Genomic DNA, 57671 nt, shown 5'->3' on the forward strand with positions numbered 1-57671 from the left:
GCCTCTTTGAGGCCGCCGATTCTTATTTTATAAGTAAAAATATCTTCTTAATTATTCAACATCATACTTGCTGATTACTTTCTGGGTAACCCCTGAGCTGCTGAAACCACCATCATGGAAAAGATTCTGCATAGTTACTTTTTGAGTAAGATCAGAGAATAAAGTTACACAATAGTTAGCACAGTCAAGAGCTGTAGCATTTCCTAGCGGAGACATATCTTCAGCATATCCAAGGAAACCTCCGAAACCTTTTACACCACTACCTGCCGTAGTAGGCGTAGGTGACTGAGAAACTGTGTTAACACGTACTTTTCTCGCCCCCCAGTAATTTCCGAAAGTTCTTGCAATACTTTCAAGATAAGCCTTGTTATCAGACATATCATTGTAATCAGGGAAAGTTCTCTGAGCTGCAATATAAGTTAGGGCCAAAATACTTCCCCACTCATTCATACAGTCTTTCTCCCAAGCTACACGCATTACTTTATGGAAAGAAACAGCTGAAATATCCCAACCTTTTTCTAACCAGTCATAATTCATTTCAGTATAATGTTTTCCTTTTCTTACATTTACGGACATGCCTATAGAGTGAAGGATAAAATCTATTTTTCCGAATTTTGCGGTTGCAGCATCAAAAAGTTTTTCAAGATCTTCTATAGAAGTAGCATCAGCAGCTATCACTTCAGAACCTGTTTTTTCTGCTAAACCATTAAGCTCTCCCATTCTCAAAGCGATAGGAGCGTTAGATAAGATGAATTCCGCACCTTCCTCATGACATCTTTCAGCAACTTTCCATGCGATAGATTGTTCATTAAGGGCTCCAAAAATAATCCCCTTTTTGCCTTTAAGTAAACCGTATGACATAATTTTTTAATGTTTATTGAAATACAAATGTAGCAATAATTGTGGTTATGACATAATAAAAAATGGAGCCTTATCAATTTAAGACTCCATTTTATTGAAAATATTTATATGACTGAAATTATTAATTGGTTTTCTTATTCCATTCTGCTTTTACATCCTCTGCTGCATCTTTGGTTTTTTCCCAGGCCTCATCCGCTTTATCTTTGATATCCTCCCAGGCATCTGAAACATTAGCTTTTACCCTGTCTAACCAGTCTTCCTGATTAGCTTCCTGATCGTTATTCCTCTTCTCATTAATATAATCTTTGGCTCTGTCTGCCAATTCATTGATTTTCCACTTGGCCTGATCTGAAGCATTCTGTAAAGAGTTCTCTACATTGTTCACTGCATTTTCCGCTTTGTTATACTCTGAATTGTTCATAATATTATATTTTGTAATTTGAATTGTATATTAGTAAATAAACAATAACCATTCCTAAAAAGATGTGATATTGTTAAATTTTTCATAATCTTTTTTTATTTTTTCTAAAATGGATATTAACTTTAAATCTGTAAATTTTTAATCTATGGAAAAAATTCGTTGTGGATGGTGTGAAAAAGATGATCTGTACAGAGCATACCATGATAAGGAATGGGGAAGACCTGTATATGATGACAAAACTATTTTTGAATTTCTGATTCTTGAAAGCTTTCAGGCGGGCTTAAGCTGGTATACGATTCTCAGCAAAAGAGAAAACTTCAGAAAAGCTTTTGACCATTTTGATTATCAGAAAATGGCTGTGTATTCTGAGCATAAAATAGAAGAATTAATGAATGATTCCGGGATTATCAGAAACAGAATGAAAATACTGGCTGCCGTCACCAACGCGCAGAAATTTATGGAGGTACAAAAAGAATTCGGAAGCTTTTCTCAATATATATGGAATTTTGTAGGCGGAAAACCTATAGATCATCAACCTGAGACTTTGGCAGATGTTCCTGCAACCACAGAAATTTCAGATAATATATCTAAAGATCTGAAGAAAAGAGGATTCAAATTTATGGGGTCTACCGTTGTATATGCTCATATGCAGGCGACCGGAATGGTAAATGATCATATCAAAAGTTGTTTTGTTAGGTGAACACACGTTTAAATCTACAGCAATAGGATACAATGCCCAAACCAGTAAAAATGAATCTACAGCTATTGGAAACAACTCCTCTGCAGGAGGTTTCCAGTCATTGGCAGTAGGGTATAATGCAAAAACAAATACCAATACCAATAGTGAAACGGCATTAGGATATAATGCTGTTGCCAATAGTGAAAATTCAACGGCTGTAGGCTCCGGAGCGAATGCTCTGGGACAATATTCAACAGCTGTAGGATATGGAGCGACCACTTCACAGGCCAATGCCATTGTTTTGGGAAATAATAATGCGAATGTAGGAATTGGCACTGTTGCTCCGAATACTTCTGCTAAGCTGGATGTAAACGGATAATTTAAGCTGGGAGAAAAGGGAAGTGTATTTGAATAATAATGTATTTATTATAGTTGATATGGTGTTAAAGGCTTCCAATTTGGAAGCCTTTTTTATGATTTAGTTTTTAAATTAAGGTAATACTGTAGCGATAAAAGCGGATAAATACCCAATAAGCATTACGAAGAGCATAAAAGTAAAGGGAATCATAAGACTCTTGAAAAGTACAGTTTAACCATCTATTCTGCATTTTGTAAAAAGTTTTTAATTGGACTTTCGGGATTTGATCTCTTTACGTATTTCCCGCTGGCTATTCCATATGGTGAGATACATAGGAATGAAAAATATAGGGAGGGAACTGATGATGCTGAAACCGTTCCTGAGCGTTGCATAAATTGAAGCGACAATCATGATTCCTACAATAATGCAGTACGAAATAAATATAGCAGACCGCTTTTTATCTTCTTTGGTGAGCTCGTCAATAGACAAGCCGGATAGCTTAGTGTTTTTCATGCTTAATGTTAGTTTTAAAGGTTTTAGTTATTGCGAATTTAATAATAAAGTGAAGTCATAAATAAGAAAAAGGTGAAAAAATGAACGGTCATAGTAATTTTACACTAAAGTGTAGTCGTACTTCTGTAACAGCTATTCTTTTCTCATAGAAAAAAAATATTGTAAACAAAAATATTGTGCACAAAATAAATAAGTTATTTTTGTTACTTAATAAAAAATTTATGATGGCTCTTTCCGAACATTTATGCTTTAAAATATATGCGCTTTCAAGGTATATTACAGGTTTATATAAACCTTACCTGGACGAAATTTCGCTGACATATCCTCAATATCTGGTCATGGTTGTTTTATGGGAGAATGGAGAAATGAATATTGGTAAAATAGGAGAACATCTTCATCTGGATAACGGAACTTTAACTCCTTTACTGAAGCGGATGGAAACCCATCACCTTCTAACGAGAACCAGAAGTACAGAGGACGAAAGGGTAGTGCTTATAAACCTCACAGAAAACGGAAAGATACTTCAGGAAAAGGCAAAACATATTCCGGAAGCTGTTCAGAAATGTATACACCTCAATGAAAAAACGAAAACTGGTTTAATGGCTGCATTGGATGAAATGCTTTCCTCTCAGAAAATATCAGATATATGAAAAAAATAGGAATTATAGGCTACGGATGGCTGGGAGAAAGAATGGCAACAGCTATGTCTGATCGGTATAGAATATATGCTACCACGACTACACAGGATAAAGCTGATGAACTGAATTCTAAAGGATTTCATGCAGTAGTGGCTCATTTTATGGATTATCAGCTGGCAGAGCCTTATCCGCAATGGGAAGAAGTTCAGGATCTGGATGTTTTAATTATTACGATTCCGGTTACAGGAAGAAGCTGCTGTGTAAGTTCGCTGTACAACAGAATTCAGAATTTATCATTATTTATAGGTGATTTCAAAGGGCAGATGTTTCTCATGAGCTCTACGGGTGTTTATCCGGATGTTCCGGAAGAGGTAACCGAAGAAAAGGTACCTGTAGAAAAGGTTTCGGGAGAAAGATTGGTAAGAAATACATATCCGCAGGTGAATATTCTAAGACTGGGAGGTCTGATGGGAGATGATAGGCTTCTTAAAAACTATACTGTGTTCAATCCGGATTTTGCAGTTAACCATATTCACTACGCTGATAGCTGTAGAGTGATCTCAGAAATGATAGAAAAAGGGACAAAAGGAAAACTTTATAATGTGACCGCTCCGATGCATCCGTCAAAAAATCAGGTAATTCAGGCCCAAAAGAATTTGCCGGATACTGAAGCCGGCGAAATACAGGGAAAGAAAGTTATGTCTTCAAAGTTAATTTCAGAACTTGATTTTGTTTTCCAGTATCCGGATCCAAGGTATTTTCATCTATAGGCTCCAAGGTTGTTATCCAACCTCTAAACTCCACTCTCTTTCCAAATAATTTCCAAGTCTGAAACTTTATAAGTATTTTTACTGAACTTTTAATTACAACAATAATGATTCAATATTTAGATAATATTCAACACAAAGATTCAAAAAACTTTTTTCTTATTGCCGGACCTTGTATTATTGAGGGGGAAGATATGGCCCTAAGAATTGCAGAAAAAGTAATTGAGATCACAGACAAGTACAATATTCCCTATATTTTCAAAGGAAGTTTTAAAAAGGCCAACAGAAGTCGAGTAGATTCTTTTACCTCTATTGGTGAAGAAAAATCTCTTGAAATCCTTAAAAAAGTAGGGGAGACATTCAATATTCCTACAACAACAGATATTCACGAAAATGAGCATGCAGCGTTGGCAGCGCAGTACGTGGATGTTTTACAGATCCCTGCATTTTTGGTACGTCAGACAGACCTTTTGGTAGCCGCAGCAAAAACCGGGAAATGTGTTACCCTGAAAAAAGGACAGTTTCTGTCTCCGGAAGCGATGAAGTTTGCCGTTCAGAAAATTACAGATTCTGATAATCAGAAAGTAGCGATCATTGAAAGAGGAAATTCTTTTGGATATACAGATCTGATCGTAGATTACAGAGGTATTCCCACGATGAGAGAATATGCTCCGGTCATTTTAGACGTTACCCACTCATTACAACAGCCTAATCAAAGCTCAGGGGTGACAGGAGGAAGACCAGACCTTATTGAAACAGTGGCTAAAGCTGGAATAGCAGTAGGTGCAGATGGTCTTTTCATAGAAACACATCCTACGCCTGAAACAGCATTGTCTGATGGGGCCAATATGCTAAGACTGGATTTATTAGAAGATTTACTGCAAAAATTAACAAGAATTAGAGAATCAATTTTGTAATTGTTAAAAAAACATTAATTTTAGAAATTCTTAAAACATTTCTTTTGAAAAAACTAGTTTTACCGTTAAGCCTTATAGTTCCCGTACTTATTTTCTCCCAACAAAGAAAAAAGGATACGGTGACTAAAGTAACCGATATTGAGGAAGTTGTATTCCAGAAAAAAACAACAGGAAGAACAAACGATCTTACCAACGTAAAAATTTCAGCCAAAGAGGCTAAAGCAGTAGCTTCTATAAGTGGAGGAATTGAAGGGCTACTTAAAACCCTTCCTTCCGTAAACTCAAATACTGAGCTCTCTTCCCAATATATGGTGCGTGGTGGAAACTATGATGAAAACCTTATCTATATCAATGATATTGAGATTTACAGACCTTTCCTTGTAAGAAACTCTCAGCAGGAAGGGATGAGCATCATTAATCCGGATATGGTTTCAACAGTCAACTTCTCAGCAGGAGGATTTGAACCTAAATATGGAGATAAAATGTCTTCCGCATTAAATATCTATTATCGCGAACCTGAAAAGTTTGAGCTTTCAGGGGAGGCAAGTTTAATTGGAGGAAGGCTTACAACAGGGCTTGCTTCAAAAAATAAAAAACTTACGGCCTTATTTTCAGGAAGATACAGAAATACCAATCTTGTTTTAAATACACTGAATGAAGATACAGACTTTAACCCAACGTATTGGGATTTTCAGTCTTATATCAATTATCATGTGAATGATAAATTCTCCATGTCATTCATCGGGTATTATTCCAAGAACGATTATGAAATGGTTCCCAAAGCAAAAGATGTTACTTTTGGAACACTTCAGCAGCCTATCAATGTATACATCAATTATTACGGGCAGGAAAAGGACCAGTATAAAAATATGATGGGAACTTTTTCCATGAATTATAAACCATCTGATAAATGGAGACTTACATTGGATAGTTTTGCTTACCAAAACAGGGAAAAAGAGTATTATTCCATACAGTCAGGCTATAAGCTGCAGACTTTTGATCCTATTACAAAAGATCCGCTTCCCAGCTTTGATGCAGGGGCACAGATAGATCATGCCAGAAATGATCTTTTTGTAAGAACATACGGAACACAGTTCAGGGCCCGTTTTTCTCCTAATAGCAATACGGATATAGAAGTTGGATTCAAATATGAAAAAGAAAATTTAAAAGATCTTACCAACGAATGGAAACTTGTAGATTCGGCAGGATATAGCCTTCCAAGGCCTATTGTAGATCCAAGGGGAACAACCGGAGATCTTAAGCTGGCGTATTATATTGCAGGTGCCAATAATATTGAACCTACAAGATTATCCGCTTACGCACAGTATTCACAAAAATTTTATTGGGGAGCCAGTAAAGTATTCATCAATGCCGGAGCCAGGGTAGCCAATTGGAGTTTTAATAAAGAAACAATATTCTCACCAAGATTTCAGTTTGCCATAAAACCGGACTGGGAATCTGATATGTTATTTAAAGTTTCAGGAGGGATTTATTATCAGGCTCCTTTCTATAAGGAAATCAAAGACCTTGATGGGAATTTCAACAGCAATATAAAGTCTCAGCGTTCGATACAGTTAATTCTTGCTAACGACTACGAGTTCCAGATGTATGACCGGCCGTTTAAACTTACTACAGAACTCTATTATAAGAAAATGGATAACCTGATTCCTTATTATATGGATAATGTAAGAATCCGCTATTCAGGGCAGAATAATGCTACCGGATATGCCTATGGTATTGATACCAGATTATTCGGAGAGTTTGTTCCCGGAGTAGACTCATGGTTGTCTGCAAGTTATGCAAGGGTATTTGAGAATATAGACGGGCAGGGAAATATCCCAAGACCTACGGACCAACGTTTCAGGTTTGCTATGTTCTATCAGGATTATATGCCGAGATTCCCTTCAATGCGTGTTAATCTTACATTGGTATATGCTATGGGGCTTCCAAACGGAGCACCTGTTTTCACAAACCCTTATCAGTATCAGAGTACATTGCCTGCTTATAAAAGAGTGGATCTTGGATTATCGAAAGTTTTTATTGATCCAAAGGATAAAAAGAAAAGATATGGATTCTGGGGTAACTTCGAGGAGCTAACACTGGGAGTTCAGGTTTTCAATGCATTTAATATAAACAATACGGTAGCTAATCAGTGGATAACAGATTATAACTCTAATGTTATGTATCCGGTTCCCGTACGTCTTACAGGGCGTTTCTTTAATGTTAAGTTAGAGTTTAAACTGTAGAACTTAGACGTTAAATGGATTTTGTAGATGTACTCAATCCCATGAAATACTAAAAAATAGTAAAAGCTCCGGGATATTTTCCGGAGCTTTTTTAATAAACCAGAATTTTATAACAACAATACCGAATTTTATAACAACGGTTTCGCGGATATTTTTACCTTTGTCCTGTCAATGAAAAAGATTCTTGCCATATTATTCTCTATTTTCTACTTCGGATTTTCTTCCGGAGCAGCATTTAGTGTTCATTTTTGTATGCAGGAATTTGTTTCTGTAAGCCAGAAAACAAGTGACATCTGTGGAAAATGTGGTGTTAAAGAGAAAAAGGGATGTTGTAAAACAGAAATTAAAGTTGTAAAAGTTGATGATTCTCAAAAATCAGATTTGATTAGTATTAACTTTTTAGGACAAATTTCTGAAATCCCTGTTACACACCAGTTTTTCTTTGCTGACAAATCTTTTTCAGCTTCAAAATTTACTCAAATTCAGATCAATGGGCCTCCGGAATACCAACCGGTTCCTATTTACATCCATCACTGTAATTTTAGAATTTAGAATAAGTCCGTCGTTTCCGGTATGATGATCATATCGTTACAGACGACATGCTCTGACGCATTTTCTGATGTGTCTTTAATATTCCTTTATTAAAAATTAATTCTAAAATTTAAAACAATGAAAAAATATATCATTACAGCAGCCCTATCTTTATTTTCAATCCTTTCAGTTTCTGCACAGTCTAAAAAAGACGCTCAGGTTTCAAAACTATATCAGAACTATATTGCCATCAAATCGGGCCTGGCTTCCGATGATGCAGATAAAACCTCAAAAGCGGCTACAGAATTCATTAAAACAGCTTCAACTGTGGATTATAAGGCAGTATCTGAAGGAAATCTTAATATTCTTAGAAAAGATGCTTCAGCGATCTCCGAGGCTAGAAGCGTTACCGCTCAAAGAGAAACTTTCCTGAACCTTTCAGACAATATGATTGCGCTGACAAAAGAGTTCAAACTTTCAGAAAAACCGGTGTACGTACAATACTGCCCAATGGCTAACGGAAGCTGGTTGAGCGATGAAAAACAGATTGCCAATCCTTACTATGGTAAAGCTATGCTTTCTTGCGGAAGTGTAAAGTCGGAAATTAAATAATACTTTGTATTTATCTTTAAAATAATAAGTTGTATAGCTTAAGTTATAATTTGATTTAAGTTATGCAACTTCTAAAAGTTCGGAAAATTATGAAAAAACTAATCATATTTCTGTTGCTTTTGTTTTCTGTCTTTACTTTTGCACAAACAACCAAAACCTATTATACCTGTCCGATGCATCCGGAAGTAGTCTCTCCAAAACCTGGAGACTGTCCGAAATGCAAAATGACTCTGGTAAAGAAAACGGTTGTCGTAAAACCTAAAGCCGTAGCAAAACCACAGGAAAAATCAATACCTAAAATAGTGACAAAATCTCAACCGGTAGAAGCTAAAATAAAAAAGAAGGTTGATGTCAAAAAAGTAAGTAAGGCGAATGAAGCTCAAAAAATGAAGGTGAGAAAGCCTGATATAAAGGCTAAAACGCAAAATAAAATTGTATCTAAACAACAATCTGTTTTCACTTGTCCTATGCATCCTGAAATCATTTCAGATAAGCCGGGGAAATGTCCTAAATGCGGAATGAAGCTGGTGGAAAAAGAAGAACATCAGCACATTGCTTTAGAAACCCCAAAAGATGAAAGTCCTGTTGTAAAAAGAAATTCTGAAAATGGCAGACTTAGTTTTGGAGGGAAAACAGTTCGTTATGATTTATATGTAAAAGATACCATCGTCAATTTTACCGGGAAAAACCGGAGAGCTATTGCGATCAACGGAAAGCTTCAGTCTCCGACACTGTATTTTACTGAAGGGGATACTGCCGAAATCTATCTCCACAATATGCTTAAGGAAAATACAGGGCTCCACTGGCATGGTGTTATTTTACCCAATGAACATGACGGAGTTCCATACCTTACCACAAAACCTGTGAAACCTGGAGAAACCCATCTGTACAAGTTCAGGGTTTCTCAGAATGGAACCTATTGGTATCATTCCCATGAGGCACTTCAGGAGCAGATAGGAATGAATGGGATCCTGGTATTTAACAAGAGAGAAGGAGAACCTAAGACAGAATACAATGCTGAAATACCGGTATTGTTGGGAGACTGGAGTGATGAGGATCCTATGCAGATTGCAAGAAGACTGCATATGGCCAATACAGACTGGTATGCCATAAAGAAAAACGCTGTTCAGAGTTATTGGGAAGCTATCAAGTCCGGAAATTTTGGAACCAAAGCCCTGAATGAATGGAAAAGGATGGAGGCTATGGATGTGAGTGATGTATACTATGATAAATTTCTGATTAACGGTACTCCCAGCTCAGAGTATTCCAATTTAAAAGCCGGGGATAAAGTAAGATTAAGAGTAGCCAATGGAGGTTCATCCACGTATTTCTGGCTTAATTATGGAGGCGGCAAGATAAAAGTAGTAGCAAATGACGGTAATGATGTAGTTCCTGTAGAAGTAGACCGTCTGATTGTTGGCGTTTCCGAAACCTATGATATTGAAGTCACCATTCCTGAAAATAAAAGCTTTGAGTTCAGGGCCACTTCAGAAGACAGGATAGGGCATGCCTCCCTTTGGCTGGGTTCCGGTGAAAGAACAGAAGCTCCCAATTTACCAAGATTAATGCTTTTTGAAGGAATGAAGATGATGAACGGAATGATGGAAATGAGCGGAAATATGAAGCCGATGAATATGACGATGGGAAATCAAATGATGGATATGAATGAAGTGATGTACCCGGAATTATCTGAAAACCAAAGGAAAATGACCATGAAGCATATGAATGAGATGATGGGGGTAAAAACGAAAGAAGAGGATAAAAAAGAAGATCATTCTCAACATGCAGGAATGGATATGAAGGAAGAAAAGACCATCAAAAGGCTGTCTTACAATATCCTGAAGTCTCCGGAAAAAACAATTCTTCCGGCAGACAGTGTTCGTGAAATGAAATTTACCCTGGAAGGGAATATGAGCCATTATCTGTGGACTTTAGATAATAAAACAGTTACAGAAACAGATAAGATTATGATTAAAAAAGGAGAAATCCTTAGAATCAAACTGTATAACAACTCCATGATGCGACATCCTATGCACCTGCATGGTCATGACTTCAGGCTGATCAACTCAAAAGGGGAATACTCTCCACTGAAAAATGTGGTGGATATTATGCCAATGGAAACCACCACCATTGAATTTGCTGCCAATCAGGATGGAGACTGGTTTTTCCACTGTCATATCCTGTATCATATGATGGCTGGGATGGGAAGAATATTCAGTTATGAAAATTCAAAACCCAATCCACAGCTGCCTAATAGAAAGCTGGCCTGGAAAAACTTCCTGCAGGACAATAAAATGATCAGTTCTATGGCTATGCTGGATGTTGCCAGCAATAAGATGCATGCAGAAACAATGACGATGTTCGGGCCAAGATGGGCCAATCTTAATGAGTTTCATTCCAACTGGAATTTTGATCACTTTGAAGGCAATGTAAAAGTGGGAAGATTCTTAGGAAAGTTCCAGTGGGCACTTCCTTATGCCGGAGTGAGAATCCAGAAGAATCATGAGATTATGGAAAGACAGATGGCCGAGGATATGGGAATGGATTTTCATGGTAAGAAATCCTGGTTTGGCCAACAGAAGGCTTCAAAAAGTAAATATGCCTTCATTGTCGGGATGCAATACGTGTTACCAATGTTGATTACAGCAGATGCAAGTGTAGACCATAATGGAAAAGTATTATTGGAGCTGAGCAGGGAAGATATTCCACTTTCCAGAAGATTCAGAGGTAATTTCAGTGTTAATTCTGATGGAGAATTTTCAACGGGAATAAGATATATCGTACAAAAATGGTTATCCCTTTCCGGAAATTATGATAATGAAATGGGTTGGGGAGCCGGCCTTACTTTAACCTATTAATGAAAGAAAGACTGGCTCACTAAGCTGGTATTTTTACTATAATAAAGAGAATATCTGAAAATGATGTTCTCTTGTTGTTTGAACTGCCTATTCTTAATCTGCACGAAAATAAAGTTTTTACATTTCCAGTTCTATAATTTTTTTTGCCATTTTTTGGTTGGTGCTTTCGGGGATTAACCTCATTAAAAAATTGCGCAATGAATTTCCATGTTCCCATTGAGAGACTTTTCCGATAGTTCGGCTTGTATTGACAATATAATCTACTTTCTTTCTTCTGATCTTTTGAAATTCTTCAAAAACAGCATTGAAATCACTGTTTTTTTCCAGTAACCTTCCGATAATATAAGCGTCTTCAATGGCCTGACAGGCACCTTGTCCCATATTCGGAGTGGTAGCATGGGCGGCATCACCAATCATGCATAAGTTGTCTGTATACCATTGAGGAATAGGAGCGAGGTCGGTAATGGTATTACAGATAATGTCTTCTTTTGCAGTAGCTTCGATAAGCTTTACAATTAAAGAATCAAAGTCACTGAAAATATCGGCGGGTATAATGTGTTGGTTAAAACTTTTCTCATTGATGCAGGCATACCAGTAGACTTTTTTCTCTGAAATTTTCACAAATCCAAACCGTTTCCCTTTTCCCCATACTTCAAATGCCTCCTGGTGATATTTTTCAGGAAGCTCAAAGTCCACCAGACCGCGCCAGCATTTCTGCCCGGAATTCCGGATAGTACCGGCTGTAAAGATCTGACTCCTGACTTGAGATTTTATACCGTCTGCTCCAAAGATGATCTTACTTTCTTTCTGAATTCCGTTTTCAAATGTCAGCGCATAGTTTTCTTTCTTTTCAATTTTCAGCAGGGAATATCCGAGCTGAATATGTTCTGATCCTATATTTTCCACAAGAATCTTTTGAAGGGCTGCCCGGTGGATAGCTACATTACAGGAGTTATACTTTTTTTCCAGTCCCAGGATCTCCGTTTTTGAAATAGGCTGTAGGGATTCATTAGCGATGGTGATCCTGTGGATTTTGTTTCCTGCTTTTTCAATTTTTTCCTTTAAACCTAACCGGTCAAATACCTGCATGGCATTCACAGCCATCATAATGCCGGCTCCTACAGGTTTTATTTCCCGGGCAGATTCATAGATTGTAAAATCATAGGGATGCTGTTTCAGTACATTTCCAAGGGTAAGACCGCCAATGCCGGCTCCTATGATTGAAATAGTATTCATAAACATTGATTTTCCTGTTATACCATTTTTAAGGTGCTAGGATCTTATGGAAGATAAAATCTGACTCTACATATTTTAATTTATAATGTTAAAATATAACTCTCTGATACTTTTTTGAAACCATATTTACTGAAAAAATTATGAGCTCCGTGATTATTGATACCGCTTTCCAATAGGATAAAGCTAATGTTCCAGTTTTTAGATTCATGGATGGCTTTCTCCAAGAGTCTGCTTCCAAGAGACTGACCTCTCACAGACTGGTCCAGAAGCATATCCTCTAAAATCGCATATTTTTTAAAAGGGCTGTTGATCACATTGAAAACCATCATCCCGACAATTTCCCCGTTCTCATTTTCTGCAATCAGAATATTCAGCCTGGAACTGCCATCGGAATTAAAATCAGTGATCAATTGTTCCGTCAGAATCACTTCAAGATCGGGATTCCAATGGTGAGCATCTACAGCTCTGCCGGACATCATTTCACCATGGGAAATGTAAGAATCTGTTTTATGGGTAATAAAAAAATCTACCAGCTCCTTGACGCGGGCTTTATCAGTAAGCCATTGTGTAGTATATTCCATGAGAGATTGTATTATTTTAATTTTTTTAATTCTTCCAGCAATTGATTCTGCTTAGTAATGATGCGATCCAAACTATCTGTTTTTAAAGGATGGGCTTTTTGGTATTTTTCAATCTCAGGAAGTGTTTTTCTGATTTTGAATGCAGTATATGTACTGGTCAGTGTTTCATTGTTTTTAGTGATTTGGCTGATACGGTCTGTTATATTTTTTACTTTAAGCTTATACCGGTCAGAGCTGGCGGTAATTTCTTTTTCTATCTGCTGTTTTACCAGTGAATCTGTGATGGCCTTAGTCTGATAATGGGCATCCTGATAAAAAGATTCAGAGGTGTTGAGTATGTTATTATATACAGCTAAAGCTTTTTCTGTTTCCTCAAAAGTTTTCACTACTCTGGAATTGAGAGCTGTAAGATTTTTATCATTCTTAATTAATTCGAAATAGATTTTGTCTACACTTGTGCCAATTTCACGATAACTTTTAAAAGAGCCTGAAACGGATGACTCGGCATTGTCAACAGCATTTTCTACAAGAGGTGGATTCTGTTGCTTATTTTCTGTACAGGAAAGTATGGACAGAGCCAGGGTAGAAGCGAAAAGTATTTTTTTCATAGTAGGTTTTATTAAGTGATAGGTATCATAATTGTTACACCGTATCTCAACAATTAAAAGTAAACATTTAATTCTTTTCTGTGAAGATGACTGCGTATGATTTTAATTAGTTGATAGCAAATTGAAATTTGTTACGCAGTTGATATAATTGAATACAAATCAAAGTTTTTATTTTTTAGACACTTTAGCAAGTTTAAAATAATAGTGCATAAATAAGTGTACTTAAGATGAAAATCAAAGATTTTCTTAAAACTTTAGTGTGCTTATATGCGCAAAGCTGGAAATTTTAATAACTTAAGTGTTTAAAAACTTTTGTGGTTACAAGAAAGTTTTTAAACACTAGGGTTGGATTCCTACGGATGACAAACAGAACACGATCAAGCATCACTCTATATAAATCTCAACATTGGCAAATATTTAAAACACTTTAGCAAGTTTAAACAAACTTAATATAAAAAACGGAGCCTGAAAACAGACTCCGCTATACAATGTTGTAATACTAAAATTATTTACCTAAATAAGATTTCAAAATCTTGCTTCTGGTATTGTGTTTTAGTCTTTTGATCGCTTTTTCTTTGATCTGACGAACTCTCTCTCTGGTAAGATCGAAAGTTTCTCCAATTTCTTCTAAAGTCATTGGATGTTTTCCGTTCAGTCCGAAGTATAATCTTACCAAGTCAGCCTCTCTTGGAGTCAATGTATTCAATGCTCTTTCAATTTCAATTTGAAGAGATTCAAGCATCAGATCTTTATCAGGGCTTGGAGATTCTCCGGAACGTAATACATCATAAAGGTTAGAATCTTCACCTTCTACTAAAGGCGCATCCATAGACAGGTGTCTTCCGGAGTTTTTCATAGATTCTTTAATATCCTCTTCGCTCATGTCAAGAACTTCAGCCAATTCTTCCGGAGAAGGGGGTCTTTCATTTTCCTGCTCAAGGTGAGCGTAAGCTTTATTAATTTTATTGATGGAACCAATTTTATTCAACGGTAGTCTTACAATTCTTGACTGCTCAGCCAACGCCTGTAAAATTGATTGACGGATCCACCATACTGCATAAGAAATAAATTTAAAACCTCTGGTTTCATCATATCTTTTTGCCGCTTTCATCAATCCTAAGTTACCTTCATTAATCAAATCGGGTAAAGAAAGACCTTGATTTTGGTATTGTTTAGATACAGAAACTACGAAACGAAGGTTGGCTTTGATTAATTTCTCAAGTGCTGCTCTGTCGCCCGCACGTATTCTTTGTGCCAATTCTACTTCTTCGTCCGCAGTAATTAGTTCTACCTTACCAATTTCCTGCAAGTACTTGTCTAATGAAGCAGTTTCCCTGTTGGTAACCTGCTTGGTGATTTTTAATTGTCTCATCTATTTTTTCCTCAAAAAAGAGTTACTATATATAATACGCTTCAACATATAAAAAGGTTACACCCGTTTCAATTATTTTTTATTTATTTAATTTAAGATTCAAAAATTAGTTGTAAATTGTACCTCTCACGGCTTAGAACGCTGATTTTGTATTTCTTTTATTTGTGTTTCAGGCTATGAAATCTGAATAATTCAAAAAAATACGGTTAAAAATAAGCGACATGACGGTCTAAAACAAAAAAGCGAAACCGTAGTTCCGCTTTTATTATATAGGATGAATCATCAGTATTATTTATGGTTCACTGCTTACCTTAAAAAAGTTCATTCAATACCTTCGCCAGCCTCAATCCTCCGTACAGAAGCTGTCTCTCCAGAGTATCATTGAATTTGTACTGGTATTCGTAAGATAATTTAGAATCGTTAGGCGTCTGTGCGTAGATCTTGTTGGCAATTTTATGAGAATCATACAGCCAGTCTTCCAGTGTTCCGGACTGAATCTGTGCCACTTCTTCCTTAGATTTAATATCCAGAAGTTTTGAATACTCTGTATAGCTGTACTTTTGTGAATCTACCAGCTTACCATCCCAAACTGAGTGTAAATTGGTTTTGTCTCCGAAATAGGTAACATTGATTCTGTTTCCACCTAGATCTTCAGCTCTTCCTACATGCAGCGGCTGAGCAAGGTCACCCATAATGTGGATTAAAAAGATCAATGCAATCTTCCTGTCTTTTTCAGACGTGTTTTTATCCTTGATCTGGCTGGATAAAGTATTGACCTGGGTATAAAGACTTGGGCCGGCCTGCAGTTTTAAATTTTGATCAAAAGCCTTGAAATCAGTCTGTGGATCAATATTTACATAATGCCATGATGAAGCTTGCTTCCAGGTGCCTGTAGTATCAGATTTAATGAAGTCTGGCCAGTTTGCCCAATAAGCAAGACGCTCTTTTCCCATTATTTTTTTGATTTCCCTTCTGGCTTTTCTCGAAAGATGGTTTTCTGCGATGTCTGCAATAACTCTATGACCCGTCAATCCCCACGCATAAGAATAAAGTGAAGAAGAGATGAATGCTAAAATCAGAATTTTAGAATAAATACTTTTCATTTTAAATAACAATTTTCAGGCTGCAAAGATACGGCCGCTTTCCGAATGAACATGGAATAATAGTAAAATTATTCTATAATATTTGTTAATAAAATAGGATTGCAATAAAAGAGATGGGTATATCAAATATAAGGTGCTTTATTTTTTTTTGCGTGGTATATCCTGTAATAACGATCGTTTAAGCTTTAAGTCTTTGATTATAAGCTGCCAATTTGAAAATAAAAGAGGTGAAGGGATTTAGTGTTTACCGTATTTTTACGGAATTTACTTAAATTTATTCCTTTTAATGTCAATAAATTAGTATTTTTAGGATAAAATTATTAGCAAAATATTTTTTCAAACTTATGAGATATATTATCTTTACAAGTCATAATCACAGGAAACACTATGCATGAGAATAATATTGTAGATATGAATTACAATAAACTGCAGACAGACTTTAAGGCTGAAGCAGTGGCAGTTAATCTTTTGAGATATCACAGGGCTGTAAGCAATATATTTATTGAGCGGATCGGGATAAATGACCGTGCCTATCTGAAAGATATTAAAAGTATTTCGAGCAGCTATTTAGGATTTGATGAAGAGGTATTTACGATAGAAAGCTACAGGGAAGGTATCTATGATTACCTTCCGGAAGGACTTTTCCATCCACCGTCTCTGGGCGCGTCAAGAAAGAACGTTGATACGGTAGTACGGGAAATCCGTAAACAGAAAAGGGTAGAGGAAGATGCACGGAAGTTTTTCCGTCCTTTTGAGCTGGAGGTATTTTTTACGGAAATAAGTGCATTGCTTAAAGAGTCTGAATTTGAGATCACGAGCAATACGGATGCTTTACTGGAAACAGTAAGTGAGCTTTGGCCATTGATCAATATGCTGGATAAACAGAATGCTTATATATTCATGCATATTTTACCCTTTTTTCATCAGATCAGAGGAGATAAGAAGTGGTTTGAAAGATGTATGACTGCTTTTCTGCAGGTACCGGTAGAAGTTACTTTTTCTCCCAATATCATTGATGGTTTAGAGAAAAATGATGACTCCATGTTATTGGGGAATTCAAGATTGGGAGTAACTTATATTCCTAGTGGAAGACATATGGATGGGCAGCGGAACTGGGTAATCAATATAGGGCCTATTCCTTATCTGGAGATGAAAAAATATATCCCAGGAAATCCGTTCAGGCAGTTGCTGCAGATTCTGTATGATTATTTTCTGCCTGTAACTGTAGATGTAGAAGAGAACTTTATTACAGAAAAGATAGAATATTCATTCAGTCTGGAAGATGATGATAGAAATGCCAATCGCCTTGGATACTCTACATTTCTCTAAATTATTTTATTATATTTACAACTACCAACAAAGTATAAATTCGAAAAGAAACAAATGGAAATTTCTTCAGTAAAGGGTATTTTTTTTAGGTATATTTTAATGCCTTTAATCGCAGTTATTATGATGGTTATACTCGGTATAATCAGGAGAAACAAACCTGCAATAAAAATTAAAGTAATTATTGTATACGTACTTCTGTGCAGTTTATGTCTAGCTATTCCGGGCATTTTTGGATTTGCCGGAAATTTATTTAATCCGTATTGGTATCTTATTGCACAGGTTATTTACCTTATTTTGGGGATTATTCACGTTAATCTGCTGCATAAGTATTTCAAAAAGCATATAGATTCTCTGGCCATGAGCATTTTATTTGAATCTATACTTTCATTAACGTGTATAGTTTTTGGGGGATTCCTGTTTACCCTGATCTTTAACTGGATGAGTAAAGGTACGGGATATGCGGTAATGGCTGCTACCAGTATACTGATCTTCGTTGTTCCAATGGTATTCTATTACTGTTATATGCAGCTTATCAGCATTCCTTTTGATATTTATAAGACATGGAGATATTCTCCGGATCAGAAGCTGCCGGATTTTGAAGGAGCAGATTTTGACAGATTAATGGTCCTTAATGTTGAATTAAGTAAGAATTTAGAAGATACAAACAGATTTAGAATTAAAGCCAAAACACTTCCTACAGGAGTTACTTTTGGAGACTGGTTTTACAGAGTGGTAGATGACTACAACCACAAAAATCCAGGTTCTGTTATTCATCTTTCAGATCAGGAAGCGGAGCCTTATTATTGGATCTTCTATACTAAGAAATCATTTTTCAGCTTTAGAAAATATATAGATTTTGACCAGGATATTTCTACAAACAGCATTTCTGAGAATGAAGTGGTGATCTGTAAAAGAGTCATTCAGCATGAAGAGGAAGGAGTTTTAAGAAAATCATAATCACAAAAACTAAAAAGTATTTAACATGATACAGCCAATAAAACATTTTGCAATCAATTGGGTAGATGGGATGAAAGTTTCCCAAAGACACCTTAATGATCAGGATAATTTCTTAATCGATACCATCAGAGATTCCAATTCACTTGGAATTACTACATATAATTACGGACTTTTACCTATCTCTACTGAGATCACGGACCGCACTATTTTTGATGTTCATAACACGGCAACCAATGATGTACAGCTTGTCATCAAACGATGCAGTGCTGTTACCATGGCTGGATACCGTATTGAATTGACGGACAGGAGAATAAGTGTAAAGTCGTTAGCAAAAACGATGAATGAAGAGCAGGCAGACGGAGATTATTATATTCTGATATCTGTTAACCCTTTTGATAAAGTTCCTTTCGGAGATATTGATCCTGAGGAAATTCCACCACGCCATCCTAATGCCCAGCCGAATCACCACCTGGAATTACTTCCTGTAACATCGCTCAACAGCAGCTATTCCGGAGGAAATTATCTGATCATTGGTAAAGTGGATTTGAAAGGAAATATTGCTCAGGTAGATTCCAATTTTATCCCTCCATGTACTTCTGTTCAGAGTCATCCGGCTTTAGTAGATTATTATGGCAGCTTTGCGAAGTCTATTGGAAATCTTCAGCAGTATGCATTTAAGATTATTCAAAAGACCTCTCATAAAAACCAGAATACAGCGTTGGCACAGAATGTTAAATTTTTATGCAGTACCATGGTTAATACTTTTGGAGATATGTATTTTCAGTTCAGAAATATTACCCCTTGGCAGCCGCCTGTATTTTTGATTGAGTCTTTTGCCAAGCTGGCTCTTCATTTATACAATGCCACTCAGCTCCTGATTCCTGCAGAGCTGGAAGAAATGCTGAATTATAGTTTGGAGTGGAGTGAAATTGCACCACATACTTTATTGAACCAGCTTTCTATTGTAGCTGAAACCAATTATGACCACCACAATTGTGGTGAACCGTTGCTTTATATCCAGCAGATGCTGAGAAGTTTGGAAACTATTTTCTCTAAATTAAGCGAACTGGATTATATCGGTCAGAGAAAAGAGAATATTATCGTTAACGAACAGGAAGTTTCTACCAACACCAATCCGAAGAGAGGATGGAGTGTTTTAGATTAACTTCATGTAATATAATATCAATCCCGGATGAAAATTCGGGATTTTTTATTAATGTTGATTATTGAAATTAAAGCTATTTGCCTACTCATTACTTTTCAAATTTATAACGGTTTATACAATGAATCTAGATGCAATAAGACAGGACACTCCCGGGTGCTTGAATAAGATATTCTTAAACAGTGCCGGCTCATCCCTGATGCCTAAGCCTGTTGTTGAAAGAATGATGGATTATTTATATGAAGAACAGGAGTTGGGAGGGCATACCACAGCAGAGAAAAACATTGAGCCAATCAATGTGTTTTATGAACAGGCTGCGAAGCTGATTAATGCTAAACCTTCCAATATTGCTTTTACAAACAGTGCCACCGATGGGTATGCAAAAGCATTGTCAAGTATATCTTTTAAAGATGGCGACTGTATCATTACCACCAATGATGATTATATATCAAACCATATTGCTTTTATTTCTTTACAGAAGAGGTATTATATTAAAGTTATCAGAGCCGTCAATATGCCGGATAATGAGCTGGACCTTGCGTATTTTGAAGAGTTAATCCAAAAGCACCGCCCCAAATTAATTGCGGTGACGCATATTCCTACCAGCTCAGGGTTAATTCAAAATGTGGAAGGAGTAGGGAAGCTCTGTAAGCAGTATAATATCCTATATCTTGTAGATGCCTGCCAGTCGGTAGGACAGCTGGTTGTAGATGTTACAAAGATTAATTGTGACTTTTTAACGGCAACTGGCCGGAAATTTATAAGGGGACCGAGAGGAACAGGATTTTTATATGTTTCGGATCATGTATTAGCTCAGAAAATGGCCCCTTTATTTCTGGATAGTAATGGTGCCGAATGGACTGCATTTGATGATTACCAGCTCAGTGAAACTGCAAAAAGATTTGAATTTTTTGAAAGGTGCAATGCTTCATTGCTCGGGCTTACGGAAGCTTTAAAGTATGCCAATGCGATAGGAATGGTCAATATTGAAAACTACAACAGGAAACTGTCGGAAACGTTGAGAGCCAGCCTTCTGAATAATGGGTTCAAAATTTTGGATAAAGGAAATAGATTGGGCAGTATCATTACTTTCTGCGAACAGAATGGAAAGATTGATTCCATTCAAAAAATACTAAGTGAGAATAAAATTATTTTTAAAGTAAATAATAAGAATGGAGCACTAATTGACTTTACTTTAAAAAATGTAGATCAGGCTATTCGTCTGTCACCGCATTATTTTAATACCATGGAAGAAATTGAAAAAGTAGCTGCAATTCTGAAGCAATAACTGATATTAAAGAGGCCTGGCAAACTGCCAGGCCTCTTTAATATTAATCTGAACTTTATTTTTTATTCAGAAGTTCCAGGGTGTGTTCTACATGTCCACCTCCTTTCCATTCATCATGACCCGGAATAACCATAACAGCTTTCGAATATTTAGTTTTCAGTTTTTCCATTGTTTGTGGCCATTGTTTCACATTAGCCTCTCCTGTATACCCTAAATCTACAGCATTTCTGCTTTTTACAAGGCATCCGCCATCTAAAATATTATATTTCGGAAACCATACCACTACATTGTCGGCAGTATGCCCTTCACCAAGAAAATCTACCACAAACTCTTCTCCGCCTATACGGTAAGGTTTTCCTGTTTTTATGATTTCAGTTGATATTGCTTTCCCGTCTTTTTTCAGAAGTTCATTTGTTTTTACTGTAGCATAGGTTTTAATTCCTTTGTTGTTATAAAAACTCAGGTCTCCGGCTCTGTCTTCATGTGAATGGGTTGCAAATACGGCAATAACCGGTAAGTTGTGACGTTTCTGTATAGTATCCATCAGGCTTTGGTACTGGGTCTTCTGCCATGGAACATCAAATAAAACAACTCCTTTTTTAGTAATAAGATACACTGCATTGGTAGAATATTCTTTTCCCCCGAATACACCGAATGTTTTATAAATATACAAATTGGGCTTAATGGGTGGCTCTATAACAAAATCTCTTACCTGAGCATTGGCAAACGGGCTTAACAGCATGGAAATAATAAAAAACTGAATGCTTTTTTTCATAATTTTTTAGGGTAATAATTAATGTTTTATTGCTTGACGAAAGAAAAGGCAAGCACAAAGTTTTGCAAACCTAATAAAATTAAAGCATCAAAGTTTTTGTGGAAAAGTATTTAACCGTTTTTTAACAATTTCCAACAAGGCTGCATAGAACGCGAAGTTTTTGTTAACCGTTTAGTTTTATAACAATAATTATTTTTTCACCAGTATTTTCTCAGTAGCCTTTTTACTGAGTACTTCGATTTTCCCTTCAATCTCTATGGTAACTGATTTGTCGAAGCTTTCAATTTTAAGAATCTTGATTCTGGTATTGAGAAGAAGTTTTCTTTCAGTTAGGTAGCTTAAAAAAGCATCATCGGAGAGGGTAACTGAAGCAAAAATTACGGTTTCACCCACTTCACAGTTACTCAATCTCTGCAGATCCTGAGCAATGATATTTCCTTTTTTATCAGGAATAGGTTCTCCATGAGGATCAAATTTTGGATAATCCAGAATTTCATCCATTTTATCAAAGAAAATCTGAGAATGTACATGCTCCAGCTGTTCTGCAATCTCATGAACATTTTCCCAGCCGAAATTCATTTTTTTTACCAAAAACATTTCAGTAAGTCTGTGTTTACGAACTACCAAAGCGGCTTCGCGTCTTCCATTCTCTGTAACAATCAAAGGTTTATAGGTTTCGTAAATGACCCATTTCTTCTCTGCAAACTTCTTCATCATATTATTGACACTCGGCATTTTTACATTTAAAAATTTGCTAAGCTCATTAATCGTTACTTTTCCTTCATTGTCAACTAAATGAAACAGTGCTTTCAGATAATTTTCTTCGGTGAGTGTTGTTTTCAAATGTTAGATGATTTTCAATACAAATCTAACAAAATAATATTAAAGTAAATATAGGGAGCAGTTCCGTCTATAAATTTCAAAATTTAGTGGAATGGTCTTATTTTCTGCTAAATCATTTAAAATGATAAGTATTTATTGTTTTTATTAAAAATATATCATGAAACGTAAGTTTTTCATATTATTTTATTCTCTATATATTGATTAATTATTTATCTTTAATGTTTAAAAAAACAGCAACAATGAAACTAAAAATTACTTTTATTTCTATTTGTGCATCTTTTCTAATGAATGCACAGGTATTGAGCCCCTATGGTCTAAGTAGTGATGATCTTCCCGGAACTACCTTTACCTTAAACACAGAAAATTTCAAGAGAAATATTGATGTCAACAGGAAAAGTTCGAAAAAAATTAATAATCAGTCTATTGTATTGACTCTTATCGACGGAACTAAAAAAGAATTTATCCTGTCTGAAAATAACCTCCTCAATAAGAGGCTTGATAACATTATAACCTTTGATGGATTTTCAAAAGACAGGCAGGATAAGATAAAGCTTACATTAGTAGGAAATGAAATTTCTGCAATGATCAAGTCTAACCAGGGATACTATATTATTGAACCTTATAAGACTAAAAAAGGAGAATACAGGATTTATAATTCTTTTGAAATGTTTGGTGAAAAATTTCAGTGTGGAGCTGATGAAAACGATTTCAGAGAAAGCTTAGAGGCGGTAGCCAAAGGGTTGAATGTTCAGAAATCAGTAACAGGTTTCCCCTATGGAAATACCTTGAAAACATTCAGAATGGCAGTGGCTACCACCGGGGAATTTACCACAGCTCTTGGAAATCAGGATGCTGCCCTTGGAGAATTGGTGGCTATGATGAATCTTATTAACCAGATTTATGAGTCGGAATTATCTATTTCCTTTGCTTTGATTGATAAGACGGTCAATAAAACCTTAATTTTTACCAATGGAGCTACAGATCCTTTTACGGTAGATCCTTCTTTTGCTTCAGCAGCTAATTCGCAAGCTGGATTTGATGTTCTCAATACCAACGGAACACTTCCATATGCTGATTATGATATTGGGCACACTTTCAACATTATGCCGGGAGCTAACGGAAGTGCTCAGGGACAGGCAGGGCCAAGGCCTTGTACGGCCTCACTCAAAGCTAGAGCCTGGAGCCAGTGGACACTTTCTATGCCGAAATCACTGTCTGCCAACCTGATTGTTCATGAAATGGGACACCAGTTTGGAGCAGGGCATACATATAATGCTATAGGAGGAACCCCTTCAAGCCCTACATTCTGTACTTCCGGATGGAATGCAGCAGCAGCTGTAGAACCTGGTTCTGGATCAACGATAATGGCCTATAAAAACAACTGTACGACTCCTAATGATCAGACAAATACCGGCAATAACGGACTGAATTACTTCCATGCCAAAAGTATTGATCAGATTTTAAATACACTCAGCGTATCCTCTACCTGTTTTACCTCTGTAGCGGTAGCGAATACACCTCCTTCTGCCAATGCCGGAAATACAGCCATCAGTATTCCAAAAAACACACCTTTTAAATTGAAAGGAATAGGAAGTGATGCAGAAGATTCCAATTTATCATACACATGGGATCAGGTAGATGTGGCTACTGCCAATGACAAAGGTGCATTTGGAAGTACAGTTAATGGAAGTGGCGGATATTCTGCGGTGAACAGTACTACAGCTCCGTTGTTTAGATCTGAGCAGACTACCCTTACCACTGAACGGTATTTCCCTAAGATGAAATTTGTCCTGGACAATCAGAATACGCCTCCTACTAATGAGGCAGAAGCACTGCCTCTGGTAGCAAGAACAATGAAGATGAGATTTACAGTAAGAGATAACAGTGTCATTTCAGGTGGAGCAGATTCTGATCAGGTTGTGGTAACAGTGACTAACCAGGGACCTTTAACGGTTACTTATCCTAATTCAAATGTATCCGTAAATGCGGATTCCAATATCAATGTAACATGGGATGTTAACCAGACCAATGTTTTAAAAAGTACGGTCAATATCCTTCTTTCTACGGATGGAGGAGAAACCTTCCCTTACACACTTGCTTCTAATGTGCCCAATAATGGTACGGCTGCTGTAGCTTTGCCATTCGTTCCGTATACCGATAAAGCGAGAGTTAAAGTAACTGCAGTGATTAATGATTTTGCTGAGTTCTTTGATGTATCTAATACTAATTTTATCATCAATTCAAGCTGTAATGCCTTCCATACGATCATTGTAGAAAATGCAAAAGTGGTAACGGCCGCGCAGGGAAGTCCGCAGGCTCATCTTAATTTACAGCCACAAACACCCTCCAGTGATATTTATAATGCTAAAACACTGACTTTTGATGCAGCTAATATGGGCCCGGAAAACTGGTATATCTACAATCAGACCCAAACAGCTCCTCATTTGCTTGTGTCAGGTTCCAGCATGCTTCCTTTTAGATTTAAGGTGACAGAGACCGGAAGTTATACGCTGAGCTATCCTTCTCCGAGTGGAGTAGCTGTTACCATTTATAAAGGAAACCAGACCGGAACAGCCAACTTCGTGACTTCTAATGCTGTTTATTCCGGAACAGGTACTGGTTTTACGTATTACAGATCATTCAGTGCCAATTTGGAAAAAGGGGTGGAATATCTTGCAACCACAAGAAATCTGAGCAATACACCTGCAGGATCCAGCGTAGTTCTTAGTACTACAGGTCCCGGGAAGTTCTATAATATTATTGATAGCCCTGCCGGGGTTAACTATACGTATGCAGCTATCAATTCCACGACCAATACTATAGTAGCTACCAATGCCACTGCAGACTTTACGTCATTACCGGTAGGAACCTATACAGTACAGGGAATTTCATTTACCGGAACTGAAAGTGCTTTACTTAATAAGACCATTGGTGAGCTTACACAGACCAAAGTGTGTTACCAGCTAAGTACAAACAGTGTTACTTTAATCATTACTACAGCATTAGCAACCCGTGATATGGTTAAAAAGCAAATCGGACTGGTGCCCAACCCGGTGAAAGATTACCTTCAGATACACAGTGATGAAAAAATCACTCATTATGAAATTTATGATGCTTCAGGTAGGTTAATGGAGAATAATGCAGTTAGCAACTCTGAAATCAACTTCTCTAAGTTTCAAACCGGAATTTATATGTTAAAATTATTAAATGGTAAAACATTGATTCATCAATCAAAAATTATCAAAAAGTAATTGACAATACACAAATTAAAGAGCTATACTGATTATAGCTCTTTTTTTGTACAGAATTTGCTTAGTATTTAACAATTAATTATCAACACTCAAAAAGATGAAAAGTATTTTAACAGTCCTGGTTTTTATGATATGCTGTAATGCTCAGGCTCAGAGTTTTACTTTTACTTTTAATCCTAAAAAATTTATACAGGAAAATAGATTGACTGAAGGGAGTAAGAAGGATGTTATTTTTAATTTATATGATATTAGTGGAAAGGAGACAAAATATAATACCATAGACACCACAAGCGAGTTGCTGAGAAAAGCAAAAATTTACAGCTTTAAAGGAAAGTCTGAAGACGGCACAAAACTCATTACACTGACGATTGCTTCCGGTAAGCTGAGTGGTGCTTATCTGGAAAATGCAAAATCTTATTTTATTGAACCCGTGGATAAAACATGTAAAAAGAAATATAAAATTTATATAAAGCCTGATGGAGATTATCAGGTGGGTCAGCCAAATGATTTTATAAAATAAAATATACTATCGAAAGCCGTTCTGGAAGCCTGATATTTTAACTCTTTTTCATAGGGATAATATTATTACATTTTTTTAATTTTACTCTATGAAATTTTCATTTAAAAACGATTACTCTGAGGGATGTCATCCTAATATATTACAGACCCTTTTACAGTGTAATCTTGAACAGCAGGCTGGCTATGGAGAAGATGAGTACTCATTAAAAGCTAAAGAACTTATAAAAGAAAAAATAAAAAAAGCAGATTCAGAAGTTTATTTAGTTTCCGGTGGGACGCAGGCTAATCTGATTGTTATTTCTTCCATTCTAAAACCTTATCAATGTGCTATATCTGCATCCAGCGGACACATTTTAAATAATGAAACCGGTGCTATTGAAGCAACGGGGCACAAAATATTAAGCATTGAAACGGAGGATGGCAAACTAAGACCTTCAGATATTATTCCGGTGTTGGAGAACCATAAAAATGTACCCCATCAGGTCAAGCCCAAGCTGGTATACATTTCCAATTCTACAGAGCTTGGAACTATTTACCAGGCCAAAGAATTAGAGGAGCTTTCAGATTTTTGCAGACAGAACGGCTTATACCTGTTTATGGATGGTGCAAGGCTGGGGCACGGGCTTACTTCGGAAATCAGCGACCTTACCCTGGAAAGGGTAGCGGAATTAACGGATATCTTTTATCTTGGCGGCACTAAAAACGGTGCATTGATAGGCGAAGCTATTGTGATTAACACGATAAGCCTTCAGGAAGATTTTGCATTTAATATCAAGCAGAAGGGTGCTTTACTGGCAAAAGGAAGACTGTTAGGAATCCAGTTTTTAGAGCTGATGAAAGATGATTTATATTTTGATCTTGCAAAGCACGCCATTCAGCAGGCGATGAAAATCAAAAATGCTTTCCGCAGCAAGGGTGTTCATTTCCTTGCAGATACGTATACCAATCAGATTTTCCCTATTGTAAGCAATGAACTTATAGAGGTACTGTCTGAAAGTTTTGATTTTTTTGTCTGGAAAAAAGTAGACGAAAAGTTCTCTGCAATCCGCCTTATTACTTCCTGGAATACAGGAGATGATGCCGTCAACAGTTTCATAGAAATTATTAACAGGGAATTATAAACATAAAAAACAGTCTATTTTTTAGACTGTTTTTATTTATATCAGAGGCCAGGTTTACTTTAGGCCTTTATTCACTGTTTCACAATCAGCAGTATTCAGTTTTTGTCCGTTCTGATAGCTGATTTTCTTTTCATCGGCATATTTTGAATGTCCAGCTTCTTCCTTATGATCACCAATTCCTTCTGTTAGCGTATTGTCTTTCTGAAGGAAGTAAATATCTCTTTTGCTTTTTTTGCCTTCAGAGGCAAATTCATAAGTCAGTTTCAATGTATCCCCGGATTTAAAGCCTGTTACATCACCTTTTGAACTGTCTTTTTCACTGTTTTTATAAGATAATTTCCCAATGATTGTTCCTAAATTATCATCAATAGAAGCAAAAACACTGTCTTTTCCTGTTACACCAATATAGCAGAAAGATTTTGGACCTAAGGTGTCTATTACAGGTTCAGCTACCGCAATGGTATCTGCTTCTGCTTTCAGAGCCGGAGCTTCAGTTTTCTTATTACAGTTGATCAGAAATGCCGAAACAGCACTCAGTAATATTAATTTCTTCATATCCTCAGTTGTTTAAATCAAATTTGAACTGCTAAATTAGTAATACTATTTATATATTAAAGAATATTATAGATAAATAAGAATATTTTTCAAAAGTTTAAAAAGATCACTGACTTGGGCACGGAAAATGATTCATAGTATATTATTTTTAAATTCATCATGATGACAATGACCACAAGAATACTGGGATTAGGAATAGTATTGCTAGGATTACATTTTTTAATGGGACAAACGCCCCAAAACTATATTTATACTTCGTCGGGAGATCTGCAGAACATCGAGAAAATGATTATGCGAAAAGATATTGGAGGAGTGCAGATTGTCTATAACTGGAGAGCACTGGAAACATCAAAAGATGTTTATGATTTTTCTCGTATTGAAAAAGACTTAGCCTATTTGACTTCTTTAGACAGAAAGCTTTTTATCCAGCTTCAGGATCGGTTCTTTGAACCTCAGGCAAGGTATGTTCCCGATTATATTTTAAATGAAAAGGTATATACCGGTGGACTGGTTGCTCAATATGACAATCCGGGTGAGAATAAACCTGTAGGAAGTGGCTGGGTTACCCAGCAATGGAATCCCACAGTTCGGGAGAGGTATCAGAAACTGATAGAAGCGTTGGCCAAAAAGTTTGACGGAAAGATCCAGGGCATTAACCTTCCGGAAACAGCCATCGATATTGATATGAAAAAAGATAAAACAGGTTTCAGCTGCGACACCTACTTTCAGGCCGAGCTGGATAATCTAAAGTTTGCCAGAAATGCTTTTAAACAATCTTATGTATTACAGTATGTCAATTTCTTTCCATGTGAATGGGAAAACGATCATCAGTATATGTCCCGCTTATTTGATTTTGCTAATAAAAATAATATAGGATTGGGCGGTCCGGATATTGTTCCCAATAAAAATGCCCAGATGAAAAATTCTTACCCATTCTTTCATCAGTATAAAGGAAAATTACCATTGGTAGCCATGGCCGTTCAGGAACCCACCTTAACATATAAAAATCCGAAAACAAAGAAACCTTTTACCAAAGAAGAATTTGTAAGCTATGCTCAGGATTTCCTGGGGGTTCATATTATATTCTGGAGTGTAGAATCTCCATGGCTGAAAGATTTCTGAATTTATTGAAAAAAAGAGACCAGTAATTTATAATAAACTAAACGTTTTATTTGTCATCCCGGAGGATCTAACCCCTAGTAGGTTAGGATTTTCTTGTAACCACAAAAGTCACAAAAATTTTTAAACACTTAAGTTATTAAAGTTTCCAACTTTGCGTACTATTAAGTACACTAAAGTTTTGAAAAAATCTTTGATTTTTATCTAAAATGGTCTTACTTATGCATTATTCTTTTAAACTTACTAAAGAGTTCTAAAGTGTTTTAAGCATTTGCAATATTGAGATTTATATAGAGTGATGTATAATAGTGTTCTGCTTGTCATTCCGGAGGAATCTAGCCCCTAGTAGGTTAGGATTTTCTTGTAACCACAAAAGTCATAAAAGTTTTTAAACACTTAAGTTATTAAAGTTTCCAGCTTTGCGCATATAAAGTACACTAAAGTTTTAAGAAAATCTTTGATTTTTCATCTTAAGTAATCTTACTTATGCGCTATTATTTTAAACTTGCTAAAGTGCTCTAAAGTGCTCTAAAGTGCTCTAAAGTGTTTTAAATATTTGCAATATTGAGATTTATTTATAGTGGTGTATGATATGTTCTGGTTGTCATTCCGTAGGAACTCGACCGTAGTAGGTTTGGACTTTCTTGTAACCACAAAAGTCACAAAAGTTTTTAGACACTTAAGTTATTAAAGTTTCCAGTTTTGCGCATATAAAGTACACTAAAGTTGTGAAAAAATCAAAGATTTTTTCACTCTCAAACTCTCAAACTCTCAAACCCTCAAACCCTCAAACCCTCAAACCCTCAAACCCTCCAACTCTTAAACTCTCTTACACCTTCATCATTCCCCTGAACCCTCTCGCTGCATAATAGGAATCTGCACCATTATGATACATAAAAACGGTATTATAGCGTCTGTCACAGAAAATAGCTCCTCCAAGTTCTCTGATAGAAGCCGGTGTTTTTACCCAGCTTGAAGTTTTCTGATCAAATTTTCCGAGTTCCTGAAGTTGGCGGTATTGTTCTTCGGTTAAGAGCTCAATCCCCATTCCAGCAGCTGTATCAATGACATTGCTTTCCGGTTTGTTAGCTTTTCGGGAATCCCAGGCTTGATAATCATAGCAGAGGCTTCGGCGTTTTGGACTTTCCGGGGAGCAGTCGAAAAAGATATATTCGTCTGTTTTTTTGTTATAATCTACCACATCAGGTTCACCTTCTGTGGCTTCCATTTCGTTCAGTGACCAAAGTTTTTCAGGGTTGGCTTCCAGTTTTGACTGGATTTTTTCCCATTTTAAGTCTTTGTGGCGATTCATGTTTTTTTCAAAGCGGGTTTTCAGTGCTTTTAAAAGAGTTTCGCTTTGTTCGGGAGTTAATGTTTTCTTTTTCATGTTAAATTTTGTTTATGGATACTTTATTGGGAAGACTGTTTTGGGCTATTTCAAAGATATCAATTGTAATAAAAATACGGGTGTAGAAGTGAAAATTTTTTCTGTGATGGATTTTTTTGTTGGCTAACCGCAAGGACGCAAAATTATTATAAAAAATACTGCTTTAAGACGCAAGGATTTTATCTGCGATAAAATTGAATGCTGCTGATCTAAATCTACAGTATTGTGTTTGGTTGTATTTGCTGAAAATCGTTGATTTTCTTGCGTCTTATAATAGCCTTTTTGTATTAATCTTTGCGTCTTTGCGTTTTTCCAACATCTAATAGTAAATAGTTGGTTACTCGCAAAGCCGCAAATTATTATAAAAAATACTGCTTTAAGACGCAAGGATTTTATCTGCGATAAAATTAAATGCTGTAGATCTAAATCTACAATATTGTATTTGCTGAAAATCTTTTGATTTTCTTGCGTCTTAAAAACCGTCTTGTTGTATTAAATCTTTGCGTCTTTGCGTTTTTCCAACATCTAATAGTAAATAGTTGGTTAATCGCAAGGACGCAAAATTATTATAAAAAAATACTGCTTTAAGATGCAAAGATTTTATCTATGATAAAATTGAATGCTGCTTCATTATTGTATTTGATAAAAACTTGCTGAAAATCCTTGATTTTCTTGCGTCTTAAAAACTTTCTTGTTGTATTAAATCTTTGCGCCTTTGCGTTTCCAACCCATTATCCAACCCGTTATAATAGGATAATTGTATGGCATCTTTATCGTTTTATTCATGATTGGTAAAAGAAATTTTTCTATTGGCAGGTCTGAAATACCAGGAAATAAGGACTAAAACTAATAATAGTACAGCCGGAAGTGTTCTGGCTGCGGGATCTCCTACAATAAGATGGGAGATAACTGCCCCTGACATCACAAAGAAAAACCCGGCATAGGCCCATTCTTTCAGTAATAAACGCTTTGGAATAAGGATGGTGATAACGCCTAAAATTTTCCAGACTCCTATGATGGTCATCAGGTAAGCGGGGTAGCCCAAATTGGTGAAGTTGGCGAGTTCATCTTTGTTTTTCATAAGCTGGACAATAGCTGTAGAAACCATTCCCAGGGCCATCCAAAGGGTAAATATCCAATAGATGATTTTTGTTCTTTTTTCTGATCGGTTTGATGTTTCCATATTGATTAAGTTTTGTGATTAGTCGTTAAGTCCTTTTCCGTCCAGGATTTGAGGAATGCATTTCTCAATTCTTGCGTCCCTGGTTTTGGATTGTTTGGCAGAGGAGAAGTGGAGTAGGTAGGCCCGTTGTCTTCCCTGTGTTAATCCTTCGAACGCCTCCTTTAATGCCAGATTTTCATCTAATCTTTGTTGAAATTCCTCAACCATTTCGAAGTCCTTGGTTTTCTTCATTTCAACCTTAGCCCCGGATTCTTCAATTTCTACAGCTTCAAACATATAGGCCCGAAGTTCTTTTTCAAGATCATTGATCTGTAGAATATCTGTAAAACGGATTTGCCTTGCCGCCTGTACATTTTCAGATTGCTGAATTAAAATCTGGTTAGGATCTTTCATCAATGCTCCTTTAAAAAAGAGTAGGGCACAATATTCTTTAAAACCGTGAATTAAGAAAATGTTCTTTCCTTCATAGGTATAACAGGGACAGCCCCATTTTAGATCTTCTACAAGCTCGGTACTTAAGGCAATTGTTCTTAGCTTCTCAAATTCTTTTTGCCATTGCCCGGCATTTTCAAAGAAAAAATTAACTTTTGGATTCATGTATTTTGGGTTTGAGGGTTCTGGAGTTCTAGGGTAAGAGCGTGTGAAGTTTAAAGTGTAATGTTCAAGGTTGTTGTTCTTTCTCTCATCGTTGACGATTCACTTGCAAAACAAAATTTCCTATTGGCATTCACAATGTAAACTATGGTATTCATGTCTCTCATCTCTTCGTCTCTCTAAATATTTCCTGTAAACGATTATGTGCCATATTAATTCCCTGAGCGAATGGCATTTTCAGGTGCTGATCTCTGAAGTCTACGGATTTATAAATGGTTTGGATGGTGATTTTGCTGGTGGTATCGGTTAATTTTTCAAATTCTAAAAATTCAATCTGAGCCGGAAAAGGTGTATTCTCCATTTGAAAAGTTCTCGTAATTTTCTCATTCTGAACAATATCATGAATAGCTCCATTAGCACTGAACACTACATCTCCCTGAGGGTTTAAGGTTTCAAAGCGGTAACTTCCGTGTGGCCTATTTTCAAACTTGGTCACTTTTGTGCCCATCCATTGTTCGAAAAGTTCAGCTTCTGTATAGGCTTTGAAGAGCAATTCTACAGGAAGATCAAATTCTCTGATGATAAAGATTTCCTGTTTGCCATCTTCTGCGTGGATTTTTGTTTTAAGTTCCATGATTTTAAGAGTTGAGAGTTAAGAGTTAAGAGTTAAGAGTTAAGAGTTTTAGAGAGTGGGAGAGTATTAGGTTTTAGAGTATGAATTCCGGAAGGGATAATATCAGGCTCAGAGTTTGATGTTTATCCCAACTGCAACAGTCTGTTATCTGACATCTAACATCTTATAACCAAATACCCCAAATCTCCCGTCTCATATCTCCCTGTCTCTTATCTCATTCTTCTGGTAAGCCTTCATCACATCTTCCAGTTTATTGAATTTCTCATCCCACATTTTGCGGAAGGGTTCTATAAAATCGGCTATTTCTTTCATTTTATTTGGATTAAGGTGATACGTAATTTCCCGGCCGTTTTGTTCAGATCTCAATAGTTCACATTCTGTAAGGATCTGGATATGCTTTGAAACAGTAGGCCTTGCTGTATCAAAGTTAGCCGCTATTGCTCCGGCTGTCATCGATTGAGCCGCTACCAACATCAATATAGATCTTCTGGTAGGATCTGCGATCGCCTGAAATACATCTCTTCTTAAATTCATTGTGTAGTTATTTGACTACAAATATATGTGTAGTTATTTAGCTACGCAAGTTTTTTGTGAGAAATTGTTGATTTTTAATGAAAAACCTTATGAACTAAACTATAGAAGGGGCGAAATATTAGAAAATACAACTCACTCATACCCATGAGCTTTTCTATGATATTGTAAATTTGAGGGCTTAATTTTGTGATTTTTATGAATAAATAATATTCCATTTTCATGCCCTATCAATTCATAATTATCTAATATAGAAAAGGTTCCTTTATCGAACATAACATGGTGGTTAGGACATAGACAAAGGATATTGTCAATACTATCTTCTCCATCATGGGGCATTCCAAGTGGTTTTATATGGGCTCCTTCTGCATAATGACCAGATTTTGTTGGGATACTAATATTACAAATTTGGCATTTAAAATCGTATAATTTTTTTATTTCCACAGCTATTTTCGTATCACGCACTATTCTGAGTATTACGGTTTCTTTCCTTATTTTTTGCTGTTTAGAGTTAAATTCTTGAAATAGATTATCTGTAAGTTGAGAACCGGAATATCTTAGTAGAAATCTACAAACTTTAAAACCACTTTTTCCAATTTCTTCCCACGCATCTACAACACTATATAATCCGGCATATTTGTAACCTTCTTTAGGTGAATAAAGTGATTTATGTTTTTCTCCTCTTATAACTCGAACAGCTAGTCCTTGGTCCATACTTACTAACAAGGCCGCATTGCTTCTGTTGCTCCAAGATTGATCTTCTATTTGTTTCTTTGTATTAGAATCATTGCCGCCAGCGCCTGTATAAATGATTTCATTTCCATTATCAACATCATCTTCATAGCCTCCTGAAAGGATTATTACGGAAGCACCTTCTTTTATATTGCCATCAATACCAGCTTGCAAGGTTCTATGAAGATTACTATCCATGATTTCTTGACGGTTTTTAAATAAATGTCCTTCTTGAAATCCTTCTATCTCTCCAAATATAATTGGTTTGCTCATTGAATTAATTTATGAAAAATTTTAATGACAAATATAATTTTTAAATGGAAATTATTTGAAAATAAGATTTTATATATGTGGTTATTATTGAAAATGAAGATTAGTGTTTATTTTATTCTTACGCGTTTTATGAATGCAAAGTTTTATGATGGTGCTGTATATTTTTTAGGGAGTTAAGGGTGAGCAAGTGAACTTGCCGATGAAGGTGAGTGGATAGGTTTTTGGTTTTTATGGTGAGAGAAATAAACTCTTTCGCTTGTTTCTTTTTATAATTTCCCGCAAATTTTGGAGATTGCACAGATAAGTAAAAGATAAAATCTGCGAAATCTGTGTGATCTGCGGGAGATTTATATCTTTTTAGGTTAAACGCAAAGTTTTATGATGGTGCTGTATATTTTTAGTGAACTAAGGGTGGGGAGGTGAACTTGCCTGATGAAGGTGAGTGGATAGATAAGTTTTCGGCGGCCGGAGGCCGCCGAAACGTATTTTTCAGAATAATACCGGTGTACACAATAGATTGTATTCTGATAAAGGAAATTATTTTATTTTCTTCATGGGGAATGCCTGTCTGGCCATTTTCCCATTCATAAGGCCTGAGATTTCTGCAAATAAAGAATCTTTACGGATTTTTTTATAGGTAATCGTTTGGGGAAAGTCATTCTGCCGGTTTTCAAATACCAGTGAAGTGGGATTTGAGCCAGGAGTTGAAATAAAATCGACAGGCTGTTCATCATGTTGACCTTTTACAGATACGATGTAATACAGTTTTCTGTCTTTTTCTACAAGGCGTACAGACTCGAAGTGAATGGTATCTTTATTCTTTAAATAATAGCTTTCTCCCTGAAGTTCAGTACTGCTTTTCTGAGTCCAGGTTTCGTAAAGACTGCCTTTCGTGGTTTGGGTTTCCCAGGTACCAAGCAGCCATTCCAGTTTTTTGATTTCACTGGGCTGAGTCCAGCTGCCTATAATCAAGAGTCCAATGACAGCGGGAATTAGTTTTGTTTCCATGTTGCTTATTTTATATCAATCAAAATTCATGATAAATAAATCTTTACAATTGTAAAAATGCGACATCACGAATCTTTTTTGTAAAATAATAAGGACATCTGAAGATGGTCACCATAAAACTCTTTGGGACTAAGGCCTGTAAACTCTTTAAAATCCTTGATAAAATGAGCCTGATCATAATATTCAGCATCGTAAGCAAGTGCCGTAAGACTGGTGTATTCTTTATGAAGAAGCTGTTTCAGGATTGATTGAAGTCTTATAGTTTTGGAAAGTTGTTTAGGACTCATGCCAATGGCTGAAGAGAACCTGCGTTCCAACTGTCTGCGGTTGATATTGGTTTGTTGCGATAATTCATTTACGGAGATTTGTCCATTTACATTGAGGAGTATATCAATGGTAGATTGTACAATCCTGTCGATGGTTTCAGGATTAAGTCTTTCCTGCATAAAGTTTTCTACATGGCTTATTTTTTCCTGAACTGTTTTAGAATGGAATACCTTTTCATCCAATTCAGCTCCGGCAGCTCCAAACAGATCTTCCAGCGGAATGGCTTTATCATCCATCTCTTTTATAGGAATGGCAGCAAACGGCAAAAAACCGTCATGATGAAAACGGACAGAGAAAATGCCGGTGATTCCGGTAGGTTCTATTCTTAAAGGTTGGGTTAACTGTCCGAAAACAAAACTTCTAGGCTGTACAACGGCTTCTCCGTGGATATATTGTTTGTAAAGATCTCCATAATGGAAAATCATTTCCATACAGCCGTCCGGAACGATAGTCTGTGATTGTGGCACGTCTTCTTTTGGACTGTCCAGAGTCCAATAGCATTTGATAAAAGGAGCCAGCTCCGGCCGGGGTTTGAATGTTTGATAATCCATGGTATTCCATATTCTGATGGTATAAAATTATCAAATAAAAGAGAAATCAATTCAAGGAGACTCAATGCATTGAGAAAAGCAGAATCATGAAATAACCTTATCTTTGAAAATCCAATATTTTCTTGGCATTAATCAATAGTATCATAGATGAAATTTTTACTGGACTTTTTATTCCGTGTTGTACAGCTTTTTACAGAACCTTATTTTTTAGTATTTCTTGCAGTAGTTATTATCGCTCTGTTGAAAAGGAAGAATAAATGTAAAAATCTGAGAACAGGAATTTTTATATCAGCAGTTGTCATGATTATCCTTATAGGAAATGGTTTTCTGGGTAAACTAATCTCCGGATATCTGCAGAAAAGTTATATCAGTAGTTCAGGGATGAAGAATACACCGGCTCAGAATCCCATTATTGTAGTACTCGGTGGCGGGGTGGTAGATATTGACAATACAGAGAAATTGCATACCATGTCTTATTCCAGAATAGTTACTGCCTATCAATTGTATCATGAATACAGGGAAAATAATCAATCTTGTAAAATATTAATTTCCGGAAAAGGAAGAGGACATACAAGTGAAGCAGAATTATTCAGAGAGAATTTTAAAAAGATGGGAGTGCCGGATTCTGACATGATTAAAGAAGACCAAAGCATGAATACCTATCAAAATGCAAAATATTCGAGCCAGATAGTAAATCAGATGGGGCCATCCAGTGTATATCTGGTGACTTCGGGATTTCACATGAAAAGATCTGTTGCTCTGTTTCAGACCTTTGGATTAAAACCTATTCCTAAAGCATCGGATTTTATAGATACTGAACTCACAATATTTCCTAACAGCTATAATGCTGCATTTACATTTGTTATGCTTAAAGAGGTCGTGGGAATATGGCAGGTGCAGTTATATAACAGTTTAGGAATGAATAAATAGTATTCTGCAGTCTATTGTACATATAAATAACCGGTCCCTTGAGTTAACTTAAGGGGCCGGTTTGCTTTAAAACTGTTCAAACTTTTTTAATAGGTTTTGGCTAAAGCCAAATTGATTGTCATGTTTTATCAGATGGACTAAAGTCCATCTCTATTGAATTTACATTGCCATATTAAATCATCAGTCTGTTTTCTTCAGTGAAATTATGGTTTGTTTTTCTTTTAAAAGCCTAAAATACAGAAAAACCAATGAAGGCTCAAAAAAGCTGTGTTTTTCCATCCTGTACCTATGCTATCTGATTGAAAATTAAGGAGATGTATGACCAAAATAAGTTGTAATCAAAATCTCAGAATATTTACATTTTGAAGACATTAAATTTATGTCCATCAGGATCTGCAAAGACAAAACCATAATAGTTGTTTCCAAAGCTTTCAGGTTCTGAGATAATGGTTCCGCCTGCATTTTTAACTTCTTCCGCCCACTGATCAGCCTGATCTATGGTTTCAGCAGAAAGGGTAAATATAATTTCATTGGAATGGTGAGAGTCACCAAAATTTACATTTTTTACATTGGTCTCAATGATGTTTTTTAGAAAGAAGTGAATAATAAATTCATTGTCTCCCACAAAAAAACTTACCAATTCATTAGAACTGTGTGGATTATTGGGCTTAAATCCCAGTTCTGTATAAAATTTCTGTGTTCGCTCAAGGTCCGCCACAGCAAGGTTTGCCCAGATCATTTTTGGTTTCATACTATTTTATTTTTTGGTTAGGATAAAGGTAGCACCTTTCAATAGGATAAAGGTTGCCATGTGGCAAGATTTTGTATTTTTATAAAGGCCATTAAAAATAATATATTATTAATAATTGATTAATTCTCAGATAGATATTAATTAAACTATTGCTTTTTAGTTACAATTTAATTTAACATAATATATAAGATGAATGAACAGATTATTAATAAAATTAAAATTTTAGGAGGAAATACTGACGCTGTACATGCAGATAAAAATTTTGTAGAAAACTGGCAGAGTATTAGATTCGACAATTATTTATATGGCAAAGATTGGGATGTGTATGGTATTGACGAGTTTTACAGCATTCATCAAAAACTGTATAAAGAAAATAATGAAAAATTTTACCGCGACTTAACTGAATATTATTTTTCCTTACATGACTGTACATATGGCCAATATTTTTTCAAAGACTGGATGTTTACTCCGTTTAAACCAGGCTCGGAAGATTATGAAGAATTAGATGGGCTTGTAGAGGAAGATGACGTAAGAAAAACTGTAAAAGGCAAAGAAATGGATTTTGTCTGTATATTTTATTCATATGGATATCCGGATCATTATTTTGTGTGTGCAAAAGATCCTGATCAATCAAACCCAGCGGTATACGGAACGGACCATGAAGTTTATTTTAATGAAATTGAAAACGAAGGAAGCCTGGAAGAGTTTCTGGACAGGTTCCTTACCAAAGAAGAGTTCCGGGAAGTCGTTAAAGAATATCTGCAAGGAAAATTAGGTGAATAAGGGATTTTGATGTCATTAGTCCTCTATTCCTTAGATGATTATTTTGTCCTATAATTTATATTATGTTAAATTGTATATGTTTCAGCTTTTCAAAAAGTATAACATTTTTTAACTTACATCAGAATCCAAAGTTCCATTCCAACTAATCGATCCATCCTATACTTAAGTCCCAATGACGAAAACCCGTGCTAGGGTTTCTTTATTTTACTTTTGAGGTTATTACATCGAATTTTTCAAGCAATAATAGTTTATAGATTTCTGTGACTTCGTTCCAATCTGTAGCCTGGTATCTGGTTTGCTGTCCTTCGAAAATGACGAAGAGTGATAAATCTTTATGTACTTCAATCACGTTTTCATCATCGGTTATAACTGAAACCCAAAAGGCTCCATGCTCATCATCCATTAACTGAATATCTGATATAGCTTTTACTATATCCTCTTCATCAATATTGTCTTTTTGATATCCGCTTGCGTATTGTATGTAGCTTTCTGTCATTACGTGAGCATATTTTGATTTCAATATCAGTTTATATTAATCTCAATTTTGTGGTAAGCAATCCATCGTTTGAGATTTCCAACCATTCTTTTTAAATGATCTTCATTCAGGAAAATATTGGTCCAATATTCAAATCTGTCGCACTGAACACTTATGTAATAGGTCATAATTGCTAAACATGCGAAGGGTAAAAACTTTTTTTCTTCATTACTAATTTTAGTTACTATCTCATACCCTTTTATGAAGCTTTCTGCTTTTGTTTGATATTCTTCTTCGTTCAAATGGGTTGCAAATAACTGAAATAGGAAATAAGAAATGTCAAAGCATAAATAACCGTTGCCACAGAAATCAAAGTCAAAAAATGTTATTTCTTTTTCATCGTCAATGTGCAAATTGTCAAACCAAACGTCAAGATGAACAGTTCCATATCTCATTTTCTGGTTGTCAATATTTTCCATTTTTAGCGTTAAAAAAGCAGAAAGGCTTTCTAAAAATTCAATTTCGCTTCTATTTTTACTATAGAATTCTTTTGTTCTTAAAACAGGGTTCTTGAGCAAGTTTTGAGCATTGTAAGACATTCTCATCAGTTCGATATTTTCTGTGGATTGATGAACTTTTGCTAATGCTTGTCCAATTAGAAAGCTTGTTTGGGGTGAAAATTTAGCTGTCTTAATGCCTTTAGCATACGAAAATAAAACGCCAAATCGTGTACCTTCTGGAGCTTCAATTTCTTGAATGAATTTGTTCGATTTATCAGCTATTGGAAAAGCAACTTGTCGGTCTACTTCTTTCAGAAGAATTAAAAGTCTTAATTCTTCTTCAATTTCTAATTTAGTCCGCCAATTATGTGTGTAAACTCTAAAAACGTATTTGTTTTCGTCATCATGAACAATGTATAAATGATTCATAGCAAGCCGAAATATGTTGCATTCCGTTTTGTCGGTTAGTTCATATTTTCGTTGAATAAGTTTACCAAGTCCATTTGGTGAAAGTGTACTATTTATTGTAGGAAATTTCTCTGTCATTAATTCTTAGTTCGCAGTTGGTTATAAAATATATGCAATTTCGTTAACATTTCTTTCTTTTTTGTCAATAAAATTAGATTACCATTTTTATTACTTTTAGTTCCGATGTAACTTCTATTAGCAATTACAAAGATACATGACGATTATTTTTTAATCTCTATTCCAATAACAGTAATGTATTCCTCATTTTCGCAGTCAATAACATAACCTGCACCTAATTTAGTAAGAAATTGATCATGAACTTTTCTTGCTGTTGTGAACATAATAGTTTCCATAGCCTTGGCAATTTGAATGGTAGTATGCCTACACCGTCGGCACCTCCGTGAATCTGTGCATAACTCCCCCTGCCCTTTAAAATACCTACAAGCTTTTATTGATAATTTTGCAGATGATCTATTTATATGTCTGTTAAACAGAATTTTGTGTTTATGTTATAAATATTGTCCAGGCCTATATTGTAAAAATAGTTACATTTTTGAACAAAATTCGTATTTTTGTTGATATAATTTATATCACTATCTTTTTTTATGATAACAGTTCAGTGCAATTCATTTATAGACCTTAAATTTTAAAATGTCGCAGCTTAGTTTATTTAATTCTGAAGAATATTATCGGTTCCCTAAAAAACTTTTGGAGTATACAGAACATTTTTTACCTGAAGAAGAGGCTTCAGGGCTTGAAGAACTATTAATGAATACTGCTCCATGGAAACAGAGAACCCAGAAAATGTATGATAAAATGGTTCTCACTCCCCGTTTGACGGCTTGGTACGGTGATGAAGAAAAGACCTATCAATTGGGAGATACACAATTTACAGCCAATCGATGGCTTCCGGAACTGCTTGATGTAAAAGAGCGTATAGAGAATGCCACGGGATGTGCTTTTAACTCAGTATTGTTAAATTTATACCGTGATAAGAATGACTCTGTAGCCTGGCATCGGGATAAAGATAGTAAACTTGGTGACCACCCTGTTATTGCCTCTGTAAGCCTTGGACAGGTAAGAAGTTTTGATTTCAGAAACGTTGACGATCATACCAATAAATATAGCCTCCCCCTTCAGCATGGTTCCCTGTTAATCATGAAAGGAGATCTTCAGATAAATTGGGAACACCGCATTGCCAAATCTGCTCTGCCTATGAAACCAAGGATCAATATGACCTTTCGGTTGATAAAATAAAACCCGTCTGTTACCTGCTTTTATCAATTGCTCACACAGCAGCAGACGGGTTATAGATATTATGATATTTTGATTTTTACCCCTACTGAAATATTAATTCCGGCGAGAGGGCTAAGGAATTTCAGTTGAGAATTTTGAAGTCTTGCTTCTGTATTTAAAAGGTTGTTTCCCAGTATATAATATTCTATACTTCCTGTTTTTAAATGGGTATCTTCATAAGAAATACGGGCATTAAGAAGTGAAAATGCAGGCATAGGAAGCTCCGGGTTTATATTTTTACCAAGATATTTTTGCTTCATATAATGGTCTAATGCTATATTGAAATTCAGCTTTTGGACCGTTCCTGTAAGGCTGAATCCAAAACGGCTTGTGGGCATATTAGGCATATAATCTCCATCACTCCATTTTCTTATGGAACTGTCTGCCGTACTGATGTTTCTTACCAGGTCATAATAAGAGCCTAACTCCCATTTTCCCAATCTGTGAAGGTCCATTTTGTAAGCAGCCTCCGCTTCTATTCCGGTGATCTCGGTGTCATCAGAACGCCATTCCTTTACCAGGAAAACTTCCCGTGAAATCCCTGTATGAGCAAGGTAGATGTAATTTTTATAGAAAGTATGGTACCAATTGGCGGATAAGCGTATATTTTTCAAATTAAGTCCACCACCAATTTCCCAGGTTTTTGCAGTTTCTTTATCCAGCTTGTCATCTCCGTTTTCTTCTGTGAGAATGGCAAAATGATTGTTGCCAGCATAAAGCTCATTGACTTCCGGGGCTCTTTCCGAGTGATTGTACTGTATTTTCAGATAAGCTTTTTTAAAAATATTCCATTGGGCTGCTGTATGAAACTGATTAAGAGTAAAATTCCTTCCTGTGAGGTTTCCTCCTGAAAGCCCGCGGCTTCTGATGTATTTTTTATCAGTATCAGCCCTGCGTTGGACGTGATCATTCCGGTATCCCAAATCAAATTCAAGAAAATCAAAATTGAGGTGCTGCATCGTGAATATGCCAATTTCACGGCTTATGTTGTTAGGGAGATATCTTTGACTTCCGCTACCCTCCATTTCTCTGTATTGTACTTCAAGTCCTGTAGTTCCTGTTAGAAATTTCAGTTTCTGTTGCACTATTTCCAAACGGCCATTATGTTGTTGTACTTGAAATTGATTGGCTTTATAGCGTTCCAGAAGTTCTGAATTTGTGGAAAGCACCCCTATATAATTAAGCTTTATACTGGCAATTGGAGAATGGCTGAATTGATAGGCCGTTTCCAGCATAGCCTTATGGGATAGGCTTCTTATATTAATAGGTAAATACTCTAGGGGCTGCTGGGGTTTCCCATGGGAATGTTTTTGGATTTTGGATAAGGCATAGCCGGGAACACCAAAATACGAATAGGAATTTTGATAGACTCCTCCTATATAAAAGGATTTGCCAATATAGCTGGTCCCCAAATAGAATGAATTGCTTTCTGAATGACTGTTTGGAATGACACCGTCTTTTGTTGGCACATAGTCCTTAATACTGTTTACTTCGCTTTTGTAGCGGTCTTTCGTGGGATCCTGCCCCGGAACGTATTGATCGTTTTTGGGATTGGGGTGATATTGGCCATCCGACGGATTGTAATAAGTGGGGCTGAATGTATAAAGATCATCATGTGAAAGTTCATATTCTACCATATGATCCTTGGCAAACTGGCTGATATAAGGGAACAGACTAATGTTAAGAACATTTCTTGAATTTACATCCAACTGGCAGAGGGATTGCAAAATACTATTAAATCCTACCAGGTTTGGATCATAACATCTGTTGTCTTTAGATTTCCCCGGTATACTGACGATTTCCTGTTTTTGGTTGGAACCTCCTATTGTCCATACCCAGTTTTTGGTGATGGTGCCTTTTGCTGAAAAGGCCTGTTTCTGTCCACTGTTGCTTCCACCTTCCAGAAGCGCCTGAAGGTTAATTTTTTTTGATGGAAGCTGACGGACGATATAGTTCGTTTCAATATCAACGGCTCCTCCAATAGCTTTTCCACCATACAGTACTGCTGCTGAATTCTTATAAATATTAATGCTCTGAGCATTATCCATTTGAATATCCAGATTAAAATCGGGGCTTATTCCCGAAAGGTCATTCACTGAAGTTCCGTTTTCCAGAATTTTTACCCTATTCCCACTCAGGCTTCGGATAACAGGAGCCCCGGAATTGGGACCATATCCTGAATTTTGGATACCCGGAATTTTACTCAGCGTTTCTCCTAAGGTTTTGGACTGTATAAAATCCAGTGTCTTCTTTGGAATACTTACCACATCCCTGTTCATTTTTCCCTGTATCCGTATTGATTCTATATCCTGGACTGTCTTTTCAGTACTCAGGTTCTGAGCTTTCATCACAGAATGATAAGAAATGACAGACCCTCCCATCAAAAAAATAACGGCTTTTTTCATATGCGTATGCTTTAATAATCCGGCAAAGCTAGATAATTAATTTTATTAAAGCAACTTTGTTGCATTAAAGAAAGTGCACCGCGTTTCTGAATATAATGTTTATTTACGCATAACATATTGTGTTATAATAAAATATATATGAGAAATATGCCCACAAAAAAACCGCTCTGAAAAGAGCGGTATAGTTTTTATTACTTGTTTTTTCTTAGCAAGTAGATCCACACTCAAGTAATCTGATGTGAATTACACCATTGATTACACATTGTGTTTGGCATAATGTGTTACCTACAAGGGTACCCACACCGCCTAACACACCACCAACTGTAGAACCTACACCTGTAACAACACCACCAACGATAGTGCCTACACCTCCTACAACACCTCCAACTACACCACCTAATCCTCCTAGTAATCCACCGATTGGATCAAGTAATCCGTTACCAGAAATTGTTTTTAACTCATTTCTGTCTAATTTTTTTAAGTTTTTCATAACTATAATTTTATATGATTATTACATTACGAATATAAGAAGAATAATAATAAGTTGATAAGTTTTTCTGAAAAAATTAATAATATGTTTTTATAATTTAATATTTCATTAATATAAAAGCAAAATAATGAGAATATCGTTTAATGTGGTATCTGGTTGATTTACTAAATGTTAAAAAGCATATTTCAAATTCAAAAATTTAGAGTTATTAATTTATAAGTAAATATTGTCTTTTAATGAATATTCTTCAAAGCAAATAAGAAGCTTCTATAGAGGACAGGAAAATTAAAACTGAAGTTCAGGAGCTCAGTTTTTTCTAACTATTCCATAAAAATAGCTGTGAAAAACTGAATTTTTCTACTTTGTACAGTAAAACCAACCTTCCGGGTCACTGATAACGAAATCAATTTTGTATTTTTGCTGATATACTTTTATTTTATCAATGTCAATTTTTTCAAATAATATACGCTTCTTAAGAGCTAAGAGAAAGCTTTCCCAACAAAATGTAGCTGACGAATTAACGATTTCCAGAGTAAGATATTCTAAATATGAGAATGGAATATCTGAACCGCCAATTGAGCTTCTGGTAAAAATTTCAAAATACTTCCATGTGAGTATTGATCTGCTGGTATCTGTAGATATCCAAAAATATCCTATGGATGAAATGCTGAAACTTCCGGATAACAGGATTGTGCTTCCGGTAGCTGTAGACCATCATGGGAATGATACCATTGAAATTATTCCCCAGAAAGCATCAATGGGATATCTGGAGGGGTATAGTGATGTAGAATATATTGAAAGCCTTCAAAGGATTGCACTCCCCTTTCTTACCAATGGAAAATACAGGGCCTTTCCTGCAGATGGAGACTCTATGCCCCCGTTTAGAGACGGGTCCTATATTGTAGGGAAATATGTAGAAGGAATAAATGACCTGAAACCGGGTAAAACCTATGTTTTTGTTACTTTAAATGACGGAATTACCTACAAACGTTTTAAAGAAAAGAATGAAAGCTCCATCAGCGTAAGTGCAGATAATTCATTCTATGAGCCTTACGAAATCCCTTTTGATGAAGTGGTGGAAATATGGCAATATGCTTCAGGAATTTTTCCGGAAGACTTTGAACCCGGCGATTATGAAAGCTATAACTTTAAAGAAATGTTTCGTGAGCTGAGACAGGATATCAAAGATCTTGACCGAAAGGTTTCCGGCCGCCGGCGTAAATTGTCATCATAAATTTGCTATAGATCTTTGATTCTATAGAATACAGATAACAGACAGCCGGTTTTCTTTGTGAAGCCGGCTGTCTGTTATTTCTTAAAGCCTTTGTCACCAGCCTCATGGCTTTCAGTGTCGGTCTAATATAATCCATACCGGTGCATGGTCACTGCTCTTTTCCCAGCCCCGGACATGACGGTCTACTCCACCCGATTCTAGCTGAGAACCCAGATAAGGACTTAATAAAATATGATCAAGCCGTATTCCGGCATTGCGGTCATAAGCTTTGTACAAATAATCCCAGAATGTATAGATCTTTTCTTCAGGGTAAAGGGTACGGATAGAATCCAGCCAGCCTTTCTTTTGCAGTTCTTTATAGGCTTTTCTTACTTCAGTTCTGTATAATGCGTCATTTTCCCAGCGCTCAGGTTTATAAACATCGATAGGTTCGGGAATAATATTGAAATCCCCGATAAGGATTGCGGGAAGCTCCATTTTGATAAGTTGGTTCATTCTCCTTTTTAAGCGTTTGATCCATGAAAGTTTATACTCAAATTTTGATCCCGGATATGGATTGCCATTGGGAAGGTATAAGCAGCATATAACCATTTGATCAATAATGGCTTCTAAATATCTGCTCTGAAGATCTTCAGGATCACCAGGCAGAGAACGCTGTACTTCGGTGATCTCCATATTTTTTGCCAGTATGGCTACTCCATTCCAGCTTTTCTGCCCTTTCCATATAGCCTCATAGCCTGCTGCATTTATTTCTTTTAAAGGAAACCGTTCCTGTGGAGCTTTGAGTTCCTGAAGGCATACAATATCGGGTGATGATTCTTTCAGCCACTGCAAGAGTACAGGTAGCCGGCCATTTATTCCGTTGACATTATAGGTTGCTATTTTCATAATAGAAAAATATTAGAATGAACCATATTGAATAAGGCAATAATTATTCCATCATATGAGAAGAATTCTGTATTAAGACTGTTTTTAATGTATCATACAAAAGTACCATACATTATATAATATATGGTACTTGTAGTAAAGGGATGGTTAAAATTAATTGTTGATGATATGTTTTTTTAAGGCCTAACGATACGTATTTTTTGAGGATAGAGGCCCTTTTCCGGATATGCTGGAAAAAGCGTATCGCTCCACTGCCATCCAATCACAATTACACTATAAATAAAGAGGCAATAGTTTGGGCATCACTGCCACTCATCACTTCGTCATAAGCTGCTGAACCTGCTGCTGTCCCAAATAAGGATCCTGTATTGTATCCGGACTGGTTCACATTGTCTTCTCCTGCATATACAGGATCTGTTGCTGAAGGCATATTTCCGCCGTTGGCAAGTTCAATCCAGCCTTTATTGGCTCTCATTCTTCTTACCTGTGATGCATGTCTTGCTTCCACAGAATGAATCTGTAAAGCAGCCTGAAGGACAACTTTATTGGACATGACATTTCCGGCCTGTCCTTTATAAGCTCTTACTCCTGTATCTTCAAAAGCCTGCGCCAGGACCAGAAACTGATTGTAATCTGTAAAAGGAGAGAAACTTCCATTAGCCGTAAAATCAAAGGTTGGTTTCGCTCCCGGTGTTGTTCCCAGAGAAGTAAGAGTACTTTTCAGAAAACTAACGTGGGCTGATTCGTGTTTTGAGATCTGCATAAAAACCGGCCTGTCAGAATTGGGAATCAGGCCTGCTGTAGACAGCCCTAAGGCATAATATTCATTTTCAAGATATTCTAATACCAATGCCAATTGTAAAGCATCGGTTAATGTACTCTTTAATGCAGTACCTGTAAATTCTTTTGTTGGGGTTTCCGCTTTTGCCGGACTAACCACCAGGGCACCTAATCCAAAAGGAGCGGCTGCTGTTGCTGCTTTTTTTCCGAATAATGACATATTCGTAATTGTTTCCAGTCTTGAAGCTTCTGCAGTAAAAAAATTATCATGAGAAAGCTTATCTAATAATTTAAGAATGTTCATAATACAAGATTTGAAGATGAATGATTAATTAATACCTCTTTCTTTCCAGGAGAAAGGAGTTTTTATAAACCCACCTGCAGCCATTACAATATCCTTAGGCTCTTTGGCAAGGTCCAGGCCGTTAGCATCTACTACATCATCTCCTGAGAAATCTGCAGATCCCGGATTGATCAGGTTTCTGATAGCAGAGGCATGTCTTGCTTCTACAGAAACTATTTTCCCGGCAATAACAAGATAAGCCGCATTGGTAATGTATTTTCCGGCTCCGTTATAGGCTGCTACTCCGGTATCTTCTAATGCTTTGGCAGTGGCAAGCACAGAGCTCCGGTTGTTAAAGTTCACATTGGGATACTGAAATTCAAGTTTTGGAAGGACATTCTCAGTGGCTCCGCTAATGGCTGCTTTAAAAAAATCCCTGTGAATGACTTCATGGTGATAAAGATCTGTGAAAACTTCTTTTTCAATACTTGAGATTCCGCTGTAAAAGTTATTAACTACTTTAGTATAAAAGTCTGCTTCAAGCTGTTCGAGGGCATAAGCGTAGTTTAATATACCCACATCTCCTGTTCCCAGATCAAATATTTTACCACCATCTATCATTTGAAAGTCATCATTATCATCACAACCTACCAGTGTGAGGCCAGCTATGGCTAACCCTATACCTCCCAGTTTCAAAAAGTTTCTTCTGCTGGTATCAAGGGTTGCTCCCTGATTAGAAACATGAATCGTTTTTTTCATAATATTAATTTTTAAGTGTTTGTTTAGATAATTGAAGAAAACAGCATACCTGCATATGCTGTTTAAAGCTTTATTAATTCTTATGGCATCAGAACTGTATCTATTACATGAATGACACCATTAGACTGGTTTACATCCGCGATGGTCACTTTTGCACTGTTTCCTTTCGCATCTTTTACATAAAGATCTTTACCTTTCGTCCAGAATGTAAGCTCTTCACCCTGTACAGTTTTCATCATACTTTTTCCGTTTCCGGCTTTTACTGCAGCCCATATTTCTTTAGCATTATATTTCCCGGATAGCACATGATACGTCAATATGCTGGTAAGCATAGCCTTATTTTCAGGTTTTACAAGGCTTTCTACGGTTCCTTTCGGAAGTTTTGCAAAAGCAGCATCTGTAGGTGCTAATACGGTAAAGGGACCTGCTCCCTGTAATGTTTCTACCAGACCTGCAGCTTTTACTGCCGCTACCAGTGTTTTATGGTCTTTAGAATTGACGGCGTTTTCAATAATATTCTTTGCCGGATACATGGCAGCACCTCCTACCATTACTGTTTTTTCTTTCATCATTTGTGCAGTTACCTTCCCACTAAAAGCGAATGATAAAGCGACCATTGCTAAAACTGCGGTTTTTGATTGTGTGTTCATTGTGCTGATTTTTTATTGTTAAGGTTGATTGTGTTCTTAGTGTCATTTACGAGGTTGGTTTTGTTTTAGATTGATAAAAAATGAAATAATCAACAAATACTTGATAATCAGTTATTTATTTTTTATAAAGAATGAAATCAAAGCAAATTTTATGTAGGTTTCAAGTAAGAACAGGGTTGATCATGGAATACACAGGTAGTATTGCTCTTGAATTAAGCTTTCCTGATATATCTTAAATAAAACCTTTAAAATCATATATGAAGTAAAGATTTTAATGATTTTATTTGGAATGTATTTTATTTTGCTACATTTGGAAAGAAAAATAATAATTATTAAGACAGCCTATTCTGAAGAGGAACTTATCGTTTTATTAAAAGAAAAAAACGAAAATGGTTTTCATTATCTGTATGACCACTATTCCGGTGCGCTGTACGGAATTATTCTTCGTATTGTTCAGTCTAAAGAATATACCGAAGAAGTGATTCAGGATGTTTTTGTCAAAATATGGAATTCTATCCATCAATATGATGAATCCAAAGGAAGGTTTTATACCTGGATGATCAATATTGCCAGAAATACAGCTATAGATTATTTAAAATCTAAAGGGTTTCAGAATGAGCTTAAAAACCAACCACTTCCGGATTTCGTATATAATACTACAGAACTTTCAACGACCAACAATTCATCCGATTATATCGGATTTAGCAATGTACTGGAAGGACTGGACGCAGACAAGCAGGAACTTATTAATCTGGCTTATTATCAGGGATATACCCAACATGAAATATCCGAAAAGCTGAAGATACCCCTGGGAACGGTAAAAACGAAAATGCGGAATGCATTGATGAAATTAAAAGATTTGCTAAAAGATTATCAATAAATTGAACACAAAAGAATACATATCATCCGGAATTATAGAATCTTATATTCTAGGCCATGCTTCTCCTGAGGAAGCTGGGATTTTGGAGTGTGTGATGAAGAATAATGCTGAAGTAAAAGCGGCTTTTGAAGAAGCACAAAAAACTTTGGAACATCTTGCTACGGCCCAGGCTGTAACACCTCCAAGTGATCTGAAATCTAAAATCTGGAACAGAATTCAACAGGAACAGTCTTCTGTTGAAGAAACAGCATCTTCCTTTTCTATAGATACTCCGGAAGCAGAAGATAGAAGAAAAATTAAAACTCAGGAACAGATCCAGAGAAAAACAAACTGGAAAGCTTATGCTGTTGCTGCGTCTGTTTTATTCCTGTTAAGTGTGGCCGGAAATCTGTTTTGGATGAACAGCCAGTCTGAAACAAAACAGGAAATGACAAAACTGGCAGCGGAAAAACAATCTCAGGACGAAGCTATGAAAAAAATGGACCGGAAACTGGATATGTTTTCCAATCCGGACATGCAAATGGTGATGTTGAAAGGGGTTGAAAGACATCAGGACGCCAAGGCCATGGTTTTCTGGGACAAAAAAACAAAAAAAGTATACCTGAATGCTGAAAATCTTCCAAAAACTCCGGAAGGAATGCAGTATCAGCTTTGGGCTCTTGAAGATGGAAAACCGGTAAGCGCTGGAATGTATACTGAAGATAAAGACAGTCAGGTTCCACTGGCGACTATTTCAAAAGCACAGGCCTTTGCCATCACCCTTGAAAAACAAGGCGGAAGTCCGGTTCCTACTATGGAAAACATGTATGTAATGGGTGGAATATAAACCCTTCCAATAATAAAACAAAAAATGAGGTTATAAAATTCCTCCTTTTTTGTTTAACACACTTACCATTACTGTGATAGTATTCTATATGAGCTTCTGCATAATAGGAACCGAAACATTTTTATATCAATATTTTAGGCTATTTGTTGTTTTGATCAAAAAATATAAAACAGAACAAGAGTATTTTCACTCAAAATGATGAAGATGGATATAGTATATAAAATAAAAACAAGGCGAATACAATTCGCCCTGTTACCACCAAAAATTAATATGATATGAAAATATGAATGAGTTTAAAGAGGTGAAGCTTTGAGCATGAGATCATGCAGATCTGTATTTTTAATGAACGGCTGCAAAAGCTGACTTCCCGGACCATAAGCCGCCACTTCTACATAATCTCCGGAGTGATCCATACTGATCCACCCCACAGAATTACGGTTTTTCTGGATATCAGAATAGAGCTTAAAGGGGAGTTTCTTATAATTGTAAAGCCCCTCTTCTTTTTCAAGGCCATTATAGAAACTTAATAGATGTTTGGCTTCATCATCATTCAGAACCAGTTTGTTACCTTCGTAAATCCAGTCTTTAATATCTTTTACAGAAAAATCTTTATGGATCTTATTCAGAATATATTCATTAGTGTATTTGTAATCTGAAATACTGTTGAAATTTTTAGTTGCATCAGCTCCGTAAATCGTTCCGGGATTGGCATTTCCATGATCTGTAGTAATGATGACCAGCGTATTTCCGTCTTTTTCTGCAAAGTCCATCACCGTTTTTACGGCTTCATCAAATGCAAGCTGATCATGAATTAATGCGGCTACATCATTGGCATGGGCAGACCAGTCTACTTTTCCTCCTTCCACCTGAAGTACGAAACCTCCCGGATGATCTTTCATCTGATCAATAGCGGTCTTTGCCATATCAGCCAGTGTAGGTGTATTTTTGAAATCAGGAAGACTGGTTCTGTCGATGCTGTAAGGTAATGCTCCTGTACTGAATATTCCTACTATCTTTTCTCCTTTTTTAATGTCTTTCAGATGATTACGCTCTTTAAGCACCTGATATCCCTTTTTCCGATAAACAGCATAGAGGTCTTTTTTATCTTCCCGTTTTTCCGGATTAAAAAACTCATCGCCGCCACCCATCAGGACATCTAACTCCAGCTCGGCATACATTTCAGCGATTTGAGGTTCTGCATTTCGTTGGGCAGAATTCACACAGAATCCTGCAGGTGTAGCATGGGTAATCGTTACCGTGGTGACGCAGCCTGCTTTTTTTCCTGCTTTTTTAAATTTTTGCCATATAGGAAGATGCTTTTCACCATTAGGTCCCATGTTCAAAACCCCGTTTTTTACTCGGATTCCACCCCCGAAAGCTGAGCTTGCAGCAGCTGAATCTGTGACAATAGAACTGGCTGAAGCCGTATCCATCAATGCCCGTGAAACTTTTTGATCATGATACAGACTAAGCCAGTTACTTCCTTTTCCTAAAATATTCCTGGAATACAGGTCGGCCATTGAAAGTGTTCCCAGGCTCATCCCATCACTTACCATAAATATGATGTTTTTTGCACTTCCGGAATGGAGTTGCTCAGTACTTCTTTGGGAACTCCAAAGTTCAAGCGGAGATATTGTAAAGAGACCTGATAGTAATGCTGATCCTTTTAGAAATTTACGTCTGTCCATATGCTGTAAAAATAATGCTGAAAGGTATTCTATTTATGATATTATTGATACTTTGTTGCATTAATTAAAAGTTAATTTTAAATATGTTCAGGAAACGGATCCTGAAAGTCCTGCTGTTGGCTTAATAATTCTTTATCATTAATAAGACAGTCTTGGAGATCCTGTATCATTTGGTCTTTGTTTATATCCTGACCTATAAAAACAAGCTCATTGATTCTGTCGCCCCAGTTTTTATCCCATCTGCTTTCAATAAATTCCTGATTTTCTGTAAATGAATTATAGTGTAGTCTTTGATTCATGGGCATACTGGACCACCAGACTCCTGCTTTTTCTAAACGGAATGAACCTCCTGCCTGGGAGAAGTTTAATGCATCATCCGGTCTTGAAGCCAGCCAGAAAAGCCCTTTAGCCCTTAAAATACCTTCAGGATATCTTTCATTAAGGTAGTTCCATAATCTTTCGGGATGAAATGGTTTTTGGTCTCTGAAAACCAATGAACCGATACCATACTCTTCTGTTTCAGGATTGTGGTGATCAGACTGAAGTTCTTTTTGCCAGCCGGCTGAAGACTGTGCAGTATCAAAATCAAAGAGTTGGGTATTTAAAATATGCTGAGGATTAACCTCTCCAAATTCTGAATAAATGATGTGGGCTTCAGGATTCAGCTTAGCTATAGCTGCTTTTAAAAATCCAAGAGTTTCGGAATCGATAAGATCTGTTTTATTTAAGACAATGACATTGGCAAATTCAATCTGGTCCGTAAGAAGGTTAACGATGGTTCTGCGATCCCCTTCTATATCTGTAAGGTCTCTGTCCATCAATAATTCATTCGTTGAAAAGTCTTTCATAAAATTGAAGCTGTCCACTACGGTCACCATAGTGTCTATATAGCTGAATCTGGAAAGGTCTATGCCACTTTCTTCATCCATATAGGTAAATGTTTGGGCAACGGGGATAGGCTCACTAATTCCTGTACTTTCGATCAGCAGGTAATCAAAACGTTTTTCATGCGCTAAACGCTCCACTTCAATCATCAGATCTTCGCGGAGTGTACAGCAAATGCATCCGTTACTCATTTCTACAAGCTTTTCTTCCGTTCTTGAAAGTGTATTCTGATTCCCGATAAAATGCGCATCAATATTCACTTCACTCATATCGTTCACAATAACGGCTACTTTTAAACCCTGTTTATTGTGCAGAATATGATTCAGTAAAGTTGTTTTCCCGGCTCCCAGAAAGCCACTCAGTACAGTTACAGGAAGTTTCTTTGTCATGTATTAATGTTTATGATTTTTAAAATTGATAATATGTCCTGTAATTAAGCCTGCTGCTCCCACATAAATAAGAGGAATATGAACTTCAAATATAAAATCAGCCAGTACAGAAATGGCGATCAGAATAATAGAGATCCAGAACAGAAACTTGAGCCGGCGGTTGGCTATTTTTGCCGTTATTCTGAAAACTACGAGGGTTCCAATGATAAGAAAAGCCAGATCAATATAAGGATTATGGGATATTCCCAAAGGGATGATCATCAGTAAAGGGAAAACTATGCAATGAATCAAACATAAAACGGCGGCGGAGATTCCTACTGCATCAAGAATTTTTGACTTCATAAAAAGGATTGATTTAAATTTGTTATTGTAACTTTGTTGCAAAGTAAATACAAAATTTTAAATAACGCAACTTTGTTGCATTAAAAATATGAGACGAGTTAGAAATACCCATGCCAAAACTGAGATTCTGAACCTTATCAACGATTCTGAGGTGGCTCTTACCCATTCTGATATTCAGAAGAAATTAGGAGACTTGTGTAACAGGGTTACCATTTACAGGGTTTTGGAAAGGCTTGAAAACGAAGGTGCTATTCACAAGATAGTCAATATTGATGGGGTCGTTAATTTTGCAAAGTGTAGTGGAAAATGTACTCACGAACAACATTTTCATAATCACGTTCATTTCAATTGTAAAGAATGTCATTCTGTTACCTGTATTGAAAATGCAATACCCGAAATTAGTTTACCCGAGAATTTTATAGCTCAGGAGTATAACTTTATCATCAGCGGAATCTGTCCGAGATGTGCGCATGCTTAAACAAGGAAAAAGCATCCCTGGAGATGCTTTTTCATGATGATATTGGAACAAGCAATGATTATGCATAGGCTGCTGCAGCTTCTTTAGCAGCGGCTACCATTGCAATTAAAGCTTTTTCAGTTTCTTCCCAATGCCTTGTTTTGAGGCCACAGTCAGGGTTTACCCATAACTGGGTGGCTGGAATTACATTTTGAGCTTTTCTTAAAAGTTCAATCATTTCTTCTTTAGAAGGTACTCTTGGAGAGTGGATATCATAAACTCCGGGACCTATTTCGTTTGGATATTTAAAGTCTGCAAAAGCATTTAAAAGTTCCATTTGGGATCTCGAACATTCTATTGTAATGACATCTGCATCCATATCGGCAATATTTTTAATAATATCATTAAATTCAGAATAGCACATATGGGTATGGATCTGGGTAGCATCTTCTACTCCACTTGCTGAGATTCTGAAGGCTTCTACGGCCCATTTCAGGTAGTTTTGCCATTCTGCTTTTCTCAATGGAAGACCTTCTCTTATAGCAGGTTCATCAATCTGGATGATTCGGATTCCTACTTTTTCAAGATCCACTACTTCATCACGGATGGCCAAAGCAATCTGCTTACAGGTTTCTGAACGGGGCTGATCATCCCGTACAAATGACCATTGCAAGATAGTAACAGGACCGGTCAGCATTCCTTTTACCCATTTATTGGTTTGGGATTGTGCATATTGAGACCAGTATACAGTCATTGGATCAGGGCGGGAAATATCCCCGAAAATAACCGGTGGTTTTACACAGCGGCTTCCATAGCTCTGTACCCAGCCGTTTTTAGTGAAAATAAATCCTTCAAGCTTTTCCCCGAAGTATTCAACCATGTCATTACGTTCAAATTCTCCGTGAACAAGCACATCAATTCCTATTTCTTCCTGCCAGCGAATGGTTCTCTGAGTTTCCTCTTTCAATAAAGCATCGTATTGTTCTGCACTAAGATCTCCTTTCTTAAACTGGGCTCTCCAGCTTCTTACTTCTGTAGTTTGCGGGAATGAGCCTATGGTTGTGGTTGGGAATAGCGGAAGCTGTAATGATTCCTGCTGCCTTTCTTTACGGATTCTAAATGAGTGCTTTCGCTGAGCATCTTCTTCAGTAATGGCAGCTACTCTTTGTTTCACTTTATCATTATGGATAAGAGAAGATGTTTTTCTGCCGGCCACAGCCTTTTTATTGTCTTCAAAATCTGCAAGGATACTTTCGTCCTCAGTTCCTGAAGCAAGAGCTTTAAGACTTACGACTTCTTTCACTTTTTGTTTTGCAAAAGACAGCCAGTTTTTGATTTCAGGCTGAAGGGCCGTTTCAAAATCCAGATCACAAGGTGAATGAAGCAATGAACATGACGGAGCCACAAAAATTCTTTCTGTACCGAGTTTTTCAATAGCTTTTTTAATGAAAGCCAAAGATTTTTCATACTCATTTTTCCAGATATTTCTTCCGTCTACTACTCCTAATGACAGGCTTAGGTTTTCAGGAACAGCATGTAAAATATCTGCCAGCTGCTCAGGATTTCTCACCAGGTCTATATGCAGAACGTCTGCAGGAAGTGACACAGCAAGCGATACATTGTCTTTCAATCCATCGAAATAGGTCGCAACGATGAATTTTAGCAGTGGGAATTGTTTTCTAAGTTCCCGGTAAACGTACTGATAGGTTTCTTTTGCTTTCTCTGTTATATCTAAAGTTAAAAACGGCTCATCAAACTGAATCCATTGAGCACCCTGATCCTGAAGTTTTGTTAAGATTTCAGTGTATACCGGAAGAAGGTTTTTGGCAAGATCCAGTTTATCAAATCCCTCTTCTTTTTCCTTTCCTAAAAGAAGATAAGAAACAAGTCCGATGAGTACCGGCTTGGCATTAATTCCTGCTTGTTTAGCTCCCGCAAACTCGTTGAATATTTTGTCGGAAGTCAGTGTAAACTGCTGATTTTTATAAAATTCAGGAACAATATAATGATAATTGGTATCAAACCATTTGGTCATTTCCATGGCCGTGATATCCAACCCGTCTTTCTGGTATCCTCTGGCCATCGCAAAGTACAGATCCTGCTCTGAATTATTTTTTTTAAGGGCTACTTCATGATAACGTACCGGAATAGCACCTACAATTAAGCTCATATCCAGTACCTGATCATAATAGGAAAAATCATTACATGGAATAAGGTCTATCCCTGCCTCCTTCTGAATATTCCAATTGTGATTGCAGATATTCCTTCCTGTAGTAAGAAGTTCTTCCAAAAGGATTTTGCCTGACCAATATTGCTCGCAGGCTTTTTTGAGTTCTCTTTTGCTACCAATTCGCGGATAGCCAAGAATGTGCGTTTGCATTTTTTTTAAACTTTTAATTAAACTTATTTTTAAAAGCTCTTTGAATGCTTCGTAATGCTTTTGCCGGTAAGATTTTTTTGGGAAATAATGCATACCTGACAGTTCCGTTTTACTCTTGGAAAAACGTACTAAAAAGTATATCATCTGTATGACCCAAAGCTTCAGACCGCGAAAGCATTGTCAATTCAGTAAAGGCAGGTCTCCTGACTTGTAACAGTTTCTGTCGTCCTTCCCGCTTAGGCAGTGGATCACAAGGACAGAACCCTTTGGTATGTTACTTACAGTTGCGCGACAGCTCGTGATTTGCACACGATTCCCTATTAATTTACCTTACGTAAAACCTCTCCTGTTTGATGAAGTATCTGTAAAGAACTATTCTGTATCAATTACATTTTCTATCTGTGCTAATAGAAGATTTTAATTTTGTGTAAATTTACAAATACAGAATAAACGAATAATAAATAGTTTTAAATAAAGCAAATAAATCTGTATAATTTTATTTTAAAAGAATATAATTCTGTAATTTTGAATAAAATTAATACTAAAAAGAATAATATCCTGTGGAACATCTTGATACCAAAGATATACAGCTGCTGAGACTGCTTCAGAAAAATGCAAAACTTACCGTTAAGGAGCTTGCCAAAGAAATTAATCTTTCCCCTTCTCCTGTTTTTGAAAGGGTGAAACGTCTG

The 57671-nt window shown here is 36.4% G+C and carries 58 protein-coding genes and 1 riboswitch (1 of these 59 running past the window's edge); of the genes, 25 read left to right on the top strand and 33 right to left on the bottom strand.

Annotated elements, in window-relative coordinates; all coding sequences use genetic code 11:
• Nucleotides 1-51: 51 nt before the first annotated feature.
• Entirely contained in the window at nucleotides 52-861 is an 810-nt protein-coding gene (locus LQV47_RS16905) for an SDR family oxidoreductase (RefSeq protein ID WP_047495453.1), read from the bottom strand.
• 121 nt (nucleotides 862-982) lie between these two features.
• The gene (locus LQV47_RS16910) at nucleotides 983-1282 is read right to left on the bottom strand and encodes a hypothetical protein (protein ID WP_230038923.1); all 300 of its coding nucleotides are present in this window, start codon (nucleotides 1280-1282) and stop codon (nucleotides 983-985) included.
• Nucleotides 1283-1427: 145 nt separating this feature from the next.
• Here LQV47_RS16910 and LQV47_RS16915 point away from each other — a divergent pair, with 145 nt between their 5' ends.
• Together LQV47_RS16915 and LQV47_RS16920 are read left to right on the top strand one after the other, a co-directional pair.
• The gene (locus LQV47_RS16915; protein WP_230038925.1) at nucleotides 1428-1982 is read left to right on the top strand and encodes a DNA-3-methyladenine glycosylase I; all 555 of its coding nucleotides are present in this window, start codon (nucleotides 1428-1430) and stop codon (nucleotides 1980-1982) included.
• Nucleotides 1972-2340 (top strand): hypothetical protein, encoded by a 369-nt coding sequence (locus LQV47_RS16920; RefSeq protein ID WP_230038927.1) that lies wholly within the window; start codon nucleotides 1972-1974, stop codon nucleotides 2338-2340. The genes LQV47_RS16915 and LQV47_RS16920 overlap by 11 nt, the downstream gene beginning before the upstream one ends.
• A 243-nt stretch (nucleotides 2341-2583) precedes the next feature.
• Here LQV47_RS16920 and LQV47_RS16925 read toward each other — a convergent pair whose 3' ends face one another.
• Nucleotides 2584-2832 (bottom strand): hypothetical protein, encoded by a 249-nt coding sequence (locus LQV47_RS16925; RefSeq protein WP_230038929.1) that lies wholly within the window; start codon nucleotides 2830-2832, stop codon nucleotides 2584-2586.
• Nucleotides 2833-3053: 221 nt separating this feature from the next.
• Here LQV47_RS16925 and LQV47_RS16930 point away from each other — a divergent pair, with 221 nt between their 5' ends.
• From LQV47_RS16930 to LQV47_RS16960, 7 genes are all read left to right on the top strand, one after another.
• Nucleotides 3054-3482: a MarR family transcriptional regulator gene (locus tag LQV47_RS16930; protein WP_230038931.1), complete on the top strand. Its 429-nt coding sequence runs from the start codon at nucleotides 3054-3056 to the stop codon at nucleotides 3480-3482.
• Nucleotides 3479-4240: a hypothetical protein gene (locus tag LQV47_RS16935; protein ID WP_230038933.1), complete on the top strand. Its 762-nt coding sequence runs from the start codon at nucleotides 3479-3481 to the stop codon at nucleotides 4238-4240. Before LQV47_RS16930 ends, LQV47_RS16935 begins: the two co-directional genes overlap by 4 nt.
• A 104-nt stretch (nucleotides 4241-4344) precedes the next feature.
• Nucleotides 4345-5154: a 3-deoxy-8-phosphooctulonate synthase gene (gene kdsA / locus LQV47_RS16940; protein WP_047495421.1), complete on the top strand. Its 810-nt coding sequence runs from the start codon at nucleotides 4345-4347 to the stop codon at nucleotides 5152-5154.
• A 44-nt stretch (nucleotides 5155-5198) separates the two neighbouring features.
• On the top strand, nucleotides 5199-7400 hold the full coding sequence (locus LQV47_RS16945; RefSeq protein ID WP_230038935.1) for a TonB-dependent receptor plug domain-containing protein: 2202 nt from the start codon (nucleotides 5199-5201) through the stop codon (nucleotides 7398-7400).
• Nucleotides 7401-7571: 171 nt separating this feature from the next.
• Complete coding sequence (locus LQV47_RS16950; RefSeq protein WP_230038937.1) at nucleotides 7572-7952, top strand: hypothetical protein; 381 nt, start codon at nucleotides 7572-7574, stop codon at nucleotides 7950-7952.
• 117 nt (nucleotides 7953-8069) lie between these two features.
• Nucleotides 8070-8543: a DUF3347 domain-containing protein gene (locus LQV47_RS16955; RefSeq protein ID WP_230038939.1), complete on the top strand. Its 474-nt coding sequence runs from the start codon at nucleotides 8070-8072 to the stop codon at nucleotides 8541-8543.
• An 89-nt stretch (nucleotides 8544-8632) separates the two neighbouring features.
• Complete coding sequence (locus LQV47_RS16960) at nucleotides 8633-11401, top strand: multicopper oxidase domain-containing protein (RefSeq protein ID WP_230038942.1); 2769 nt, start codon at nucleotides 8633-8635, stop codon at nucleotides 11399-11401.
• A 117-nt stretch (nucleotides 11402-11518) separates the two neighbouring features.
• Here the strand turns inward: LQV47_RS16960 and LQV47_RS16965 are convergent, their stop codons facing one another.
• From LQV47_RS16965 to LQV47_RS16985, 5 genes are all read right to left on the bottom strand, one after another.
• Complete coding sequence (locus LQV47_RS16965; RefSeq protein WP_230038944.1) at nucleotides 11519-12637, bottom strand: FAD-dependent monooxygenase; 1119 nt, start codon at nucleotides 12635-12637, stop codon at nucleotides 11519-11521.
• A gap of 80 nt (nucleotides 12638-12717) precedes the next feature.
• The gene (locus LQV47_RS16970) at nucleotides 12718-13218 is read right to left on the bottom strand and encodes a GNAT family N-acetyltransferase (RefSeq protein ID WP_230038946.1); all 501 of its coding nucleotides are present in this window, start codon (nucleotides 13216-13218) and stop codon (nucleotides 12718-12720) included.
• A gap of 11 nt (nucleotides 13219-13229) precedes the next feature.
• Entirely contained in the window at nucleotides 13230-13826 is a 597-nt protein-coding gene (locus tag LQV47_RS16975) for a hypothetical protein (protein ID WP_230038948.1), read from the bottom strand.
• 505 nt (nucleotides 13827-14331) lie between these two features.
• The gene (locus tag LQV47_RS16980) at nucleotides 14332-15198 is read right to left on the bottom strand and encodes an RNA polymerase sigma factor RpoD/SigA (RefSeq protein ID WP_002979276.1); all 867 of its coding nucleotides are present in this window, start codon (nucleotides 15196-15198) and stop codon (nucleotides 14332-14334) included.
• Nucleotides 15199-15509: 311 nt separating this feature from the next.
• Nucleotides 15510-16301 (bottom strand): S1/P1 nuclease, encoded by a 792-nt coding sequence (locus LQV47_RS16985; RefSeq protein ID WP_230038950.1) that lies wholly within the window; start codon nucleotides 16299-16301, stop codon nucleotides 15510-15512.
• A gap of 411 nt (nucleotides 16302-16712) precedes the next feature.
• On the opposite strand from LQV47_RS16985, the gene LQV47_RS16990 reads away from it, so the two are divergent.
• The 4 genes from LQV47_RS16990 (at nucleotide 16713) to LQV47_RS17005 (ending at nucleotide 21037) form a co-directional block, all read left to right on the top strand.
• A complete protein-coding gene (locus LQV47_RS16990; RefSeq protein ID WP_230038952.1) occupies nucleotides 16713-17630 on the top strand; it encodes a type VI secretion system baseplate subunit TssG in 918 nt (305 codons plus the stop codon).
• Between the two features lie 54 nt (nucleotides 17631-17684).
• Nucleotides 17685-18587, top strand: a complete 903-nt coding sequence (locus LQV47_RS16995; RefSeq protein ID WP_290368675.1) for a TssN family type VI secretion system protein — start codon at nucleotides 17685-17687, stop codon at nucleotides 18585-18587.
• Nucleotides 18588-18612: 25 nt separating this feature from the next.
• On the top strand, nucleotides 18613-19752 hold the full coding sequence (locus LQV47_RS17000; RefSeq protein ID WP_230038956.1) for a hypothetical protein: 1140 nt from the start codon (nucleotides 18613-18615) through the stop codon (nucleotides 19750-19752).
• 118 nt (nucleotides 19753-19870) lie between these two features.
• Nucleotides 19871-21037 carry an aminotransferase class V-fold PLP-dependent enzyme gene (locus tag LQV47_RS17005; RefSeq protein WP_230038958.1) on the top strand — a complete coding sequence of 389 codons (1167 nt, stop codon included), beginning with the start codon at nucleotides 19871-19873 and terminating at the stop codon, nucleotides 21035-21037.
• Between the two features lie 55 nt (nucleotides 21038-21092).
• On the opposite strand, the gene blaIND is transcribed toward LQV47_RS17005, so the two are convergent.
• Both blaIND and LQV47_RS17015 read right to left on the bottom strand, forming a co-directional pair.
• Nucleotides 21093-21812, bottom strand: coding sequence for an IND family subclass B1 metallo-beta-lactamase (gene blaIND / locus LQV47_RS17010; protein ID WP_230038960.1), 720 nt, complete (start codon nucleotides 21810-21812; stop codon nucleotides 21093-21095).
• A gap of 189 nt (nucleotides 21813-22001) precedes the next feature.
• Nucleotides 22002-22655, bottom strand: coding sequence for a metal-dependent transcriptional regulator (locus tag LQV47_RS17015; protein ID WP_230038962.1), 654 nt, complete (start codon nucleotides 22653-22655; stop codon nucleotides 22002-22004).
• A gap of 239 nt (nucleotides 22656-22894) precedes the next feature.
• Between LQV47_RS17015 and LQV47_RS17020 the strand changes: the two genes are divergently transcribed.
• The 3 genes from LQV47_RS17020 to LQV47_RS17030 all read left to right on the top strand — a co-directional run bounded on the left by LQV47_RS17020 (nucleotide 22895) and on the right by LQV47_RS17030 (nucleotide 27546).
• Nucleotides 22895-25906 (top strand): reprolysin-like metallopeptidase, encoded by a 3012-nt coding sequence (locus LQV47_RS17020; RefSeq protein ID WP_230038964.1) that lies wholly within the window; start codon nucleotides 22895-22897, stop codon nucleotides 25904-25906.
• Between the two features lie 97 nt (nucleotides 25907-26003).
• Complete coding sequence (locus LQV47_RS17025; RefSeq protein ID WP_230038966.1) at nucleotides 26004-26426, top strand: hypothetical protein; 423 nt, start codon at nucleotides 26004-26006, stop codon at nucleotides 26424-26426.
• Nucleotides 26427-26514: 88 nt separating this feature from the next.
• Complete coding sequence (locus LQV47_RS17030) at nucleotides 26515-27546, top strand: aminotransferase class V-fold PLP-dependent enzyme (protein ID WP_230038983.1); 1032 nt, start codon at nucleotides 26515-26517, stop codon at nucleotides 27544-27546.
• Nucleotides 27547-27600: 54 nt separating this feature from the next.
• On the opposite strand, the gene LQV47_RS17035 is transcribed toward LQV47_RS17030, so the two are convergent.
• Nucleotides 27601-28101, bottom strand: coding sequence for a hypothetical protein (locus LQV47_RS17035; RefSeq protein ID WP_230038985.1), 501 nt, complete (start codon nucleotides 28099-28101; stop codon nucleotides 27601-27603).
• Nucleotides 28102-28269: 168 nt separating this feature from the next.
• On the opposite strand from LQV47_RS17035, the gene LQV47_RS17040 reads away from it, so the two are divergent.
• The gene (locus LQV47_RS17040; protein WP_230038987.1) at nucleotides 28270-29223 is read left to right on the top strand and encodes a hypothetical protein; all 954 of its coding nucleotides are present in this window, start codon (nucleotides 28270-28272) and stop codon (nucleotides 29221-29223) included.
• An 826-nt stretch (nucleotides 29224-30049) separates the two neighbouring features.
• Here the strand turns inward: LQV47_RS17040 and LQV47_RS17045 are convergent.
• From LQV47_RS17045 to LQV47_RS17080, 8 genes are all read right to left on the bottom strand, one after another.
• Nucleotides 30050-30607, bottom strand: a complete 558-nt coding sequence (locus LQV47_RS17045; RefSeq protein WP_230038989.1) for a DUF4256 domain-containing protein — start codon at nucleotides 30605-30607, stop codon at nucleotides 30050-30052.
• 778 nt (nucleotides 30608-31385) lie between these two features.
• Nucleotides 31386-31790 carry a DoxX family protein gene (locus LQV47_RS17050; RefSeq protein WP_230038991.1) on the bottom strand — a complete coding sequence of 135 codons (405 nt, stop codon included), beginning with the start codon at nucleotides 31788-31790 and terminating at the stop codon, nucleotides 31386-31388.
• Between the two features lie 18 nt (nucleotides 31791-31808).
• Entirely contained in the window at nucleotides 31809-32387 is a 579-nt protein-coding gene (locus LQV47_RS17055) for a DUF1801 domain-containing protein (protein ID WP_230038993.1), read from the bottom strand.
• 160 nt (nucleotides 32388-32547) lie between these two features.
• Complete coding sequence (locus LQV47_RS17060; RefSeq protein WP_230039002.1) at nucleotides 32548-33018, bottom strand: SRPBCC domain-containing protein; 471 nt, start codon at nucleotides 33016-33018, stop codon at nucleotides 32548-32550.
• Nucleotides 33019-33210: 192 nt separating this feature from the next.
• The gene (locus LQV47_RS17065) at nucleotides 33211-33552 is read right to left on the bottom strand and encodes a metalloregulator ArsR/SmtB family transcription factor (protein ID WP_230039010.1); all 342 of its coding nucleotides are present in this window, start codon (nucleotides 33550-33552) and stop codon (nucleotides 33211-33213) included.
• 132 nt (nucleotides 33553-33684) lie between these two features.
• Nucleotides 33685-34554: a YDG/SRA domain-containing protein gene (locus LQV47_RS17070; protein WP_230039013.1), complete on the bottom strand. Its 870-nt coding sequence runs from the start codon at nucleotides 34552-34554 to the stop codon at nucleotides 33685-33687.
• 537 nt (nucleotides 34555-35091) lie between these two features.
• Nucleotides 35092-35562, bottom strand: coding sequence for a DUF6265 family protein (locus tag LQV47_RS17075; protein ID WP_230039015.1), 471 nt, complete (start codon nucleotides 35560-35562; stop codon nucleotides 35092-35094).
• A gap of 65 nt (nucleotides 35563-35627) precedes the next feature.
• On the bottom strand, nucleotides 35628-36440 hold the full coding sequence (locus LQV47_RS17080; protein WP_230039017.1) for a helix-turn-helix domain-containing protein: 813 nt from the start codon (nucleotides 36438-36440) through the stop codon (nucleotides 35628-35630).
• 147 nt (nucleotides 36441-36587) lie between these two features.
• Between LQV47_RS17080 and LQV47_RS17085 the strand changes: the two genes are divergently transcribed.
• A complete protein-coding gene (locus LQV47_RS17085) occupies nucleotides 36588-37370 on the top strand; it encodes a YdcF family protein (protein WP_230039019.1) in 783 nt (260 codons plus the stop codon).
• Between the two features lie 355 nt (nucleotides 37371-37725).
• On the opposite strand, the gene LQV47_RS17090 is transcribed toward LQV47_RS17085, so the two are convergent.
• Nucleotides 37726-38121: a VOC family protein gene (locus LQV47_RS17090; RefSeq protein ID WP_230039021.1), complete on the bottom strand. Its 396-nt coding sequence runs from the start codon at nucleotides 38119-38121 to the stop codon at nucleotides 37726-37728.
• 189 nt (nucleotides 38122-38310) lie between these two features.
• Between LQV47_RS17090 and LQV47_RS17095 the strand changes: the two genes are divergently transcribed.
• Nucleotides 38311-38904 carry a hypothetical protein gene (locus tag LQV47_RS17095; protein WP_230039023.1) on the top strand — a complete coding sequence of 198 codons (594 nt, stop codon included), beginning with the start codon at nucleotides 38311-38313 and terminating at the stop codon, nucleotides 38902-38904.
• A 199-nt stretch (nucleotides 38905-39103) separates the two neighbouring features.
• Here LQV47_RS17095 and LQV47_RS17100 read toward each other — a convergent pair whose 3' ends face one another.
• The 3 genes from LQV47_RS17100 to LQV47_RS22520 all read right to left on the bottom strand — a co-directional run bounded on the left by LQV47_RS17100 (nucleotide 39104) and on the right by LQV47_RS22520 (nucleotide 40700).
• Entirely contained in the window at nucleotides 39104-39400 is a 297-nt protein-coding gene (locus tag LQV47_RS17100) for a hypothetical protein (RefSeq protein ID WP_230039025.1), read from the bottom strand.
• 26 nt (nucleotides 39401-39426) lie between these two features.
• Nucleotides 39427-40425 (bottom strand): phosphotransferase, encoded by a 999-nt coding sequence (locus tag LQV47_RS17105; protein WP_230039034.1) that lies wholly within the window; start codon nucleotides 40423-40425, stop codon nucleotides 39427-39429.
• A gap of 143 nt (nucleotides 40426-40568) precedes the next feature.
• On the bottom strand, nucleotides 40569-40700 hold the full coding sequence (locus LQV47_RS22520; RefSeq protein ID WP_257200108.1) for a hypothetical protein: 132 nt from the start codon (nucleotides 40698-40700) through the stop codon (nucleotides 40569-40571).
• Nucleotides 40701-40998: 298 nt separating this feature from the next.
• On the opposite strand from LQV47_RS22520, the gene LQV47_RS17110 reads away from it, so the two are divergent.
• Nucleotides 40999-41604 carry an alpha-ketoglutarate-dependent dioxygenase AlkB gene (locus LQV47_RS17110; RefSeq protein ID WP_230039036.1) on the top strand — a complete coding sequence of 202 codons (606 nt, stop codon included), beginning with the start codon at nucleotides 40999-41001 and terminating at the stop codon, nucleotides 41602-41604.
• A 59-nt stretch (nucleotides 41605-41663) separates the two neighbouring features.
• Here the strand turns inward: LQV47_RS17110 and LQV47_RS17115 are convergent, their stop codons facing one another.
• Both LQV47_RS17115 and LQV47_RS17120 read right to left on the bottom strand, forming a co-directional pair.
• The gene (locus LQV47_RS17115) at nucleotides 41664-44048 is read right to left on the bottom strand and encodes a TonB-dependent receptor (protein ID WP_230039038.1); all 2385 of its coding nucleotides are present in this window, start codon (nucleotides 44046-44048) and stop codon (nucleotides 41664-41666) included.
• Between the two features lie 205 nt (nucleotides 44049-44253).
• Nucleotides 44254-44538, bottom strand: coding sequence for a hypothetical protein (locus tag LQV47_RS17120; protein WP_179140018.1), 285 nt, complete (start codon nucleotides 44536-44538; stop codon nucleotides 44254-44256).
• Nucleotides 44539-44980: 442 nt separating this feature from the next.
• Between LQV47_RS17120 and LQV47_RS17125 the strand changes: the two genes are divergently transcribed.
• Nucleotides 44981-45772, top strand: a complete 792-nt coding sequence (locus LQV47_RS17125) for a LexA family transcriptional regulator (RefSeq protein WP_230039040.1) — start codon at nucleotides 44981-44983, stop codon at nucleotides 45770-45772.
• 111 nt (nucleotides 45773-45883) lie between these two features.
• Here the strand turns inward: LQV47_RS17125 and xth are convergent, their stop codons facing one another.
• The 4 genes from xth to LQV47_RS17145 all read right to left on the bottom strand — a co-directional run bounded on the left by xth (nucleotide 45884) and on the right by LQV47_RS17145 (nucleotide 49132).
• Nucleotides 45884-46660 (bottom strand): exodeoxyribonuclease III, encoded by a 777-nt coding sequence (gene xth / locus LQV47_RS17130; RefSeq protein WP_230039043.1) that lies wholly within the window; start codon nucleotides 46658-46660, stop codon nucleotides 45884-45886.
• Between the two features lie 268 nt (nucleotides 46661-46928).
• Complete coding sequence (locus LQV47_RS17135; RefSeq protein WP_230039044.1) at nucleotides 46929-47744, bottom strand: ferritin-like domain-containing protein; 816 nt, start codon at nucleotides 47742-47744, stop codon at nucleotides 46929-46931.
• A 24-nt stretch (nucleotides 47745-47768) separates the two neighbouring features.
• Entirely contained in the window at nucleotides 47769-48482 is a 714-nt protein-coding gene (locus LQV47_RS17140) for a ferritin-like domain-containing protein (protein WP_230039046.1), read from the bottom strand.
• A gap of 80 nt (nucleotides 48483-48562) precedes the next feature.
• Nucleotides 48563-49132: a fasciclin domain-containing protein gene (locus tag LQV47_RS17145; RefSeq protein ID WP_230039048.1), complete on the bottom strand. Its 570-nt coding sequence runs from the start codon at nucleotides 49130-49132 to the stop codon at nucleotides 48563-48565.
• A 310-nt stretch (nucleotides 49133-49442) separates the two neighbouring features.
• Between LQV47_RS17145 and LQV47_RS17150 the strand changes: the two genes are divergently transcribed.
• Together LQV47_RS17150 and LQV47_RS17155 are read left to right on the top strand one after the other, a co-directional pair.
• Nucleotides 49443-50012, top strand: a complete 570-nt coding sequence (locus LQV47_RS17150; RefSeq protein WP_230039050.1) for a sigma-70 family RNA polymerase sigma factor — start codon at nucleotides 49443-49445, stop codon at nucleotides 50010-50012.
• Nucleotide 50013: 1 nt separating this feature from the next.
• Entirely contained in the window at nucleotides 50014-50838 is an 825-nt protein-coding gene (locus tag LQV47_RS17155; protein WP_230039052.1) for an anti-sigma factor, read from the top strand.
• 293 nt (nucleotides 50839-51131) lie between these two features.
• Here the strand turns inward: LQV47_RS17155 and LQV47_RS17160 are convergent, their stop codons facing one another.
• The 3 genes from LQV47_RS17160 to LQV47_RS17170 form a co-directional block, all read right to left on the bottom strand.
• Entirely contained in the window at nucleotides 51132-52526 is a 1395-nt protein-coding gene (locus LQV47_RS17160) for an alkaline phosphatase (protein ID WP_230039054.1), read from the bottom strand.
• A gap of 77 nt (nucleotides 52527-52603) precedes the next feature.
• Nucleotides 52604-53800 (bottom strand): GTP-binding protein, encoded by a 1197-nt coding sequence (locus LQV47_RS17165; RefSeq protein WP_230039056.1) that lies wholly within the window; start codon nucleotides 53798-53800, stop codon nucleotides 52604-52606.
• 3 nt (nucleotides 53801-53803) lie between these two features.
• Nucleotides 53804-54142 carry a MerC domain-containing protein gene (locus LQV47_RS17170; RefSeq protein ID WP_230039058.1) on the bottom strand — a complete coding sequence of 113 codons (339 nt, stop codon included), beginning with the start codon at nucleotides 54140-54142 and terminating at the stop codon, nucleotides 53804-53806.
• A gap of 88 nt (nucleotides 54143-54230) precedes the next feature.
• Here LQV47_RS17170 and LQV47_RS17175 point away from each other — a divergent pair, with 88 nt between their 5' ends.
• On the top strand, nucleotides 54231-54620 hold the full coding sequence (locus tag LQV47_RS17175; RefSeq protein ID WP_230039060.1) for a transcriptional repressor: 390 nt from the start codon (nucleotides 54231-54233) through the stop codon (nucleotides 54618-54620).
• Between the two features lie 58 nt (nucleotides 54621-54678).
• Here LQV47_RS17175 and metE read toward each other — a convergent pair whose 3' ends face one another.
• On the bottom strand, nucleotides 54679-56979 hold the full coding sequence (gene metE / locus LQV47_RS17180; protein ID WP_230039062.1) for a 5-methyltetrahydropteroyltriglutamate--homocysteine S-methyltransferase: 2301 nt from the start codon (nucleotides 56977-56979) through the stop codon (nucleotides 54679-54681).
• A gap of 175 nt (nucleotides 56980-57154) precedes the next feature.
• Nucleotides 57155-57339: riboswitch (cobalamin riboswitch) on the bottom strand.
• Between the two features lie 200 nt (nucleotides 57340-57539).
• Here metE and LQV47_RS17185 point away from each other — a divergent pair.
• A protein-coding gene (locus LQV47_RS17185) for an Lrp/AsnC family transcriptional regulator (RefSeq protein ID WP_230039064.1) crosses the window boundary here: on the top strand, nucleotides 57540-57671 show its beginning. 330 nt of this gene lie beyond the right edge of the window; 132 of the gene's 462 nt are visible here — the first part of the coding sequence; it begins with the start codon at nucleotides 57540-57542; its stop codon lies off the right edge, out of view.

The organism is Chryseobacterium sp. Bi04, assembly GCF_918698085.1.
Taxonomy (GTDB): Bacteria; Bacteroidota; Bacteroidia; order Flavobacteriales; family Weeksellaceae; genus Chryseobacterium.

Coding starts and splice junctions, on each gene's coding strand:
- LQV47_RS17090 (WP_230039021.1), bottom strand. CDS start 38,121: ATGAAACCAAAAATGATCTGGGCAAACCTTGCTGTGGCGGACCTTGAG.
- LQV47_RS16925 (WP_230038929.1), bottom strand. CDS start 2,832: ATGAAAAACACTAAGCTATCCGGCTTGTCTATTGACGAGCTCACCAAA.
- LQV47_RS17005 (WP_230038958.1), top strand. CDS start 19,871: ATGAATCTAGATGCAATAAGACAGGACACTCCCGGGTGCTTGAATAAG.
- LQV47_RS16915 (WP_230038925.1), top strand. CDS start 1,428: ATGGAAAAAATTCGTTGTGGATGGTGTGAAAAAGATGATCTGTACAGA.
- LQV47_RS16960 (WP_230038942.1), top strand. CDS start 8,633: ATGAAAAAACTAATCATATTTCTGTTGCTTTTGTTTTCTGTCTTTACT.
- LQV47_RS17125 (WP_230039040.1), top strand. CDS start 44,981: ATGTCAATTTTTTCAAATAATATACGCTTCTTAAGAGCTAAGAGAAAG.
- LQV47_RS16995 (WP_290368675.1), top strand. CDS start 17,685: ATGGAAATTTCTTCAGTAAAGGGTATTTTTTTTAGGTATATTTTAATG.
- LQV47_RS17070 (WP_230039013.1), bottom strand. CDS start 34,554: ATGAGCAAACCAATTATATTTGGAGAGATAGAAGGATTTCAAGAAGGA.
- LQV47_RS17055 (WP_230038993.1), bottom strand. CDS start 32,387: ATGAATCCAAAAGTTAATTTTTTCTTTGAAAATGCCGGGCAATGGCAA.
- LQV47_RS17110 (WP_230039036.1), top strand. CDS start 40,999: ATGTCGCAGCTTAGTTTATTTAATTCTGAAGAATATTATCGGTTCCCT.
- LQV47_RS17030 (WP_230038983.1), top strand. CDS start 26,515: ATGAAATTTTCATTTAAAAACGATTACTCTGAGGGATGTCATCCTAAT.
- LQV47_RS16905 (WP_047495453.1), bottom strand. CDS start 861: ATGTCATACGGTTTACTTAAAGGCAAAAAGGGGATTATTTTTGGAGCC.
- LQV47_RS17115 (WP_230039038.1), bottom strand. CDS start 44,048: ATGAAAAAAGCCGTTATTTTTTTGATGGGAGGGTCTGTCATTTCTTAT.
- LQV47_RS17120 (WP_179140018.1), bottom strand. CDS start 44,538: ATGAAAAACTTAAAAAAATTAGACAGAAATGAGTTAAAAACAATTTCT.
- LQV47_RS16975 (WP_230038948.1), bottom strand. CDS start 13,826: ATGAAAAAAATACTTTTCGCTTCTACCCTGGCTCTGTCCATACTTTCC.
- LQV47_RS17060 (WP_230039002.1), bottom strand. CDS start 33,018: ATGGAACTTAAAACAAAAATCCACGCAGAAGATGGCAAACAGGAAATC.
- LQV47_RS22520 (WP_257200108.1), bottom strand. CDS start 40,700: ATGGAAACTATTATGTTCACAACAGCAAGAAAAGTTCATGATCAATTT.
- LQV47_RS17165 (WP_230039056.1), bottom strand. CDS start 53,800: ATGACAAAGAAACTTCCTGTAACTGTACTGAGTGGCTTTCTGGGAGCC.
- LQV47_RS17050 (WP_230038991.1), bottom strand. CDS start 31,790: ATGGAAACATCAAACCGATCAGAAAAAAGAACAAAAATCATCTATTGG.
- LQV47_RS17175 (WP_230039060.1), top strand. CDS start 54,231: ATGAGACGAGTTAGAAATACCCATGCCAAAACTGAGATTCTGAACCTT.
- LQV47_RS16955 (WP_230038939.1), top strand. CDS start 8,070: ATGAAAAAATATATCATTACAGCAGCCCTATCTTTATTTTCAATCCTT.
- LQV47_RS17040 (WP_230038987.1), top strand. CDS start 28,270: ATGACCACAAGAATACTGGGATTAGGAATAGTATTGCTAGGATTACAT.
- LQV47_RS16985 (WP_230038950.1), bottom strand. CDS start 16,301: ATGAAAAGTATTTATTCTAAAATTCTGATTTTAGCATTCATCTCTTCT.
- LQV47_RS17140 (WP_230039046.1), bottom strand. CDS start 48,482: ATGAAAAAAACGATTCATGTTTCTAATCAGGGAGCAACCCTTGATACC.
- LQV47_RS17135 (WP_230039044.1), bottom strand. CDS start 47,744: ATGAACATTCTTAAATTATTAGATAAGCTTTCTCATGATAATTTTTTT.
- LQV47_RS16965 (WP_230038944.1), bottom strand. CDS start 12,637: ATGAATACTATTTCAATCATAGGAGCCGGCATTGGCGGTCTTACCCTT.
- LQV47_RS16950 (WP_230038937.1), top strand. CDS start 7,572: ATGAAAAAGATTCTTGCCATATTATTCTCTATTTTCTACTTCGGATTT.
- LQV47_RS17020 (WP_230038964.1), top strand. CDS start 22,895: ATGAAACTAAAAATTACTTTTATTTCTATTTGTGCATCTTTTCTAATG.
- LQV47_RS17080 (WP_230039017.1), bottom strand. CDS start 36,440: ATGGATTATCAAACATTCAAACCCCGGCCGGAGCTGGCTCCTTTTATC.
- LQV47_RS17100 (WP_230039025.1), bottom strand. CDS start 39,400: ATGACAGAAAGCTACATACAATACGCAAGCGGATATCAAAAAGACAAT.
- LQV47_RS17075 (WP_230039015.1), bottom strand. CDS start 35,562: ATGGAAACAAAACTAATTCCCGCTGTCATTGGACTCTTGATTATAGGC.
- LQV47_RS16990 (WP_230038952.1), top strand. CDS start 16,713: ATGAATTACAATAAACTGCAGACAGACTTTAAGGCTGAAGCAGTGGCA.
- LQV47_RS17065 (WP_230039010.1), bottom strand. CDS start 33,552: ATGAATTTAAGAAGAGATGTATTTCAGGCGATCGCAGATCCTACCAGA.
- LQV47_RS17170 (WP_230039058.1), bottom strand. CDS start 54,142: ATGAAGTCAAAAATTCTTGATGCAGTAGGAATCTCCGCCGCCGTTTTA.
- LQV47_RS17000 (WP_230038956.1), top strand. CDS start 18,613: ATGATACAGCCAATAAAACATTTTGCAATCAATTGGGTAGATGGGATG.
- LQV47_RS17045 (WP_230038989.1), bottom strand. CDS start 30,607: ATGAAAAAGAAAACATTAACTCCCGAACAAAGCGAAACTCTTTTAAAA.
- LQV47_RS17085 (WP_230039019.1), top strand. CDS start 36,588: ATGAAATTTTTACTGGACTTTTTATTCCGTGTTGTACAGCTTTTTACA.
- LQV47_RS16970 (WP_230038946.1), bottom strand. CDS start 13,218: ATGGAATATACTACACAATGGCTTACTGATAAAGCCCGCGTCAAGGAG.
- LQV47_RS17095 (WP_230039023.1), top strand. CDS start 38,311: ATGAATGAACAGATTATTAATAAAATTAAAATTTTAGGAGGAAATACT.
- LQV47_RS16980 (WP_002979276.1), bottom strand. CDS start 15,198: ATGAGACAATTAAAAATCACCAAGCAGGTTACCAACAGGGAAACTGCT.
- LQV47_RS16910 (WP_230038923.1), bottom strand. CDS start 1,282: ATGAACAATTCAGAGTATAACAAAGCGGAAAATGCAGTGAACAATGTA.
- LQV47_RS17145 (WP_230039048.1), bottom strand. CDS start 49,132: ATGAACACACAATCAAAAACCGCAGTTTTAGCAATGGTCGCTTTATCA.
- metE (WP_230039062.1), bottom strand. CDS start 56,979: ATGCAAACGCACATTCTTGGCTATCCGCGAATTGGTAGCAAAAGAGAA.
- LQV47_RS17025 (WP_230038966.1), top strand. CDS start 26,004: ATGAAAAGTATTTTAACAGTCCTGGTTTTTATGATATGCTGTAATGCT.
- LQV47_RS17160 (WP_230039054.1), bottom strand. CDS start 52,526: ATGGACAGACGTAAATTTCTAAAAGGATCAGCATTACTATCAGGTCTC.
- kdsA (WP_047495421.1), top strand. CDS start 4,345: ATGATTCAATATTTAGATAATATTCAACACAAAGATTCAAAAAACTTT.
- LQV47_RS16930 (WP_230038931.1), top strand. CDS start 3,054: ATGATGGCTCTTTCCGAACATTTATGCTTTAAAATATATGCGCTTTCA.
- xth (WP_230039043.1), bottom strand. CDS start 46,660: ATGAAAATAGCAACCTATAATGTCAACGGAATAAATGGCCGGCTACCT.
- LQV47_RS17035 (WP_230038985.1), bottom strand. CDS start 28,101: ATGAAGAAATTAATATTACTGAGTGCTGTTTCGGCATTTCTGATCAAC.
- blaIND (WP_230038960.1), bottom strand. CDS start 21,812: ATGAAAAAAAGCATTCAGTTTTTTATTATTTCCATGCTGTTAAGCCCG.
- LQV47_RS17105 (WP_230039034.1), bottom strand. CDS start 40,425: ATGACAGAGAAATTTCCTACAATAAATAGTACACTTTCACCAAATGGA.
- LQV47_RS16935 (WP_230038933.1), top strand. CDS start 3,479: ATGAAAAAAATAGGAATTATAGGCTACGGATGGCTGGGAGAAAGAATG.